At 62.9% G+C, this 55,015-nt stretch carries 55 protein-coding genes and 1 tRNA gene (1 of these 56 running past the window's edge); 33 read left to right on the top strand and 23 right to left on the bottom strand.

The features are described from left to right. Positions 1 to 94, bottom strand: the 5' end (the start) of a protein-coding gene (locus tag P1U55_RS08280; protein WP_301047070.1) for a DUF6477 family protein. 230 nt of this gene lie to the left of the window's left edge; 94 of the gene's 324 nt are visible here — the first part of the coding sequence; it begins with the start codon at positions 92 to 94; the stop codon falls past the left edge of the window. 231 nt (positions 95 to 325) lie between these two features. Here P1U55_RS08280 and P1U55_RS08275 point away from each other — a divergent pair, with 231 nt between their 5' ends. Continuing rightward, a complete protein-coding gene (locus tag P1U55_RS08275; protein WP_301047069.1) occupies positions 326 to 1,423 on the top strand; it encodes a DUF6456 domain-containing protein in 1,098 nt (365 codons plus the stop codon). Between the two features lie 188 nt (positions 1,424 to 1,611). On the opposite strand, the gene P1U55_RS08270 is transcribed toward P1U55_RS08275, so the two are convergent. Further along, the gene (locus P1U55_RS08270; RefSeq protein WP_301047068.1) at positions 1,612 to 2,283 is read right to left on the bottom strand and encodes a VIT1/CCC1 transporter family protein; all 672 of its coding nucleotides are present in this window, start codon (positions 2,281 to 2,283) and stop codon (positions 1,612 to 1,614) included. A gap of 123 nt (positions 2,284 to 2,406) precedes the next feature. Further along, entirely contained in the window at positions 2,407 to 3,915 is a 1,509-nt protein-coding gene (locus tag P1U55_RS08265) for a catalase (protein WP_301047067.1), read from the bottom strand. A gap of 110 nt (positions 3,916 to 4,025) precedes the next feature. Between P1U55_RS08265 and P1U55_RS08260 the strand changes: the two genes are divergently transcribed. Further along, positions 4,026 to 4,937 carry a hydrogen peroxide-inducible genes activator gene (locus P1U55_RS08260; RefSeq protein WP_301047066.1) on the top strand — a complete coding sequence of 304 codons (912 nt, stop codon included), beginning with the start codon at positions 4,026 to 4,028 and terminating at the stop codon, positions 4,935 to 4,937. A gap of 52 nt (positions 4,938 to 4,989) precedes the next feature. Here the strand turns inward: P1U55_RS08260 and P1U55_RS08255 are convergent, their stop codons facing one another. The 8 genes from P1U55_RS08255 to P1U55_RS08220 form a co-directional block, all read right to left on the bottom strand. Then, positions 4,990 to 6,072, bottom strand: coding sequence for a 2'-deoxycytidine 5'-triphosphate deaminase (locus P1U55_RS08255; RefSeq protein WP_301047065.1), 1,083 nt, complete (start codon positions 6,070 to 6,072; stop codon positions 4,990 to 4,992). 64 nt (positions 6,073 to 6,136) lie between these two features. Continuing rightward, positions 6,137 to 6,213: transfer RNA gene (locus P1U55_RS08250), tRNA-Pro, on the bottom strand. A 54-nt stretch (positions 6,214 to 6,267) separates the two neighbouring features. Next, positions 6,268 to 7,482: a MerR family transcriptional regulator gene (locus tag P1U55_RS08245; RefSeq protein ID WP_301047064.1), complete on the bottom strand. Its 1,215-nt coding sequence runs from the start codon at positions 7,480 to 7,482 to the stop codon at positions 6,268 to 6,270. A 71-nt stretch (positions 7,483 to 7,553) separates the two neighbouring features. Next, positions 7,554 to 7,859, bottom strand: a complete 306-nt coding sequence (gene ihfA, locus P1U55_RS08240) for an integration host factor subunit alpha (protein ID WP_301047063.1) — start codon at positions 7,857 to 7,859, stop codon at positions 7,554 to 7,556. Positions 7,860 to 7,968: 109 nt separating this feature from the next. Then, positions 7,969 to 8,940, bottom strand: a complete 972-nt coding sequence (locus P1U55_RS08235; protein WP_301047062.1) for a beta-ketoacyl-ACP synthase III — start codon at positions 8,938 to 8,940, stop codon at positions 7,969 to 7,971. Between the two features lie 18 nt (positions 8,941 to 8,958). Next, positions 8,959 to 10,065: a phosphate acyltransferase PlsX gene (gene plsX / locus P1U55_RS08230; RefSeq protein ID WP_301047061.1), complete on the bottom strand. Its 1,107-nt coding sequence runs from the start codon at positions 10,063 to 10,065 to the stop codon at positions 8,959 to 8,961. 26 nt (positions 10,066 to 10,091) lie between these two features. Then, positions 10,092 to 10,298, bottom strand: coding sequence for a 50S ribosomal protein L32 (gene rpmF, locus P1U55_RS08225; protein ID WP_301047060.1), 207 nt, complete (start codon positions 10,296 to 10,298; stop codon positions 10,092 to 10,094). 279 nt (positions 10,299 to 10,577) lie between these two features. Further along, on the bottom strand, positions 10,578 to 11,123 hold the full coding sequence (locus tag P1U55_RS08220; RefSeq protein WP_301047059.1) for a DUF177 domain-containing protein: 546 nt from the start codon (positions 11,121 to 11,123) through the stop codon (positions 10,578 to 10,580). An 84-nt stretch (positions 11,124 to 11,207) separates the two neighbouring features. Here P1U55_RS08220 and bamE point away from each other — a divergent pair, with 84 nt between their 5' ends. Then, the gene (gene bamE / locus P1U55_RS08215) at positions 11,208 to 11,681 is read left to right on the top strand and encodes an outer membrane protein assembly factor BamE (RefSeq protein WP_301047058.1); all 474 of its coding nucleotides are present in this window, start codon (positions 11,208 to 11,210) and stop codon (positions 11,679 to 11,681) included. Between the two features lie 36 nt (positions 11,682 to 11,717). On the opposite strand, the gene msrB is transcribed toward bamE, so the two are convergent. Next, on the bottom strand, positions 11,718 to 12,116 hold the full coding sequence (gene msrB / locus P1U55_RS08210) for a peptide-methionine (R)-S-oxide reductase MsrB (protein WP_301047057.1): 399 nt from the start codon (positions 12,114 to 12,116) through the stop codon (positions 11,718 to 11,720). Positions 12,117 to 12,210: 94 nt separating this feature from the next. Between msrB and P1U55_RS08205 the strand changes: the two genes are divergently transcribed. Continuing rightward, positions 12,211 to 12,957 (top strand): GNAT family N-acyltransferase, encoded by a 747-nt coding sequence (locus P1U55_RS08205; RefSeq protein WP_301047056.1) that lies wholly within the window; start codon positions 12,211 to 12,213, stop codon positions 12,955 to 12,957. Between the two features lie 83 nt (positions 12,958 to 13,040). Here P1U55_RS08205 and P1U55_RS08200 read toward each other — a convergent pair whose 3' ends face one another. Continuing rightward, positions 13,041 to 13,589, bottom strand: a complete 549-nt coding sequence (locus tag P1U55_RS08200; protein WP_301047055.1) for a peroxiredoxin — start codon at positions 13,587 to 13,589, stop codon at positions 13,041 to 13,043. 247 nt (positions 13,590 to 13,836) lie between these two features. On the opposite strand from P1U55_RS08200, the gene lipA reads away from it, so the two are divergent. The 5 genes from lipA to P1U55_RS08175 all read left to right on the top strand — a co-directional run bounded on the left by lipA (position 13,837) and on the right by P1U55_RS08175 (position 18,412). Beyond that, on the top strand, positions 13,837 to 14,790 hold the full coding sequence (gene lipA, locus P1U55_RS08195; protein ID WP_301047054.1) for a lipoyl synthase: 954 nt from the start codon (positions 13,837 to 13,839) through the stop codon (positions 14,788 to 14,790). Further along, the gene (locus P1U55_RS08190; RefSeq protein WP_301047053.1) at positions 14,787 to 15,320 is read left to right on the top strand and encodes a hypothetical protein; all 534 of its coding nucleotides are present in this window, start codon (positions 14,787 to 14,789) and stop codon (positions 15,318 to 15,320) included. The genes lipA and P1U55_RS08190 overlap by 4 nt, the downstream gene beginning before the upstream one ends. Beyond that, complete coding sequence (locus P1U55_RS08185) at positions 15,313 to 16,422, top strand: cystathionine gamma-lyase (RefSeq protein WP_301047052.1); 1,110 nt, start codon at positions 15,313 to 15,315, stop codon at positions 16,420 to 16,422. The genes P1U55_RS08190 and P1U55_RS08185 overlap by 8 nt, the downstream gene beginning before the upstream one ends. Positions 16,423 to 16,594: 172 nt before the next feature. Continuing rightward, complete coding sequence (locus tag P1U55_RS08180; RefSeq protein ID WP_301047051.1) at positions 16,595 to 17,614, top strand: LysM peptidoglycan-binding domain-containing protein; 1,020 nt, start codon at positions 16,595 to 16,597, stop codon at positions 17,612 to 17,614. Positions 17,615 to 17,620: 6 nt separating this feature from the next. Then, positions 17,621 to 18,412, top strand: coding sequence for a hypothetical protein (locus tag P1U55_RS08175; protein WP_301047050.1), 792 nt, complete (start codon positions 17,621 to 17,623; stop codon positions 18,410 to 18,412). Positions 18,413 to 18,527: 115 nt separating this feature from the next. Here P1U55_RS08175 and P1U55_RS08170 read toward each other — a convergent pair whose 3' ends face one another. Together P1U55_RS08170 and P1U55_RS08165 are read right to left on the bottom strand one after the other, a co-directional pair. Further along, a complete protein-coding gene (locus tag P1U55_RS08170) occupies positions 18,528 to 19,418 on the bottom strand; it encodes a cytochrome c (protein ID WP_301047049.1) in 891 nt (296 codons plus the stop codon). Next, on the bottom strand, positions 19,418 to 19,888 hold the full coding sequence (locus P1U55_RS08165) for a cytochrome c (RefSeq protein ID WP_301047048.1): 471 nt from the start codon (positions 19,886 to 19,888) through the stop codon (positions 19,418 to 19,420). Before P1U55_RS08165 ends, P1U55_RS08170 begins: the two co-directional genes overlap by 1 nt. 193 nt (positions 19,889 to 20,081) lie before the next feature. On the opposite strand from P1U55_RS08165, the gene P1U55_RS08160 reads away from it, so the two are divergent. Beyond that, positions 20,082 to 20,984, top strand: coding sequence for a tetratricopeptide repeat protein (locus P1U55_RS08160; protein ID WP_301047047.1), 903 nt, complete (start codon positions 20,082 to 20,084; stop codon positions 20,982 to 20,984). A gap of 337 nt (positions 20,985 to 21,321) precedes the next feature. Here the strand turns inward: P1U55_RS08160 and hpt are convergent, their stop codons facing one another. Then, on the bottom strand, positions 21,322 to 21,861 hold the full coding sequence (hpt, locus tag P1U55_RS08155) for a hypoxanthine phosphoribosyltransferase (protein ID WP_301047046.1): 540 nt from the start codon (positions 21,859 to 21,861) through the stop codon (positions 21,322 to 21,324). 70 nt (positions 21,862 to 21,931) lie between these two features. On the opposite strand from hpt, the gene P1U55_RS08150 reads away from it, so the two are divergent. Continuing rightward, positions 21,932 to 22,429 carry a type II toxin-antitoxin system RatA family toxin gene (locus P1U55_RS08150; RefSeq protein ID WP_301047045.1) on the top strand — a complete coding sequence of 166 codons (498 nt, stop codon included), beginning with the start codon at positions 21,932 to 21,934 and terminating at the stop codon, positions 22,427 to 22,429. Positions 22,430 to 22,436: 7 nt separating this feature from the next. Here P1U55_RS08150 and P1U55_RS08145 read toward each other — a convergent pair whose 3' ends face one another. Genes P1U55_RS08145 through P1U55_RS08135 form a run of 3 tightly spaced genes read right to left on the bottom strand, consistent with a single transcriptional unit; the run spans position 22,437 to position 24,537 of the window. Further along, a complete protein-coding gene (locus P1U55_RS08145) occupies positions 22,437 to 22,898 on the bottom strand; it encodes a CinA family protein (protein WP_301047044.1) in 462 nt (153 codons plus the stop codon). Beyond that, positions 22,895 to 23,392, bottom strand: a complete 498-nt coding sequence (locus tag P1U55_RS08140) for a phosphatidylglycerophosphatase A (RefSeq protein ID WP_301047043.1) — start codon at positions 23,390 to 23,392, stop codon at positions 22,895 to 22,897. Before P1U55_RS08140 ends, P1U55_RS08145 begins: the two co-directional genes overlap by 4 nt. After that, positions 23,389 to 24,537: a bifunctional 2-C-methyl-D-erythritol 4-phosphate cytidylyltransferase/2-C-methyl-D-erythritol 2,4-cyclodiphosphate synthase gene (locus tag P1U55_RS08135; protein ID WP_301047042.1), complete on the bottom strand. Its 1,149-nt coding sequence runs from the start codon at positions 24,535 to 24,537 to the stop codon at positions 23,389 to 23,391. Before P1U55_RS08135 ends, P1U55_RS08140 begins: the two co-directional genes overlap by 4 nt. Before the next feature lie 170 nt (positions 24,538 to 24,707). Here P1U55_RS08135 and dusB point away from each other — a divergent pair, with 170 nt between their 5' ends. The 11 genes from dusB (at position 24,708) to P1U55_RS08080 (ending at position 38,183) form a co-directional block, all read left to right on the top strand. Next, a complete protein-coding gene (gene dusB / locus P1U55_RS08130) occupies positions 24,708 to 25,694 on the top strand; it encodes a tRNA dihydrouridine synthase DusB (protein ID WP_301047041.1) in 987 nt (328 codons plus the stop codon). Beyond that, on the top strand, positions 25,691 to 26,791 hold the full coding sequence (locus P1U55_RS08125) for an ATP-binding protein (protein ID WP_301047040.1): 1,101 nt from the start codon (positions 25,691 to 25,693) through the stop codon (positions 26,789 to 26,791). The genes dusB and P1U55_RS08125 overlap by 4 nt, the downstream gene beginning before the upstream one ends. A 6-nt stretch (positions 26,792 to 26,797) precedes the next feature. Beyond that, the gene (locus P1U55_RS08120) at positions 26,798 to 28,168 is read left to right on the top strand and encodes a response regulator (protein ID WP_301047039.1); all 1,371 of its coding nucleotides are present in this window, start codon (positions 26,798 to 26,800) and stop codon (positions 28,166 to 28,168) included. Between the two features lie 100 nt (positions 28,169 to 28,268). Continuing rightward, the gene (locus tag P1U55_RS08115) at positions 28,269 to 30,509 is read left to right on the top strand and encodes a PAS domain-containing sensor histidine kinase (RefSeq protein WP_301047038.1); all 2,241 of its coding nucleotides are present in this window, start codon (positions 28,269 to 28,271) and stop codon (positions 30,507 to 30,509) included. 18 nt (positions 30,510 to 30,527) lie between these two features. Next, complete coding sequence (locus P1U55_RS08110; RefSeq protein WP_301047037.1) at positions 30,528 to 31,934, top strand: sigma-54 dependent transcriptional regulator; 1,407 nt, start codon at positions 30,528 to 30,530, stop codon at positions 31,932 to 31,934. A gap of 136 nt (positions 31,935 to 32,070) precedes the next feature. Further along, positions 32,071 to 32,628, top strand: coding sequence for a CHAP domain-containing protein (locus P1U55_RS08105; protein ID WP_301047036.1), 558 nt, complete (start codon positions 32,071 to 32,073; stop codon positions 32,626 to 32,628). An 81-nt stretch (positions 32,629 to 32,709) separates the two neighbouring features. Beyond that, positions 32,710 to 34,086, top strand: a complete 1,377-nt coding sequence (gene trkA, locus P1U55_RS08100; protein ID WP_301047035.1) for a Trk system potassium transporter TrkA — start codon at positions 32,710 to 32,712, stop codon at positions 34,084 to 34,086. A 13-nt stretch (positions 34,087 to 34,099) separates the two neighbouring features. Continuing rightward, positions 34,100 to 35,629, top strand: a complete 1,530-nt coding sequence (locus P1U55_RS08095; protein ID WP_301047034.1) for a potassium transporter TrkG — start codon at positions 34,100 to 34,102, stop codon at positions 35,627 to 35,629. Positions 35,630 to 35,773: 144 nt separating this feature from the next. Continuing rightward, positions 35,774 to 36,013, top strand: coding sequence for an RNA chaperone Hfq (hfq, locus tag P1U55_RS08090; protein ID WP_301047033.1), 240 nt, complete (start codon positions 35,774 to 35,776; stop codon positions 36,011 to 36,013). A gap of 41 nt (positions 36,014 to 36,054) precedes the next feature. Next, on the top strand, positions 36,055 to 37,293 hold the full coding sequence (hflX, locus tag P1U55_RS08085; RefSeq protein ID WP_301047032.1) for a GTPase HflX: 1,239 nt from the start codon (positions 36,055 to 36,057) through the stop codon (positions 37,291 to 37,293). A 149-nt stretch (positions 37,294 to 37,442) separates the two neighbouring features. Next, the gene (locus P1U55_RS08080; protein ID WP_301047031.1) at positions 37,443 to 38,183 is read left to right on the top strand and encodes a DUF4241 domain-containing protein; all 741 of its coding nucleotides are present in this window, start codon (positions 37,443 to 37,445) and stop codon (positions 38,181 to 38,183) included. A 170-nt stretch (positions 38,184 to 38,353) separates the two neighbouring features. Here the strand turns inward: P1U55_RS08080 and P1U55_RS08075 are convergent, their stop codons facing one another. After that, positions 38,354 to 40,819, bottom strand: coding sequence for a penicillin acylase family protein (locus tag P1U55_RS08075; protein ID WP_301047030.1), 2,466 nt, complete (start codon positions 40,817 to 40,819; stop codon positions 38,354 to 38,356). 80 nt (positions 40,820 to 40,899) lie between these two features. On the opposite strand from P1U55_RS08075, the gene P1U55_RS08070 reads away from it, so the two are divergent. The 3 genes from P1U55_RS08070 to P1U55_RS08060 all read left to right on the top strand — a co-directional run bounded on the left by P1U55_RS08070 (position 40,900) and on the right by P1U55_RS08060 (position 44,395). Beyond that, positions 40,900 to 41,772, top strand: coding sequence for an NAD(P)-dependent oxidoreductase (locus tag P1U55_RS08070; protein ID WP_301047029.1), 873 nt, complete (start codon positions 40,900 to 40,902; stop codon positions 41,770 to 41,772). A gap of 57 nt (positions 41,773 to 41,829) precedes the next feature. After that, positions 41,830 to 42,945 (top strand): hypothetical protein, encoded by a 1,116-nt coding sequence (locus tag P1U55_RS08065; RefSeq protein WP_301047028.1) that lies wholly within the window; start codon positions 41,830 to 41,832, stop codon positions 42,943 to 42,945. Between the two features lie 193 nt (positions 42,946 to 43,138). After that, positions 43,139 to 44,395 carry a glutamate-5-semialdehyde dehydrogenase gene (locus P1U55_RS08060; protein WP_301047027.1) on the top strand — a complete coding sequence of 419 codons (1,257 nt, stop codon included), beginning with the start codon at positions 43,139 to 43,141 and terminating at the stop codon, positions 44,393 to 44,395. A gap of 48 nt (positions 44,396 to 44,443) precedes the next feature. Here P1U55_RS08060 and P1U55_RS08055 read toward each other — a convergent pair whose 3' ends face one another. Next, positions 44,444 to 45,040: a histidine phosphotransferase family protein gene (locus tag P1U55_RS08055; protein WP_301047026.1), complete on the bottom strand. Its 597-nt coding sequence runs from the start codon at positions 45,038 to 45,040 to the stop codon at positions 44,444 to 44,446. A 29-nt stretch (positions 45,041 to 45,069) separates the two neighbouring features. On the opposite strand from P1U55_RS08055, the gene P1U55_RS08050 reads away from it, so the two are divergent. The 7 genes from P1U55_RS08050 to P1U55_RS08020 all read left to right on the top strand — a co-directional run bounded on the left by P1U55_RS08050 (position 45,070) and on the right by P1U55_RS08020 (position 53,141). Further along, on the top strand, positions 45,070 to 45,255 hold the full coding sequence (locus P1U55_RS08050) for a DUF3553 domain-containing protein (protein WP_301047025.1): 186 nt from the start codon (positions 45,070 to 45,072) through the stop codon (positions 45,253 to 45,255). 121 nt (positions 45,256 to 45,376) lie between these two features. Next, entirely contained in the window at positions 45,377 to 46,141 is a 765-nt protein-coding gene (locus P1U55_RS08045; RefSeq protein WP_301047024.1) for a GNAT family N-acyltransferase, read from the top strand. 56 nt (positions 46,142 to 46,197) lie between these two features. Further along, positions 46,198 to 46,980 carry a 1-acyl-sn-glycerol-3-phosphate acyltransferase gene (locus P1U55_RS08040; protein ID WP_301047074.1) on the top strand — a complete coding sequence of 261 codons (783 nt, stop codon included), beginning with the start codon at positions 46,198 to 46,200 and terminating at the stop codon, positions 46,978 to 46,980. A 503-nt stretch (positions 46,981 to 47,483) separates the two neighbouring features. Next, positions 47,484 to 48,203, top strand: coding sequence for a response regulator transcription factor CtrA (ctrA, locus tag P1U55_RS08035; protein WP_301047023.1), 720 nt, complete (start codon positions 47,484 to 47,486; stop codon positions 48,201 to 48,203). A gap of 402 nt (positions 48,204 to 48,605) precedes the next feature. Beyond that, positions 48,606 to 50,828 (top strand): NAD-dependent DNA ligase LigA, encoded by a 2,223-nt coding sequence (gene ligA, locus P1U55_RS08030; RefSeq protein WP_301047073.1) that lies wholly within the window; start codon positions 48,606 to 48,608, stop codon positions 50,826 to 50,828. Beyond that, positions 50,825 to 52,915: an ATP-dependent DNA helicase RecG gene (recG, locus tag P1U55_RS08025; protein ID WP_301047022.1), complete on the top strand. Its 2,091-nt coding sequence runs from the start codon at positions 50,825 to 50,827 to the stop codon at positions 52,913 to 52,915. Before ligA ends, recG begins: the two co-directional genes overlap by 4 nt. Positions 52,916 to 53,018: 103 nt before the next feature. Continuing rightward, positions 53,019 to 53,141: a hypothetical protein gene (locus P1U55_RS08020; RefSeq protein WP_301047021.1), complete on the top strand. Its 123-nt coding sequence runs from the start codon at positions 53,019 to 53,021 to the stop codon at positions 53,139 to 53,141. 294 nt (positions 53,142 to 53,435) lie between these two features. On the opposite strand, the gene P1U55_RS08015 is transcribed toward P1U55_RS08020, so the two are convergent. Then, positions 53,436 to 53,882 (bottom strand): iron-sulfur cluster assembly scaffold protein, encoded by a 447-nt coding sequence (locus tag P1U55_RS08015; RefSeq protein WP_301047020.1) that lies wholly within the window; start codon positions 53,880 to 53,882, stop codon positions 53,436 to 53,438. Positions 53,883 to 53,962: 80 nt separating this feature from the next. Here P1U55_RS08015 and hisI point away from each other — a divergent pair, with 80 nt between their 5' ends. Further along, positions 53,963 to 54,325 (top strand): phosphoribosyl-AMP cyclohydrolase, encoded by a 363-nt coding sequence (gene hisI / locus P1U55_RS08010; RefSeq protein WP_301047019.1) that lies wholly within the window; start codon positions 53,963 to 53,965, stop codon positions 54,323 to 54,325. Here hisI and P1U55_RS08005 read toward each other — a convergent pair. After that, the coding region (locus P1U55_RS08005; RefSeq protein ID WP_301047018.1) for a glutamate--tRNA ligase family protein at positions 54,322 to 55,015 on the bottom strand (694 nt) is incomplete at its 5' end. The genes hisI and P1U55_RS08005 overlap by 4 nt on opposite strands.

The raw sequence follows: 55,015 nt of genomic DNA, 5'->3' as shown, positions 1-55,015 counted from the left end.
GCCGGGCGGCCCGCACCAGTAGCCGGGGCCGCTTTAGCCCGCCCAGTGGATCCCGCGCCCCGTGATTGCGTTTTTCAGTGCTGTGCGTGTGCATCGTTATCTCCCATCAAGCATCTCCAGCGCCCTCACTGTGGCACAACCAAGGCGGGTGTTGCGTGATCCGAAAACCTGCGAACGGTGTGAAAATGATTTATCCCAAATTTTAAACAAAACTGGTGCTTATGACGTATTGTTAACACTTGGGTAACTAAATCGCCCCTAGGTTGTGTCGGTTAAAGCTAGGTACTTTACACAACAGAGGATTGCTTGGAGGCTACGGGGAAAGATGACAGGCCAACAGTGTGAACGGGGACAAACCCAAAGTGTACCGGGCTGGGTGCCTAGGAGCGTGTTGCATTATTTGCGGCATATCGAAGAAGGCCATTCAATCCGCGGGCTAGCGCGGGATGAGGGGGTTCATGCTTCAACGATCCTTCGGCAGATCAGGCGGTTTGAACAGCGTCGTGATGATCCGCTTGTCGACGAGGCGCTCGCGCGCCTGGGGCAGGCACATTTCAAGCTGGAGAGCGCGACAATGAGCCAACACTTTGTTCCAAAAACGAAAATATCAGATGAAGCCACCGTGGCGCGGGAAGGAAGGCGCATCCTGCGGCGCCTGTCCGAGAAGGGCGCGGTGCTGGCGGTGGCTGCCGGCATGGATAAGGCAGCGGTGGTCAAATCCCTGGCGGACGGGCGCACCACACGCACCGCGGTGGTCGATAGCGAGGTGGCGCAGGCCTTCGCGCTCAAGGAATGGATCGAGGTCAAGGCCAATGGCCGCATCACCACCTACACCATTACCCCCGCCGGGCGCACCGCCCTCAAGCGCCTGCTCGCCGACACCGCCGGGGCCGAGGGATTTGCCGAGGCGCCAACGCCTTTCGCCATGCAGCACCGCGATATTGAAGAGGTCGATGCGGAAGACGGCAAAAGCCGCATTCGCTACAACCGCAGCGAGAGTCCGGTTCAGGCGCTCTCCCGCCGCCGCGACAAGGACGGCAGCCGCTTCCTTGACCCTGATCTCGTGGCCGCCGCCGAACGCTTGCGCGAAGATTTCGAGATGGCCCAGATGGGGCCGCGCGTCGCGCAAAACTGGGAAACCTTCCTGACCGGCGGTCATGGTGGCCAGTTTTCGGCCAGCGGCGGCCCGGCCAACGGCCCCGAGGCCTCGCGCCGCCGGGTGAGTGATGCGCTGCGCGATCTTGGCCCCGGTCTGGGGGATATGGTGCTGCGCTGCTGCTGCTTCCTGGAAGGGCTGGAAGCCGCCGAAAAGCGCATGGGCTGGTCAGCCCGCTCCGGCAAGATCGTGCTGCGCATCGCGCTGCAACGGCTAAAGCGCCACTATGAAGAAAATTATGGCCCCGAGGCTGATATGATCGGCTGATACGCCCCCATGAGAGCGTGTCGCGTTCATTCGAATTCACGCGACACGTTCTAACGTGTTGATTTCGCATGTTCGAGAAGCTCAAAACCGGTTCCCACTGTTGAGCGACATCCTCTAACGCCCGGCCAAAGGCCCGTTCGGTTCCTTCCCCGCGCGGGCCTTTCGCGTATCTTGCGGGTGTGCTGGCGCTACCCGATCACCGCGCCCACCGCAAAAGCCGCCAGCGCACACAGCCCGCCCACACCCACAACCTCGGCCACCGCCCGCCCGTAGCCCTCGCCGGTGGCATGGCCGCGCAGCAACCCAAGCGCAAACAGTGCCGCCGCCGTGGCCGCGACCGAAGCGCCAAGAGAGCCTTCCTCCGGCCCCGCCAGCAAGTAGGGCAGGAGGGGCACCAACCCGAAGGCGAGGAAAGAGGCAAAGGTGATCAGCCCGTCGCGCAGCGGCCTCGCCTCGCGCATATCGGGCAGATCCATGCTGTGATCGGCCAAAAGGTCTGCGGCCAGTTCCGGTGCCGTGGCCAGCAAGTGCGCGGCCTGTTGCGCCGCCTCCTGCGCCATCCCGCGGGCCGCGAGGGCGGCTGCCAGCGCCTCCGGGTCCCGCGCCGCGATGTCCAGCACCTTGCGCCGCTCGCTATGGTAAAGCTTGGCCTGCGACCGGGTCGACAGAAACTCCCCCAACCCCATCGAAAGCCCATCGGCCAGAAGGTTGGCCATGCCAAAGACCAGCACCGCCACCGCGCCAATCTGCCCGGCCCCCTCGGCCTGCGCCCCGGCAAAACCCGCCACAATGGCGAAGGTGGTGACAATGCCATCATTGCCCCCATAGGTGATCTGCTTGAGATGAAGCGAAACCCGCATTCCAACCCTCCTGTTTTGCCCTATCTTTGCCCCCGGCGTGCCCCGAGCACCATGGCCTAGATCAAATAAGATAACAGGCCCCCGCTGAACGGGAGCCTGCATCAACGCTGAAATGTGGGGATGCTACTCTGCCGCGTCCTGCGGTGTGGCCTCGGTCACCGGAACGGCGTTCGGGTCATATTTGCCAAGGTTGGCGGATTTCACCGCATCCCGCACACCCTTGCCATAATCAGCATGCACCTGATCAAACAGCCTGCACTGCCGCTCGATGATCTCGGCCGGCACCCCGCCCATCGCGGCGGCGATATTGCCAAACAGGCGCTTGCGCTGTCCGTCGTCAAACAGCTCAAACAGCGCCGTCACCTGGCCAAAATCATCATTGCCCTCGCGATGGTTGTAGCGATCGGCATTGCCATCAATCTTCAGCGCAGGCTCCATCGCGGCGGGCACTTCCTCAGGCGCACCATCCACCGAGTTCGGCTCATAATAGGCGTCCGTCACCCCGGTTTGCTGGCCCTCGTAATTCATGGTGCCGTCCTTGTGGTAATGATGCACCGGGCACACCGGGCGGTTCACCGGAAGCTGCTCATAATGGGTGCCAAGCCGATAGCGATGGGCATCCGCATAAGAGAAGATCCGCGCTTGCAGCATCTTGTCGGGCGAAAAGCTGATGCCGGGCACAATGTTTGACGGGCTGAACGCCGCATTCTCGATCTCGGCAAAATAGTTATCGGGGTTCCGGTTCAGCTCCATCACGCCGATATCAATGCAGGGATACTCATCGTGCGGCCAAACCTTCGTAAGGTCGAACGGGTTGTAAGAGGTCACCTCGGCCTCTGCCTCGGGCATGATCTGCACCTGCACCTTCCAGCGCGGGTAATCGCCGCCCTCGATGGTGTTATAAAGCGCCTCCTGATAGCCCTCGCGGGTTTTGCCCACCACATCCTCGGCCTCGGCATTGGTGTAATGCTCGTGCCCCTTCTCGGTTTTGAAGTGGAACTTCACCCAAAAGCGCTCACCTTCAGCATTCCACAGGCTGTAGGTGTGCGAGCCGTAGCCATTCATGTGCATCGGCGTCACCGGCAGGCCGCGATCGCTCATCAGGATCGTCACCTGATGTAGCGATTCGGGGCTGAGGCTCCAGAAATCCCACATCGCGGTCGGCGAGCGCAGGTTGGTGCGCGGATGGCGCTTTTGCGTATGGATGAAATCGGCAAACTTGTAAGGATCGCGCACGAAAAACACGGGCGTGTTGTTGCCAACAAGGTCCCAGTTGCCCTCTTCGGTGTAAAACTTCAGGGCAAAACCGCGCACATCGCGCTCATGGTCTGCCGCCCCGGCCTCACCGGCCACGGTTGAGAATCGGGCCAGCATGGCGGTTTCGCTGCCCGGCTGGAGCACTTTGGCGCAGGTGTATTTGCTGATGTCGCCGGTGATCCTGAGCGTGCCATGCGCGCCCCAGCCCTTGGCGTGGACGGTGCGCTCTGGAATGCGCTCGCGGTTCTGATGGGCCAGCTTTTCAAGCAGTTGATAATCCTGCATCAACAGCGGGCCGCGCGCCCCGGCTGTCATCGAGTTCTGGTTGTCCGGAACCGGTGATCCGGCGGTGGTGGTGAGTTTCTTTGCACACATGGCTTTGTCCTCCCGAGACGTTGCTGTGAGAGTTGCGATTAGCCTCACTCTCCGCCACATCCGCGATAAATAAAAATTGCTTCTTCCTTCTGTTGCGATAAGGAGAGATTATGAATGTGACCCTCCGCCAGCTCCGCTATTTCACCGCGCTCGCCGAAACCGGCAGCTTTGGCCGTGCGGCCGAGGCTGTGCATGTGTCCCAGCCTGCATTGTCGCAGCAAATCAAGGAGATGGAGGCGCAGCTTGGCTTGCGTCTGGTGGAGCGTCAGCCGCGCGGCGCGGTCCTTACCCCGGCAGGGCATGAGCTTTTGGCCCACGCCCGCGCGGTGCTGGGCGAGATGGCGCGGCTTGAACAATCGGCAAGATGGCGCGAAGGGCTGGGCGGGCGCCTTAGCCTTGGGGTGATTCCCACGGTCGCGCCCTATCTGCTGCCTGTCGCGCTGCCGCTCATCCGCTCGCGCAATCTGCGCCTTGAGCTGCGCATCCACGAAAGCAAAACCGAGCGGGTGCTTGATGCGCTGGAGGACGGCCACCTTGATGCGGCGGTGATCGCGCTGCCCGCAGGCCGCGCCGGGCTGCTGGAGGCGCCGCTTTTTACCGACCATTTCCTGCTGGCGGGCAATGCCGCCACCCTCGCCGGGCAGGGCGCCGCCCTCAGCCCAAAGGCGCTGGACCCGGAGCGCCTGTTACTACTGGAAGAGGGCCATTGCCTCGCCGATCAGGCGCTGGAGGTCTGTGCCCTGCGCCGCGCCGATACGCGGGTTGATCTTGGGGCCTCGTCGCTGGCCACGCTGGCCGGGCTGGTGGCCGAGGGCTTTGGCCTCACCTTCCTGCCCGAAATCGCGGTTGCGTCTGAAAGTGCCGCCGCGCCCAAACTCGCCCTGCGCCGCTTTGCCGAGCCGCAGCCCGCCCGCACCATCGCCCTTGTCCGCCGCACCGCCACGCCGGATGACGGCTGGTTTTCCACCCTCACCAACATCCTGCGCGACGCCGGTGAAAGCCGCTTGAAGGAAGCTCCCTAACTAGCTGGCAAATAAGTAAAAAACGCCCAAATGGGGCAGGGCGGGCGCGTTGCTAAGCACGGAAATGCTTTGATAGTTTCAGGCCCTGGCCCTGGTAGTTTGAGGCAATTTCCTGCCCGTAAAGCCGCGCCGGACGTTCGGCCATATGCTCATACACCAGCCGCCCCACAACCTGCCCATGCTCCAGCACAAAGGGCGCTTCGTGGCAGCGCACCTCCAGCACCCCGCGTGAGCCTGCGCCCCCCGCCTCGGCATGGCCGAAACCGGGATCAAAAAAGCCCGCGTAATGCACCCGGAACTCGCCCACCAGCGCCAGATAGGGGGCCATTTCGGCGGCATACATCGGCGGGATCGTCACCGCTTCGCGGCTCACAAGGATGTAAAATGCCCCCGGATCAAGGATGATCCGCTCCTCGCGGGTTTCCAGCCGCTCCCAAAACTCCGCAGGCTCATACTGGCCAATTCGGTCAAGGTCGATGATGCCGGTGTGGGGCTTGGCGCGATAGCCGACCAGCCCGTTTTCGCCAGCGGTCAGATCCACCGAAAAGCCAAGCCCGTCAGAGATCAGCGCCTCGCCGTCCACCAGCGGCACCTCGGCGTGCAGCGCCCGCAGCGCGCCATCATCCAAAACCGCGTGGCCCCGGCGAAAGCGCAATTGGTTCAGCCGCATCCCCGGCCGCACCAGCACCGAAAAGCTGCGCGGGCAAATCTCGGCATAAAGCGGGCCTTCATAGCCGGGCGCAACGCGGTCAAACTCCACGCCGCGATCCGTGACCAGCCGGGTGAGCAGATCAAGCCGCCCGGTCGAGCTTTTGGCATTGGCCACCGCCTGAATGCCCTCGGGCAGCGCCAAACGTTCCATCAGCGGCACCAGATAGACGCAGCCCTTTTCCAGAACCGCGCCCTCGCGCAGATCAACCCGGTGCATCTCAAACTCGTTGAGCCGCTCTTCCACCGCCGCGCCAGCGCCCGGCAAAAACGAGGCGCGCACGCGGTAAGCCACTGTTCCCAGACGTAAATCAAGGCTGGCAGGCTGCACTTGCTCAGGCGTGATCGCCGGGCTGCCGCTGAGGCTGCCGCGCGCGATCATCGCCTCGATGGATTGGCTGGGCAACACGCCCGGTGCCGCGGTCATCGCATTCCCCCAGATAGCGAAACGCCCGCCTCCCAAGGCTGGGTGCGGGCGTTGCGGGTGTATTTGGTCGGGCTAGCAGGACTCGAACCTGCGACCTTCCGTCCCCCAGACGGACGCGCTACCAGGCTGCGCCATAGCCCGACGTTCGGGCTTTGTAGCGGATTCTTCGCAGGGCGCAAGGGGGCAATTCTGCCGTTAACCCATCCGTTCACGCAGCGCCGTGAGGCGGGCGTAAAGCGGCTGAATGCGGGCCTTGTCCACCGCACCGGGGCGCAGGGCGGCAAGGCGCTGCGGCAAGGGGGCAGAGGCATCGACCGGCACGCGGTCAAAATCCATCGGCTCGGGCGGGGCAGGGGTGTTGGCGGCGGCAGCGTCAGGCGCTGGCGGCGTGTGCGGATCGCCCACCCCAGCCACATTCGCCGTCCCCTCGGGCAGCGGCGGCGGCCCGGGAAAAACCGGCGGGACCGTGGTTTCGCGCGCCTTGGCCTTGCTGATGAAGCTCGGCACGCGCACCTCTGGCTCCTCCTCGGCGCTCACATCCACCGATGTGCCAAGGCGCACCGGCACCTCCGGCTCCTCGGTGCTCATGTCTACCGTGGGTGAGCCAAACGCGGCCGCCTCATCCTCTGACGACACGTCAATGGTGCGCTCCAGGTGCACGCCCACCGCCGGATCGGCCTCTTCGCCGCCTGCGTCAACAATGGTGTCGATATGCACCGGCGTGGCGGGCGTATCGGCAGAGATATCCACCACGTCCGAGCCAAATTCCCCGGCCTCTTCCTCGCCCGAAACATCCACCGTTGCGGCAATTTCCACCGAAACGCCGGGGCCGGGGGCCTCGCCTGTCATGTCGACCGGGGGCGTGGGATCTCCGCCCAGCTCCACGTTGTCGCCAATCACCACATCGCCCGTGTTCGGGGCGTTGGTGGCTTCCGGTTCCACTTCAGATCCGCCGGGAATCGGGCGGATCGCCTCTGGCCCGGCGTCGGGGCCCAGATCAAGCGGCGGTTGCTCAGGGGGGGCAGGCGGCGGGGTTTCATGCGGGGGGATCGCCTCGGCCACATCCGGCTCGGCCTCTTTGGTGCCGCCGGGCATCGGGGCCATTGCTTCGGCACCCGCACCGGGGCCGGGGCCCTCGGCAGAGGGCGACAGCGCGGCAACCGCCTTCACCCCGTTTTCCTTAATGAACTTCTGCGCGCCCTTGATGGTTAGCCCATCGTCATGCAGCAGCTTACGGATGCCGCCCAATAGCTCCATGTCAGCGGGGCGATAATAGCGCCGCCCACCGGCCCGCTTCAGCGGCTTCACTTGCGAAAACTTGCTTTCCCAGAAGCGCAGAACGTGGGTTTGCACCCCCAGCCAATCGGCCACCTCGGAAATGGTTCGAAAGGCGTCGGGGGATTTTCCCATGGGCGTTCTGCCTCGCTTCTGCTCTGTCCTTCACCGGGCCTCTTGAGGCCCGAAATGCCGCGCTTTTGCGCTTACTTCTTCTTGTTGCCCTCGGCCACACGATCTTTCATCAGGTGGCTGGGGCGGAAGGTCAGCACCCGGCGGGGGCTGATGGGCACTTCTTCACCGGTTTTCGGATTGCGGCCCACACGGGCGGCCTTTTCACGCACCGAGAAGGTGCCGAAAGACGAGATCTTCACGCTCTCGCCTTTGACCAGCGCATCCGACATATGCGCCAGAACGCTCTCGACAAGCTGGGCGCTTTCATTGCGCGACAGACCGACCTCGTTGAACACAGCTTCGCTCAGGTCCATACGCGTCAAGGTATTTCCGGCCATCTTACGTCCCCCGTTTTGTTTTGCCGAGTGTGCGGCGGGGGAATTTCCGAGTCAATATCAGGGGCTTGCGCGACGGTGTTTATTCGCACCTTTCGCGCTGGATTGGCGATTACCAGCGCAAGACGACCGATCCCCAGGCCAATCCACCGCCGATTGCCTCGGTGACAACCACCTGACCGGGCTGGATCTGGCCGTTTTGCACCCCGACCGACAGCGCGAGGGGAATCGATGCCGCCGAGGTATTGCCGTGGTCCTGAACCGTCACCACGACCTTTTCCATCGGCAATTGCATCTTCTTGGCGGTGGCGGAGATAATCCGCAGGTTCGCCTGATGGGGCACCAGCCAATCAATATCGCCTTCGTTCAGCCCGGCCTTGTCGATCGCCGTGTGCGCAGTGGCGGCCAGCTTTTCAACGGCGTGGCGGAAAATTTCCTTGCCCTGCATCCGCAGATGCCCGGTGCTTTGGGTCGACACCCCGCCATCCACGTAAAGCAGGTCCTTGAAGCGCCCGTCGCTGTTGAGATCGGTGGCCAGAATGCCCTGGTCTTCTGGCCCGCCGCTGCCCTCGGCGGCCTCCAGCACCAGCGCGCCCGCGCCGTCGCCAAACAGCACGCAGGTGCCGCGGTCATTCATGTCGAGGATGCGGCTGAAGGTTTCGGCGCCAATCACCGCAACCCGCTTGGCCTGGCCGCTGGTGACCAGCGCGTTCGCATTGGCCAGCGCATAAACGAAACCGGCGCACACTGCCTGAATATCAAAGGCAAAGCCGCCCGCCATGCCCAGTTGGGCCTGCACCATTGTGGCGGCTGAGGGGAAGGTCAGATCGGCGGTTGAGGTAGCCACGATCAGCGCATCAAGTTCGCTGGCCTCCCAGCCGGCCATCTTCAGCGCGTTCTGCACCGCTTTGGTTGCCATCTGGCTGGTGGTTTCACCCTCGGCGGCAAAATGGCGACGTTCGATCCCGGTGCGCGCCTTGATCCACTCGTCTGAGGTTTCAACCTTGTCCTCAAACCAGCTGTTGGGAATCACTCGCTCCGGCAAATAATGCCCGACGCCTCTTACAACGGTTCGCACCACCATGCTCTGACGCCTCTTTCGTTATTCTTTGTTTAGAGGCTCATCCTGCCCCGCGCCGCTCACTGATGCAAGCCGCGCTGCAAGCCGGTCCGAGAAGCCCGATCGACCGAGTTGAAAAGCCAGTTTTATCGCGGCGCTGATGCCGGTTGCATCGGCCCCGCCGTGTGATTTTACCACCGTTCCGTTCAGCCCCAGAAAGACCCCGCCGTTCACCCGGCGCGGATCAATCCGCTTCTTGAACCGCTTGAGGCTGGTCAGCGCCAGCAGGGCAGCCAGCCGCGAGAGGGGCGAGTGCTTGAAGGCGCCGGTCAGCAAGTCGCCAATCAGTTTGGCGGTGCCTTCGCCGGTTTTCAACGCGATGTTTCCGGTGAAGCCATCGGTCACGATCACATCCACCCGGTCGCCGGGGATATCGCCGCCCTCCACGAAGCCGGCGAAATCAAATTCCGCCTCTTCGGCTGCGGCCTGGATCATGTCATGCGCAACCTTCAGCTCGGCGCGGCCCTTGGTCTCTTCGGTGCCCACGTTCAGCAGGCCCACCCGTGGCCGCTCCAGCTCAAGCCCGTTGCGCGCATAAGACACGCCCATCAGCGCATATTGCAAAAGGTCCTGCTGGTCGGCGCGAATATCGGCGCCCACATCCAGCATGATGTTAAAGCCCGACGGGTTGCGCGAGGGCCAAAGGCAGGCAATGGCAGGGCGGTTAACCCCCTCCAGCTTGCGCAGCCGAATCATCGACACCGCCATCAAAGCCCCGGTGTTGCCGCAGGAAACGGCCACCAAAGCCTCGCCGCGCTTCACCGCTTCAATAGTGGACCACATGGACGTGTCTTTGCCGTGGCGCATCACATGCGCCGGCTTGTCATCCATCGCCACCACGCCGGGCACGTCGCGAATGACGCACCGATCGGCAAGGCCGCGCTTTTCCACCAGCGGGCGCAACTCAGAGCCGCGCCCGTGCAGGATGAAGGCAATGTCAGGATTCTTGTCGGCCGAAAGCGCCAGGCCTGCCACAACGGCCGCAGGCCCATGGTCGCCGCCCATCGCGTCAACAGAAATGACAACCCGGCCCGCAAGGGCCGGGAGACTCGCGCTATCCGTGTCGCTGGTCTCGGTGGCAGAACTCATTCAGGCGCGGCCCCCGACCAAGCTGATCAGGCAGCGTCTTCGTCGAGATCGATCTCGTCGGCCTGCGCCACGATCTCACGATCATCGTAATGGCCGCAGGCGGCGCATACGTGGTGCGGGCGCTTCAGCTCACCGCAGTTGGAGCACTCGGCCGGATTGTCGGCAACAAGTGAATCGTGCGAGCGACGCATGTTGCGACGCGACTTGGTGATTTTATTCTGTGGGACAGCCATGTCACAACCTCGGGTCTGTGCGGGGCGCTCTGCCCCGGCAATTCAGGAATCTCGTTTGGCGCGTCATACGCCGCCTCGCGCCGCCGATCAAGCCGCGATCCGCGAGGAGGCGCGAAAATACGAAACTTCTGGCGCATGTCCAGCAAAAATTGCCGCTATTAAGTAGCGCGCCTGCGGCGCACACCATTTTTTGTTTGGATATTTGCGGCAAGAAAATGCGCGCGCCGGGGGGGCGGGCCGCCCGAGGCAGGGCAGGCGGCCTGATTATGCAGGCGCGGATCAGCCGCCGCCTTCCATCTTTTTCTTCAGGTCGGCCAGCCCGGCAAAGGGCTTTACCCGCTCTTGCGTCAACGGCTCGGCGCCCGGCTCTGTATAAACCGCTTCGCCCAGATCGGCCCCTTCGGCGCGGGGAAAATCGGGCAGGGCGATGGAAAGCGCCTCCACCATGACGTCCCAAAGATCCAGCGCCACCGGCATCGGCTCGGCGCTGTCATCCTCGGGCATCTCGGCCTCGCCCTCATCGGGCATGGTGAAATTGGTGAGGTAACGGCGCACAACAGAGGTATCAATCCGCGTGCTCACCGGCTCCAGCGTCACAACACAGGGCTGCACCACGGTGGCCCCCAACTTGGCGTCAAGCTGCCAGTCGCGCTTGCCCAGCGGCGAAAGCGTGCCTGAAAACCGCAGCTTTCGCAGGCCCAGCAGATCGAGCGGGGCCAGCAAGCCTTCCATCGCGGCCTCATCCGGGGTGATCTCGAAGGTGGTTGGATGGGCGTTGGTCAGCTCTGACAGGCGGATCGGTTTTGGCCGGGGGCTTTGGCCCATGCTGTGCTTCCTTTCTTGAACCATGGCTGATCCTTCTGTAAGCCGATTAACAGACAAAAGAAACCTGAGGCATCCGGGCTGACAATGGGCAGAACAATAGGCGCAAGACTGCTGGGCAATCTGGCACGTTCGATTTTCCTCGGGACACTGGTGCTCTCGCTCACGGCTTGTGGTGCGCGCTATCGCAACCACGGCTGGACCCCGAGCGATCAGGACCTCGCAGATGTGGTTGTGGGGCAGGACACCCGCGAAAGCGTGGCCGAGACCATTGGCACTCCCGCTGCCACCGGTGTGCTTGAGAACAGCGGCTACTATTATCTATCGGCACGGGTAAAGCGGGTTGGCCCGCGCGAGCCGGAGTTTGTGGACCGTCAGCTTGTGGCCGTGCGGTTTGATGAGGCGGGCGTGGTTTCCAACGTCGAGCGCTTCACCTTGCAAGATGGTAATGTCGTCGCGCTGTCGCGCCGCGAGACCGATAGCAACATCGCCGGTGTGAGCTTCCTGCGCCAGCTTCTGGGCAACCTTGGCCGCTTCACCGCCGATCAGTTCCTCGACTAGCGGGCAGGGGGCCTTACCGCCCCCGACCCCCGCGGCCTATTCCTCTGGCTCAAACTCCAGCGCAACCCCGTTGATGCAATAGCGTAGCCCGGTTGGCTCTGGCCCATCGGGGAAGACATGCCCCAGGTGGGCGGCGCAGCGGGCGCAATGCACCTCGGTGCGCTTCATGAAAAACTTGCGATCCTCGCTGGTGCCCACCTCGGCCCCGTCTTTTGGCGCCCAGAACGAGGGCCAGCCGGTGCCGCTGTCAAACTTATGCGCCTGATCAAACAGCGGCGCCCCACAGCAGGTGCATGTGAAGCGTCCCGCGCTTTTGGGAAAATCATCATGGGTAAAGGCCCGCTCGGTGCCGTGCTTGCGCGTCACCTGATAGGCCAAATCGCTCAACTCCTCGCGCCATTCCGCATCGCTCTTTTTTACCGTGGCTTCCGTCATCCTGCTCTCCCTTCCAATCTTGCGCCTCTGTCACGCGCCCTTCATATCTAGGCGAGATCCCTTGCTGCGCAATGCGGCCCTTGGAGTGGGCAGGATGAAAGAGCTGACAAAAGGCCGTTACCGGGTGCGCCAGGCGCAAAGCCGCGCCGATATGGCCGCCGTGATGGCGCTGCGCGGCCTCACCTTTCGTGGGGATGCCGGGGCGGATGACAGCGACGCTTTTGATACCCGCGCCATGCATGTGATAATCGAAGACATGCGCGCCGAGGGCGAGGCTGCGCGGCTGGCCTGCGCCTTTCGCCTGCTGCGCCTCTCGGGCGGGGGCGACATTGCCCAGGGCTACACCGCGCAGTTTTATGATACCGCGCCGCTTGCCAGCTACCCCGGCCCGATGCTGGAGATGGGCCGCTTTTGCATTGATCCCGCCGCGCGGGGCGATCCGCATGTGCTGCGCACCGCCTGGGTGGGGATGACCGATCTGATCGACAGCCAGGGCATCAGCTTTCTGTTTGGCTGCTCCTCCTTCCATGGCACCGACCCGGCCGAACACTTCGACGCGCTGGCGCTGCTGCGCGATTCCTACACGGCGCCGTCCGCCCTGCGCCCGGCGCCCAAGGCGCCGCAAACCCACCCCTTCACCGCGCTGCCGGATCGCGCGCCTGACAAGCGCACCGCGCTGCTCACCATGCCGCCGCTGCTGCGCAGTTTCCTGCTGCTCGGCGGCTGGGTTTCAGACCATGCGGTGGTGGATGATGACCTTGGCACGCTGCACGTGTTCACCGGGCTCGAGATCCAATCGGTGCCGCCCGCGCGGGCGCGGGCGCTGCGCGCCAGCGTGTGACCGGCCATAAAAAAGCGGCGCAACCCTAAGGGCCGCGCCGCTGATATCATCAAGGTGGGCGATCCCGCCACGCCGGTTAAGGCTTAGGCCGCCACTGCCGCGTTGGCCTTTTTCAGCCAGTTCAACACCGTCTCGGGTGAGCTTTCGCCGTAGGGGTCGTCGCCATGGTTGTCGCAAAGGCCCGGCTCCTCGAACCAGGCCTCGATCACCCCGTCGTTGACCACGGCGGCATAGCGCCAGGAGCGCAGGCCAAAGCCAAGGTTGTCCTTGCGCACCAGCATCCCCATCCGGCGGGTGAACTCACCCGAGCCATCGGGAATCACCCCTACGTTCTTCAGATCCTGCGCCTTGGCCCACTGGTTCATCACGAAAGCATCGTTGACGCTCATGCAGTAGATCGCATCAATCCCCTCGGCGGCGAAATCCTCAAAGCCGTTCTCAAACCCAGGCAGCTGGTAGGTTGAGCAGGTGGGGGTGAAGGCGCCGGGCAGCGAAAACAGCACCACCCGCTTGCCGGCGAAGAAATCAGCGGTGGTCTTGTCTTCCCAGCGGAACGGGTTGGGGCCACCGATGGCCTCGTCGCGCACGCGGGTGTGAAAGGTGACTTCGGGGAGCTTTTGTCCGGTTTTCATGGGCTTGCCTTTCATGTGTCGCGCAGCGCACCCTGCCAAACAAAGCCCGCCGCCTGCAAATGTGATGGGGTGCCGCACACGCATTGCCGCAGCGCAGCACCCCCGCTGCCCCCGTCTTAGAACGATTCCAGGTCGCGCCTCAACCCACGCTAAAGCTGCCATGCACCCCACGCATGGCTGACCCCCTCCACACCCTTTCCAAACGCATGCCACCGCGCTATCTCTGGGCAGACAAGGGAGAGACCCCATGACCGAGCAAAGCCCGCCGCGCCTGCGCCACCCCGAAAAGGCCCACCGGCCCGATAACGCGCAGCCCAAAAAGCCCGACTGGATTCGCGTGAAGGCGCCCACCTCCAAGGGCTACCACGCGACCCACAAGATCATGCGCGAGCATAACCTCAAAACGGTCTGTGAAGAGGCCGCTTGCCCCAACGCGGGCGAATGCTGGAGCCAGGGCCACGCCACCATGATGATCATGGGCGATACCTGCACGCGCGCCTGCTCGTTTTGCAATATTGCCACCGGCAAGCCGCCCGAGGCGCTGGATGTGTTCGAGCCGGGCCGCGTGGCCGATGCTGTCAAGAAACTAGGGCTGAACCACGTTGTCATCACCTCGGTGGACCGGGACGATGTGGAGGACGGCGGAGCCGAGCACTTCGCGATGACCATCCGCGCCATCCGCAAGCAGGCCCCCCAAACCACCATCGAGATCCTCACGCCAGACTTTTTGCGCTGTGATCCTTCGGTGCTGGAAACCGTCGTCGAGGCCCGCCCCGATGTGTTCAACCACAACCTCGAAACCGTGCCCGGCCTCTACCCCGAGGTCCGCGCCGGGGCGCGCTACTTCCACTCCCTGCGGCTGTTGCAGCGGGTGAAGGAGCTTGATCCGAGCATGTTCACCAAATCCGGCATCATGGTTGGCCTCGGAGAAGACAAGATGGGCGTGCAGCAGGTGATGGACGATATGCGCGCCGCCGATGTCGATTTTCTCACCATCGGCCAATATCTCCAGCCCACGCCCAAGCACCACGCGGTGGATCGATTCGTCACCCCCGAGGAGTTTGCCGCTTACGAGAAAGCCGCCTATGGCAAGGGCTTCCTGATGGTTTCCGCCAGCCCGCTCACCCGCTCCAGCTACCACGCCGGTGATGATTTCGCCCGCTTGCGCGAGAACCGGCTGGCCAAGCTCGCCGGGGCATGAGAGCGGCACTGCTGCTGGCGTTTCTGCTCGCGGTGGGCGCACCTGCCGCGGCACAACAAGCAGGCGAGGGCGGCTGGAGCCTGCGCGAATACCCCGCCGCAACGCCGGGCGCGGGCCGCTGCGTGCTTTCGGCCGAAGGGGCGGGCGGGGCGCGGCTCACCCTCTGGCTGCACGAGGCGGGCGGGCACAGGTCTGATCTCAGCCTCACCCTCTTTCTCACCGATCCGCAACGCGCCAAGCTGCCGCTCCCCGATGGGCCGGTGCAGCTGGCCTTCCGCCCCGCTGGCCAGCCTGCCACCCTGCTTGATGGCACCATCGCGCCGGAAGGCCCCTATCACGCCTTCACCCACCGCTTCGCCGATCTGGAGGCGCAAAAAGCCTTCCTCACCCGCGCCGACCAAGGCCGCGTTACCGTGTTTTCCCCCTCTGCCGGGGTGCTTGCCAGCTTTCCCACCCAAGAGGCCAGCCTTGCGCTTGATCGCCTCCTCGCCTGCTCATTTCCCGCTCCGGAGGCCCTGCCAAATGACTGAAACGCCAGACACCGCCGCCGCCCGGCTTTTGCACCTGCGCGGCCAAAGCCTCGCCAAGGGAGATCCGATCTCGCCGCCCATCACCATGGCCTCGATGTTCCACCTCCCCGGCACCCCCGATGGATCGCCCTTCTATGGCCGCGCCACCCAGCCCACATGGCAGGCAACAGAGCACCTGCTTTCCCACCTCGAAAACGCGCCCTCGCTGCTGTTTCCCTCCGGCATGGGGGCGATCTCGGCGGCGCTTTTTGCCACGTTGAAGGCGGGCGATCGGCTGCTGGTGCCCTCGGATGGCTATTACAACACCCGCCGCCTGGGTGAGCGCTTCCTAGCGCGTCTCGGGGTTGAGGTGGTTGAGCGGCCCACGCGCAGCTTTGGGGCAGGGGGCTTTGAGGGCTTCGCGGTGGTCTTCATCGAAACCCCCTCCAACCCCGGCCTCGATCTGATCAACCTGGCTGAAACCTGCGCCGCCATTCGCGCCGCTGGCGGCCTCTCGGTGGTTGATAACACCACGATGACCCCGCTCGGCCAGCGCCCGCTTGATCTGGGCGCCGATATCGTGGTCGCCTCCGATACCAAGGCTCCCGGCGGCCACTCCGATATCCTGATGGGCCACGTTTCCAGCCGCGACGCCACCCTCATGGAATCGGTCAACAGCTGGCGCACCGTGGCCGGTGGCATCCCCGGCCCGATGGAGGCCTGGCTGCTCCACCGCTCGCTGGAAACCCTGCACCTGCGTTTTGCCGCCATGTGCGCCACCGCCGAAGAGATTGCGCCCAAACTCGCCGCGCATCCCGCCGTGCAAAGCCTGCGTTACCCCGGCCTGCCGGGCGATCCTTCGCACACTCTCGCCAAAACCCAGATGGTGACCAACGGCTTTTTGATCGGCCTCACCCTCAAGGACGAGGAAACCGCCGAAAAGCTTATCAACACATGCCCCTTCCTGCGCCCCGCCACCTCCTTTGGCGGCATCCACAGCTCTGCCGAGCGCCGCGCCCGCTGGGGCGATGACACCACCGGCGGTTTCATCCGCCTCTCCGTGGGCACCGAACCCGCCGACCCGCTTTGGCAGGCGCTGGACGCCGCGCTCAACGCGCTCTGAACCCCCGCTTCGGCCAGTGTGAGCGCGGTTGATTGCACCCCGATCCGGGCCGAATGTAATATCCTCATGACACCGCGCCTTCACCGCGATCCGAGGCTTGAAATTTGCCGCGCCCCGGCGCAATCTGCGCCCGATCAACTTTGTTATTTCAATCAATTTTGGACGTTTTAATATGAGCAATACTGGTGTTCCCTACACAATCCAGGATGGCGACAACCTGTGGAACCTCGCCGCCACCCACCTTGGCGATCCCTATCAATGGCCGCGTCTCTTTGCGTTCAACAACCAGCCCAAAGTGGTCGCCGCCGGTGCCCGCAAGATCGTTGACCCGGATCTGATTTACGCAGGCGCCAGGTTGCACCTGCCGATCCTGCCACAGCAACCGCCGGTTTCGCCCATGCCCTCCGCCGTGCGCCCACCGGCCCCCGGCCCGCTGCGCGATCAAATCCCGTCAATCCGGATGCCCGTCACCTTCGCCTATGATCTCAAGGGCGATCCCATCGTGATCGACTACGGCACCTTCGTGGCCCGCGTCTCGATCAGCGGCCGGGTGATCCTCGCCCTCGGCGAGAAGATGCCGCTCACAGCCGTGTTGAACGGGGGCCTTGAGCTTACCGGCAAGGCCGCCGCCGATCACGCCTTCGGCACGCTCACCTCGCAAAACACCGTCAGGTTTGACCCGACCACCAAGGAGATCAAGTTCAGCAACAAGCTGATCTCGTCGTCCAACCTCCCCGGCGCGCCGCGCACCGCCATCGGCATGGAATTTTCCACCATGACAGGGATGCCCGTCCTCAAGGGGGAAATCATCTACCCCGAGCTTTCGGGCCGCCTTGGCAACGACACTTTCGTTGCGGGCAACTACAAGATCAACATCGAGATCGAGCCGCGTGTGCCCAAAGGCCCCGCCGCGCCGCAACCGGTTTGGCAGCCGGTATGGCAGCCAGCGCCGCAGCCGGTGCTGCCCAGCCCCGTGCGTGCGCCGATCCCCGATCACGGCACCGATTGGGGCGAGGTGGCGCGCAATGCTGGCACGGGCGCATTGGTTGTCGCCGGGGTTGTCACCGTGGCCTACGGGTTGTCGCTGTTCTTCTCGGGCGGCACCACCAGCGTCGGCGCCCCGGCCTATGCCAGCGCCATGTCGGTCATCCTGGTGGGCGGCACCACGACGGCCATCATGGTCAACCAGTAGTCGCCAATGAACGCGCGTCGCCTTGTCCTCTGGGTCGCGGTTGGCCTGCTTGGGCTGGGCGGCGCGCTGCTTCTTGGCGGCAAGCTCTGGGCGGATGATCTGATCGCCGAGATCACCGCCCGCACCGGCGCGCCGCTCCACATGGAGGCCCCCATGGCCTATGTGAGCGACCCGCGGATCACCGGCACCGCCCCCGGCCCGATCAAGGGCAAGGTGGCGCTAAATGCGCTGCGCACGGCGCTCGCCGCCTATCCCGACCCGCTTTTGCAACAGGTCGCGCCAAAGCTGCTGATCGCCGGAGAGCTGCGGCTGGCAGGCTACCGCGTGGGCGGCACCATCCAGCCCGGCATGGTGCTGCTGGCCAGCGATTACCTGCTGCGCGACGCCGGGCCATCCTATACCCGCCGCGCCTTCCACCACGAGTTTTCAAGCCTGCTGATCGCCCGCTACCCTTTCCCGATGGAAGCATGGCAGGCGCACATCCCGCCCGATATCGCCTTTCCCCTCAGCAACGAGGCCCAGCTAGAGGCCACAACCCGCTATATCGAGGGCGAGGCGCTAAAGCGCTATTACGAGGCGGGGTTCGTTTCCGACTACGGCGCATCCTCTCTGGAAAATGACATCAACACCTACGCCGAACTGCTGATGGACGCCCCCGAAACCCTCGCGACCCTGGCAAAAGCCCACCCCCGCATCGCCGCCAAAGCCGCGCTGATCCAAGGCTATTACATCACGCTCGCCCCATCCTTCGCCAAACGGTTTGACCCCTCGGGCCTGCCCGCGCCAACATTCCCCTGACGGGCAGGCGCCTAGAGCATGTTGCTCAAAAGTGGGAACCGGTTTTGAGCTTCTCGAACATGCGAAATCAATAAGTTAGAGCGTGTCGCGTGAATTCGAATGAACGCGACACGCTCTAGTTCACCGCAGGCACCGCCTTCAGGTAGGCCGCAATCGCCGCGCGATCTTCCGGCGGCAGCTTGGCCGTGCTCTGCACCACCACCGCCATCTCACCGCCCGCGCTGTCAAAGTCCGGGGTAAAGCCGGTTTCCAGGTAATAGGCGATATCCGCTTCAGACCAGTCCAGCGCCCCCGGCGTGATATTGGGGATGCGCCCTTTGCCATCGGGGCTGGCCGCGCCGCCCAGCCACTTGGCGCTTTGCCAGCCGCCCAGGGCGTTGCGCGGGGTGTGGCACTCGCCGCAATGGCCCAGAGCCTCCACCAGATAGCGCCCGCGCTGCTGCTGCTCACTCAGATCACCCGCCACCATCCAGCCTTCCCGCTGGAACAGCAGCTTCCAGCCGCCAAGGCTGCGCCGGATGTTGAACGGAAAGCCCACCTCGTGAGGCTGGCTTGGGGTGGCGTCGGCGGGCAGGGTCATCACATAGGCATAAATGTCGGCCACATCCTGCACCTGCGCCATATCGTAGGAATTGTAGGGGAAGGCGGGGTATAGATGCGCGCCATTCCGGCCCACACCCTTTGTCATCGCCCGCGCCACCTCGCGCAGCGACCACGCGCCAATGCCATGCTCCGGGTCGGGGCTGATGTTGGGCGCAAGGAAGGTGCCAAAACCCGACGGGAATTTTTGCCCGCCCGCCAGCACCAGCCTTGCCTCGCCCTCGGCCCCCGGAGCGGCGTGGCAATTGGCACAGCCTGCGGCCCAGAACAGCGGCTCGCCGCGCTCGGGGTCGCCCTCAAGCCCGGCAACCTCGTTTTCGGAAACATCGCCCGGAATGGTCACCACCCAAAACACGCCAGCCCCCAGAAGCGCCAGCGCAATTATCCAACGCAGGAAGGGAGGCATTACTCCTCCGGCGCGCGGTAAACTTTGTGGCAGCCGCCACAGGAGCCGCCCAAATTCCCCATCGCCGCCTGCATCGGCTGAAGCCCCTCGGCGGCGGCCGCTTCCATCGCGATCGAGGCTTCGATCAGGGCCGCGCCCTTGGCCTCAAAATCGGCCATGTTGTCCCAGATGTCGGGCATCGCGCGGGTTTCGTCGATCGACATCGTATCGGTGCCCTCGGGCCAAAGCGCCGGATCATGCGCCTTTTCGGCGGCGTCCTTCAGCGCGGTGGCGGCAGCCGTGGCGGTGGCGGCATCGTAATCAAGCTGCCCCTTGGCCATCTTGCCGAGCACCCCAAGGCTCTTGCCCATCTCCTTCATGATCGCCTCCCGGCTCTCCTGAACTTCCACCGCGTGGGTGGCGGCAAAGGCCGCTCCGGCCCCCAGAAAGGCGATTGCGAAAAGGCTGGCACGGCTGGCGTTCTTCAACATCGGGTCACTCCACTGTCATTTTTCGGGCCCCCTGCACGGCGCCCGTTGCCCGCCAGATTGCCCGCCAACCCCGCCACCACGCAAGCCCCCAAAACCCAAGCGGCGAATCCTCGCGCGAAGGTGATCGGCCCTGGCCCCTAGGAAAGGCGGCGCGGGCTGCTAAACTTGCCGCCTCGCAACCCGGAGATGCCCCATGCGCCACGCCGCTCTCGCGCTCGCCCTCACCACCGCGCCCCTCGCGGCCCAATCTGCTGATGAGATCGAGGCCGCGCGCCAGGCTTTCCACGAGGGCCACCACGCGCTTGCCCTCACCGTGCTGATCCCCGCCGCCGAGGCCGGGGATGCGGTGGCGCAAAACACCTATGCCATCGCGCTGGGAGATGGGCTTGGCGTGCCGGTTGATGGCACCGCCGCCGTTGAAATGTTTGAAAAATCCATGGCGCAGGGCAACCTCAAGGCCATGCACAACCTCGCCCATCACTATCACTACGGGGCCAAGGGCGTGCCCGCCGACCCGGCAAAGGCCCTCACGCTCTACGAGGAGGCGATCGCCAAGGGCTACAAAGCCGCCGGTGCCGGGCTGGGCCGCCTCTATGCCAATGGCCTCGGGGTTGAGGCCGACCCCGCCCGCGCCGCCGAGCTTTATGCCATGGGGGCCGAGGCGCAGGAGCCAAACGCTGCCTATAACCTGGCCAACGCCTACCGCACCGGCACCGGCGTTGCGGAAGATCCGGCCAAGGCGCTGGCGCTTTACACCGAAGCCGGGCTGCTGGGGAACGGGCTGGCCTGGAACGCGCTTGGCCTGATGTTTGAATATGGCATGGGCACCGAGGCCAATAACGAGGCCGCCTTTCTGGCCTACCGCGAGGCGATCAACGCCGATGTGGCGCTCGCAGGCATCAACGCGGGCCTCTTCGTGACCGCGAAGGAGGGGCCCTGGCAAGACCCGGTCGAGGGCTACGGCTATTGCCTCTGGGGGATCAACAACGCCGCCGAGGACGACCGCGAGACGTTTATCCAACAGTGTGAAGCGCTGGTCGAGTATCTCTCGGTTGAGGAAGAGGACGCCGCCAAGCGCTTTGCCGAGGGGCTTTGAGGCGGTGCGGCTCTGGATGTGCTGAACAGGTGCGTTATTTCGTGATCACAAATCGCGGGAGAGAGGTTTTATGCCTCCGGCGGGGATATTTTCAGCAAGAAAATGCAAGCGCGCGGTGGATTGATTAATGCGCCCGCACTGGATTTTGAGGCGCATGAGTTGTGCATCGAATGTGCATCGCTTGTGGCTGTGATCTTTTTGCAATTAACGGCGCGGCATTAACCTAAAGCGTTCCGCCAAAAACCTGAATCACAGCCTTTGGCGGAGCGCAGTGCGAGGCAGGACTGTTGCGCGCGCCTCGCCTTTACCTGATGTCTCAGGTTAAAGGCGTGACGCTTTAATCGGTGAAGCGCACCTTGCCGATAAAGGGCAGATCCCGGTTTCGCTGGGCAAAGTCGATCCCATAGCCCACCACAAACTCATCCGGGATTTCAAAGCCGATCCAATCCGCCTTGAAATTTACTTCTCGTCTCAAGGGCTTATCGAGCAAAGCGATGGTTTTCAGCCGCGCCGGTTTGCGCGCTGAAAGCATGTGAATGACGTGGTGCAGGGTGAACCCAGTGTCGACGATGTCTTCCACCACCAGCACATCACGCCCTTGAATTTCTCCGCGCAAGTCTTTGAGAATACGCACTTCTTTCGAGCTGACAGTGCCATCGCCATAGCTGGAGGCTTCGATGAAATCCACCTCAACGGGCAGCTGCATCTCGCGCACCAGGTCCGCGATAAACACGAAAGAGCCGCGCAGAAGGCCGATGACGACCAGCTTGTCGGTGCCTTCGAACTCGGCTTCAATCTCGCGGGCCAATTCCTCGATCCGGGCCGCAATGGCCTTGGCCGAGATCATCTGATCAATCACATATGGTCGCTGCGGCATGCCTTCCCCTTGCATTTCGGCGGCGCTTGGCGGACACCATGGCGCAATCCGCGACCCATGAACAGGCCCAATGACCCAACATTCCGAAACCCGCCAACTGCCTTATTCCGCTGAGGAAATGTATGATCTTGTGGCCGATGTCGCGCGCTACCCTGCGTTTCTGCCATGGACAGCCGCCGCCCGGGTGCGGGAGACGCGCGCAGCCGGGTCGGGCGATCTGGAACCGGGGCAGGAGGCTTTCGGGCCATGCACGATCCTTGAGGCCGATCTGGTGATTTCCTTTAAGGTTTTTCGTGAGACATTCCTGTCGCGGGTCTGGCTCTTCCCCGAGGCCAAGCGGATTGAAACGCGCTACATTGACGGGCCGTTCAAGCACCTGCATTCGATCTGGTCTTTCCGCGATCTGGAGAGCGGGGGCTGCGAGGTTCACTTTGACGTGTCGTTCGAGTTCAAGAACCGTTTGCTGCAAGGCGCGGCGGGGATGTTCTTCAACGAAGCTATGCAGCGCATCGTCCGCGCCTTCGAGAAGCGCGCGGATGATCTTTACGGGATGAAGAACGGCTCGTAAGCTGCTGTTATAGAGCGTTAATTACAAGTTTGATTGCATGGTTAACGGCTGCTTGACGCACCGCATCGCGCCCCAGCGCCCCAAACTCAACCGTCTCTGTGATCACAGACCCTTCTCGCGCCAACCCAAAGCACACCCGCCCCTCGGGTTTATGCTCAGATCCCCCCGGTCCCGCGATCCCGGTGACCGACACCGCGAGGCTCGCGTTTGAGCCCGCAAGGGCCCCAATGGCCATCTCGGCGGCAACCTCTTCAGAAACCGCGCCATGGGCTTCAAGTGTTCGTTCTAAAACGCCAATCATCTCCCGCTTGGCCGCGTTGGAATAGGTGATGAACCCACGGTCAAACACATCCGAGGAGCCGGGCACATCGGTGAGTGCCCCGCCAATCAACCCGCCTGTGCAGCTTTCAGCGGTGGCGATCACAACGCCGGATTTTCGAGCCTTATCAATAAGCTCTGCGGCGTTCATACCAGCAACCCATGGAAAATCGCGGCCAGGATCGTGGTTGCGATTGCGGCAAAAACCCCGGCAATCACATCATCCAGCATCACCCCCATCGCATCCCCACCGCGATCAGCCCACCCCACCAACCAGGGCTTCCAGATGTCAAAAAGCCGAAAGAAAACAAAGGCTCCGATCCAGCCGGGGTAGAGCTTCCAAAGCTCAATCCCCATCATCGAAGCGCCATAAACGGCGGGAAATAGAGCGATCCACTGGCCGACAACCTCGTCGATCACGATCTCCGAAGGGTCATGATCCGCGGCACCACGAGTCTCCTCCCGCGTGGCCCAGAGGCCGATGAAAAACACCGCAATACTGGCGATCAAAAGCCCCGGAAAGCCGGAGACGACGGCGATGGCGTAAGCCACCGGAAGGGCCGCAAGAGAGCCCCAGGTGCCGGGGGCAGGGCGCAGGTGGCCAACCCAGAAAAACGTGGCGATACCGTGGGTTAGAGCCTTCATTTCTGCACCAAAAGGGCTGTGGCGATGGCCGCGATCCCTTCCTCTCGCCCTGTAAAACCCAGCCGCTCCGAGGTGGTCGCCTTGACAGAAACGCGCCCAACCTCCAGCCCCATGATCCGCGCCATTTCGGCCCGCATCGCAGGGGCATGGGGGCCGATCTTGGGCTGCTCACACACCAGAGTGACATCGACATTGTTGATCGCAAAACCACGATCCGCCGCCAAGCTCACGGAATGCTTGAGGAAAATCTCGCTGGCAGCGCCCTTCCACTCTGGGTCGGACGGCGGGAAATGCTGGCCAATGTCACCTTCTGCAAGGGCGCCATAAATCGCATCCGTCACCGCGTGCATGCCCACATCGGCATCGGAATGGCCTTGCAACCCGCGGGTATGGGGCACCTCAACCCCGCAAAGCACCACATGATCGCCGGGGCCAAAACGGTGGACATCATAGCCATTGCCCAATCGGATATCCATTTGTTCTCCCTTCAAAATCCGCTCCGCGCGGGCGAAATCGCCGGGGTGCGTGATCTTCAGATTGTCCTCGTCGCCCTCAACCAGTGCCACCTTCACGCCCGCCGCCAGCGCGACCTCAACATCATCTGCCGCTTCGCCTTGAAAGCCCGCATGCGCTGCACGGATGGCCTCAAGGGCAAAACCCTGCGGCGTTTGCGCCCGCCAAAGCCCATCGCGCGGGGTGGGGGCCTCAACCCAATCGCCGCCAGATCGCCAAAGTGCGTCGGTCACCGGCCGTGCGGGGGCCGCGGCATCCGCCTTTGTGAGGGCCGAAATAACGCGCGATATCAGCGCGGTAGAGACGAGCGGGCGGGCGCCATCGTGGATCAGCACATGGGTTGTGCCCTCCGGCAATGCCGCCAATCCCGCCGCCACCGAAGCTGCCCGCGTTGCCCCACCCTTCACCAAAATGTCGTCCGACAGGGCGTCACGGGCCAAGGCTTCATCATCGGGGTGTATCACCACGGTCACGCTTGCCACTTTTTCATGCGCTCTGAAAACACCCGCCGTGCGGGCTACCACCGGCACGTTAACAAGCTCTTGGTATTGCTTGGGAATCGCCCCGCCTGCGCGGGTTCCTCGCCCGGCGGCAACAATGAGAGCGGCGATATGCGGGCGGTTCTCGACCATATCCAAGCTCTACGCGCTGCCAGTGGGGGGGGCAACATGGGAAGTGTCACGCAGATTGACCGCCTAATTCTTGTGCACTTTCGGTCTCACACCATAAATTCCGCAGCGGACCCTTTGCATTTCCGCCAAATCCGCCGATATCTGACGAGCGTTGCACAAGGATTAATCATTTGTCCGTTTCCGTGGCAGATATCTCTCTTACCCCCCCGGTCCTGCTGGCCCCTCTGGCCGGAATCACCGACTTGCCGTTCCGCCAGTTGGTGGCAGGGTTCGGCGCGGGGCTTGTGGTTTCTGAGATGGTGGCGAGCCAGGAGATGGTGCAGGCCAAGCCGGGCGTTCGCGAGCGGGCAGAGCTGGGCTTTGGCGAGCAGGCGACATCGGTGCAACTGGCGGGGCGAGATGCCGAGTGGATGGCCCGCGCGGCACGGATGGTGGCGGAGAACGGCGCCAAGATCATTGATATCAACATGGGATGCCCGGCCAAAAAGGTGACGGGCGGGCTTTCTGGGTCAGCGCTGATGAAAGACCTTGATCACGCGTTGAGCTTGATCGAGGCGGTGGTGAACGCTGTCGATATTCCTGTCACGTTGAAGTGCCGCCTTGGCTGGGATGACGACCGGATGAATGCGCCGGAGCTGGCGCAACGCGCTGAAAACGCGGGAATTTGCATGGTCACGGTGCATGGGCGCACGCGCTGCCAGTTTTACAAAGGCGCGGCAGATTGGGGCGCGATCCGGGCGGTGAAAGAGGCCGTTACCGTGCCCGTCATCGCCAATGGCGACATCACCGACGCTGCCACCGCCCGCAGCGCCCTCGCCGCATCGGGGGCAGATGGCGTGATGGTCGGGCGCGGGGCGCAGGGGGCGCCGTGGCGTTTGGCGGAAATCGCCCACGCCCTGTGGGGCACACCAGCCCCCGAAATCCCCGAAGGCGCAGCGCTGGCTGACATGGTCAAGGAGCATTACCGAGCGATGATCGACTTTTATGGCGAGGCCTTGGGCAACCGGGTCGCCCGCAAGCACCTTGGCTGGTACATGGACGCAGCCAACACCTGCGCTTCCTTGCGAAAACAAGTGCTTACCGAGAAGACCCCCGCACGCGTGATCGGCTTGATCGACGCGATCTATGCCGAGCAGGCAAGCGAGGCGGCGGCATGACGGTCACGGATGACATGGTCTGGAACTCGCTGCCCGTGCCCGCAATCCTGTTAAGCTGCACCGACGGGATCGAAGACCTGAACCCGGCGGCAGAAACCTTCCTCAACAGCTCGCTGCGCACCCTCAAAGGCGAGCAGGTGTGGGATAAGATCATGGTTGCCGCGCCTTTGGAAAACGGGTTTGAGCGGGTCCGCGAGAACCACTCACCGCTGTTTATCAACGATGTGGATGTGGGCACCGGAGAGCGCCCGCCGGTGCATTGCAATGTGCAGGTTGCGCCGCTGAATGATCGCTCTGGCCGGCTTTTGATGCTGATTTCACCGCGCGAAATTGCCGGGCGTCTGGGGCGGGCGCATTCGGTGCAGGCCACGGCGCGCTCGGCGATTGGCATGGCCGAGATGCTGGCGCATGAAATCAAGAACCCGCTCGCCGGGATCGCCGGGGCGGCGCAGTTGATCTCGATGAACCTGCCCAAGGAAGACCTTGAGTTGACCGATCTGATCGTTGCCGAAACCCGCCGCGTGGTGAAGCTGCTGGATCAGGTAGAGCAGTTCGGCAATGTCCGCCCGCCGGTCTTGAAGCCGGTAAATATCCACGATGTACTTGATCGCGCTCGAAAATCCGCCGAGGTGGGCTTTGCGGCACATGTGAAGATCGTCGATGATTATGACCCATCCTTGCCGCCAACGCCGGGCGATGGGGACCAGCTTTTGCAGGCCTTCCTCAACCTGCTGAAAAACGCCGCCCAAGCGGCTGAACGGATGGGGCCGGACCATAAGCCCGAGATCAAGATCCGCACCTTTTATGACCTGTCCCTGCGGCTGCGCAGCCCAAACGGGAAGGGGCGCGCCGTGCCCCTTCAGGTGGAAATTTCCGATAACGGGCCGGGCCTGCCCGAAGAGATCGCCGAAGACGCCTTTGAGCCTTTTGTATCGGGCCGGGAAAACGGCACCGGGCTGGGGCTCGCACTCGTATCAAAAATAATCTCGGAGCATCAGGGCTGGATTCAGGTCGATTCCGTGCCCGGCAAAACCGTATTCCGGATATCGCTCGGCGTGGCCCGCGATGTTCCCGAAGCCCAGACAGAGCAGGAGTAAACACAGATGGACGGAACCGTACTTGTTGCCGACGACGATCGCACGATCCGAACAGTGCTCACGCAGGCCCTTACCCGCGCTGGCTGCCGGGTTCACGCAACCTCATCCCTGGTGACGCTGCTGCGCTGGGTTGAAGAGGGCAAGGGCGATCTGGTGATCTCGGATGTGGTCATGCCCGATGGCAACGGGCTTGAGACGCTGCCCAAGATTTCCGCCGAGCGGCCCGGCCTGCCGGTGATCGTGATCTCGGCGCAAAACACCATCATGACGGCGATTCAGGCCGCCGAGGCCGAGGCCTATGATTACTTGCCCAAGCCGTTTGATCTGCCGGATCTGATGAAGCGGGCCGCGCGGGCGCTGGAAAGCAAGCGCCGGGTGGTGACCAAGGCGCCCGATGCGGATGCGCCGCAGGTGGATGGTGACCTGCCGCTGGTGGGGCGCACATCGCAGATGCAGGGCCTTTACCGGCTGGTCGCCAAGGTGATGAACACCGATCTGCCGGTGCTGATCACCGGCGAAAGCGGGTCGGGCAAGTCATTGATCGCGCGGGCTATTCACGATTTTTCTGACAGGCGCACGCTGCCTTTTGTGGTGGTGTCTCCCAGTGATCTGGATGGGGCCGACGGCCCGGCGCAGGTGGTTGCAAGGGCGCGCGGTGGCTCGCTTTTGTTTGATGAAATCGCTGATCTGGGGGATGAGGCGCAGGGGCGGATCGTGCGGATGCTGGATGCTTTCGGCGATACCGCGCCGCGCGTCATGTCGACCTCGCAGGGCAACCTGATGGAACGGATGGAGGCCGGAGCCTTCCGGCAAGACCTTTTTTATCGGCTTGGCGGGGTCACGATCAATGTGCCTGCGTTGCGGGAGCGGGTGGATGACATTCCGCTGCTGACCGAGCATTTCCTGGCCCGCTCCGAGCGTGATGGCATCGGGGTGCGGGGCATCTCGGAGCCAGCCCTTGAGCTGATCCGTGCCTATAGCTGGCCCGGCAACGTGCGGCAGCTTGAAAACACCGTGCGCCGCCTTGTCGTGACCGCCACCGAGGAGCAGATTTCACGCGCCGATGTTGAGCTGGTGCTCTCATCCCAGCCCGAGATTGAGCCACTGGTGGCGGGAGGCGACGGTGAAAAGCTCTCTGCCTCGGTCGCCAAGCACTTGCGCCGCTATTTTGATCTTCATGGCGGCGCGCTGCCGCCGCCGGGGCTTTATGGCCGCATCCTGCGCGAAGTTGAGACACCGTTGATCGAGATTGCGCTGGATGCGACAGGCGGAAACCAGGCGAAATGCGCGGATTTGCTCGGCATCAACCGCAATACCCTGCGCAAGAAGATCAATGACCTCGATATTCAGGTGACACGCCGCCGCAAATTGATGTAAAAGGGCAACATACCCGTGGCAGAGGGGCCTCAGGCCTCCGTCAGGACCACGGGATATGGCGGTAAAGCTCCTTTGGGGCACTAGATATGTGAGGCATGCGGTGGGATCCTCCGCACGAGCGTTTGGGTGGGAACGCCTTATAAAGCTACGAAGATTGCGCTTTGTGCGCAACGTGAGCACCCTTGCGCTTGTTGTTCTGGGGCCAGTTCTGGCCATTGGCACGTACCTGACGCTCGGCCCTTATGGGCAGGGCGCAACCTCTCCTGCGCTTCGGGCGATTCTCCTCGCGGATTTCGTTTATGTGATGATTATCGCCGCGCTGGTGCTGTGGCAGGTGGCGCGATTGATAGCCGCCCGCAGGCGCAAATCAGCCGGCTCACGGTTGCACCTGCGGCTGACCGGGGTGTTTGCGATTATCGCCGCCGTGCCCACCATCCTTGTGGCGGTTTTTGCCGGACTCACCATCAACCTCGGGTTGGAAAGCTGGTTCTCAGACCGGGTGCGCGAGGTGGTTGGCGCCTCGCTGGAGGCCGCGCAGGCCTATAAGGCCGAGCACCGCCATGATCTTAAGGAAGACGCCGCGGTGCTGGCGGGATACCTCAATGTCAGCCGCTCTGCGCGCGGCGCGGTCAGCGGGGGGGAAATCCGGCAGGTGCTGAGCCAGGGCCAGGAATTGGTGCAGCGTGGCCTGCGCGAGGCCTATATCATCGACGGCACCGGCACGCTGCGGCTGCGCGGGGCCAACTCCTACCTGTTCGACTTTGAAAAACCGACTCCCGAGCAAATGGCGCAGGCCCGTGCCGGAGATCTGGTGATCATCGAAGACTGGGAAAACAGCGAATTCCGGGCTTTGCTGCGGCTTCAGGCCTTCCCCGACCGCTTTCTTTACGTGTCGCGCGAGGTTGATGGCGAGCTGCTGTCGCTGCTGGACGATACCGAAGAAACGGTGGCCGTGTATCAGCAACTGGAAACCGAGCGTGGCAGGCGGTTGTTTGAATTTGGTGTGATCTACCTGGGCTTTGCGGTGATCCTGATCCTTGCGGCGATCTGGCTTGGCCTGTGGTTTGCCGAGCGGCTCTCGCGCCCTGTGGGGCGGCTCACCAGCGCGGCGCAGCGGGTTGGTGAGGGCGATATGGATGTGCGGGTGGTCGAAGAAGATGGTGATGACGAAATCGCCATGCTGGGCCGTATCTTCAACCAGATGACCCGCCAATTGAAGATCCAGCGCGAAACACTGGTGGAAAACGCAAACCGCACCGAAGAACAGCGCCGGGTGTTTGAGCAGGTTCTGGCGTCGGTGACGGCGGGGGTGATCGGGCTTGAATCCGATGGCCGCGTCGCCTTCATGAACCGTTCGGCCCATCGCCTGCTAGACCTCGACGAGGAGAACGATCCGCATGTGGCGGTGGGGCAGGCGGTGCCCGAGTTTGCCGGGCTGCTTGGCCGGCTGCGCGGCGGCGAGCGTGAGGTGGCGCAAAACGAAATCCGCATCAGCCGCAATGGCAAGATGGAAACCCTGCTGGTGCGCATGGCCCGCCGACGGGGCGAAAACGGCGAGATCGAGGGCTATGTGGTGGCCTTTGATGATGTGACCGAGCTTGTGACAGCACAGCGCATGGCCGCCTGGGGTGACGTGGCCCGCCGGATTGCCCATGAAATCAAGAACCCGCTCACGCCCATCCAGCTTTCGGCCGAGCGGATCAAGCGCAAGTTCACGCCGATGGTTGGGGAGGAGGCCGAGAGCCTTGAGCAACTCACCGGCGTCATCGTGCGCCAGACCGGGGATTTGCGCCGCATCGTTGATGAGTTTTCCAAATTCGCCCGCATGCCCGAGCCAGACCGCAAGCCGGTGGATCTGGCCGCAGTGCTGAGTGACGCGGTGGTGCTGCAACGCCAGAACATGGGCGATGCGCTGAAATATGAGCCGAGTGCCGGGCCGGTTTCGGCGGAATTGGATGAAACCATGGTGAGCCAGGCGCTGATCAACCTCATCAAGAACGCAGGCGAAGCGATTGAAAGCCTTCAGGAAAAGGGCGCGCCCGAGGGCCATGTGCCCGAGGTGCGCGTTTCGCTGAAGGAAGAGGGCAATGAGGCGGTGGTGCGCATTGCCGACAACGGCATCGGCCTGCCGGAAGACCGGGGCCGCCTGTTTGAACCCTATGTGACCACCCGCGAAAAGGGCACCGGCCTTGGCCTGCCTATCGTGAAGAAAATTATCGAGGAACACGGCGGCAGCCTTGAGCTGACCGATGCGGAGCCATTCGAAGCGGGGGGCCATGCGGGCGCCCTTGCCATCGTGCGGCTACCCCGCAGCGTACAGTTGAGCGCCGCCGCAGAATAAACGGAAGGAAGAGCAGAAATGGGCGATATTCTGATTGTGGACGACGAGCGCGATATTCGCGAGCTTGTGGGCGACATCCTCCGCGACGAGGGCTTCCAGACGCGGCTGGCGGGCAACTCTGATGAGTGTATGGCGCAGATCAACGAGGCCCCGCCGGGCCTGCTGATCCTTGATATCTGGCTAAAGGACAGCCGGATGGACGGGATCGACATCTTGAAAGCCGTCAAACGCGACAACCCCGATATCCCCATCGTCATCATCTCGGGGCATGGCAACATCGAGATTGCCGTCGCGGCGATCAAGCAGGGGGCCTATGATTTCATCGAAAAGCCCTTCAACATCGACCAGTTGATGGTGGTGATCCGCCGCGCGATGGAAACCTCGCGGCTGCGGCGCGAAAACAGCCAGTTGCGGCGCAAGGATGTGTCAGTTGCCGAAATGATCGGCTCCTCGACCGCCTTCAAGGCCCTGAAATCGCAGCTTGATAAGGTCACCAAGTCCAACGGGCGGGTGATGCTCACCGGGCCTGCGGGCGCGGGCAAAGAGGTGGCCGCACGCTATATCCACGCCAATTCAGAGCGCACCTCGTCGCCTTTTGTGTCGGTCAACTCGGCCTCGATCGAGCCGGACCGTATGGAAGAGGTGCTGTTTGGCCGTGAAAGCGATGCACGCGGGGTTGAGCCCGGCTTGCTCGAAGAGGCGCATGGCGGCGTGCTTTACTTTGACGAGATCGCCGACATGCCGCTTGGCACCCAGTCAAAAATCCTGCGCGTGCTGGTTGACCAGCAATTCCAGCGGGTTGGCGGCTCTGATAAGGTGCGGGTGGACCTGCGGGTGATCTCCTCCACCAACCGCGACCTTGAGGTTGCAATCGCCCAGGGCACCTTCCGCGAGGAGCTTTATCACCGGCTGAACGTGGTGCCGATCCATGTGTGCGGCCTCGATGAACGGCGCGAAGACATCCCCGAACTGGCCCGCCATTTCATTGCCGAGTGCAACGCATCACAGGGCCTTCCGCTACGCGAACTTTCAAGCGAGGCCGAAGCGCTTTTGCAAACGATGTACCTGCCGGGCAACGTGCGCCAGTTGAAGAACATCATCGAACGGGCGCTGATCCTTGGGGAAAGTGCCGGGCCGATTGATGCCAAGGAGTTGCAGGGCGGCGAGACGCCTGAAGAGGATGAAGGCCGCGTGGTCCTTTCAGGCGGGCTGGCCACATTGCCGCTGCGCGAAGCCCGTGAACTGTTTGAGCGCGAGTATCTGCTGACTCAGATCAACCGGTTCGGCGGCAATATCTCGCGCACGGCGAATTTTGTGGGCATGGAGCGGTCGGCGCTGCACCGTAAGCTAAAATCGCTCGGCGTGGTGACCTCCAACAAGGCGGGCGCACGGGTGGCCCATGTTGAGAGCCAAGCCGCCGAATAACGGCGAAAGGGGCAGGGGACGCGGCGGAAACTTGCCGGTTTTTCACGTGTCAGGGCAAATCAGCCCGGATGCGGTTGAAAATTGAGCGCGGTTTGCGGATACCCCGGCACAGGATTTGGGGACCATTGAGGGACAGATGAAAACCACCACCCTTCGCCGCACCGGCCTGCGCGTTGGCCTGCTTCTGGCCGCCGCCCTTTTCACCTCTGCCTGTGCGCAGCATCGCCGCGAAGAGGCCGTGGCCTCGCGGCTTGATCCGGCCCTCCTTCAGCATGCCGTTTCCGAAGCCAAAAGCCTGCGGGCGCGGGGTGGCCGGGTGTGGTGCGTGCCATTTGCCCGCAATGCCAGCGGTGTGGAAATTCGCGGCAATGCCGAAACATGGTGGAGCCAGGCGGCTGGCCACTACCTGCGCGGCAAAGCGCCCCGTCAGGGCGCCGTGATGGCCTTTTCGGGCACCCGCCAATTGCCGATGGGGCATGTTGCCGTGGTGTCAAAGGTGATTTCCGAGCGCGAAATCACGATCTCGCACGCCAACTGGAAGCGCAATCAGGTTTCGCTGGATATGCCGGTGATCGACATCTCCGAAAAGAATGATTGGTCGCGCGTTCGCGTGATGAGCGTGCCGGGCAACTATGGCCGCCCTTACAAGATAGATGGGTTCATTCTGGCACAAAACCTGCCGGACGCGGGCTGAGACGGCCCCGCGCGGGCGCGTTGACGCCCGTGCCGCCTTCTGCCAGATGTGGGCTGGCATGAAACAGCCAGAGAGCCTTACATGAAGGTCATCATCTGCGGGGCCGGCCAGGTTGGTTGGCAGATCGCGCGACATCTCTCCGGTGAACGCAATGACGTGACGGTGGTGGACAACAACGCCGCCCTCGTGCGCCGGGCCACCGACAGCCTTGATGTGCAGGGGATCGCGGGCCACGCGAGCTACCCCGATATTCTTGAGCGCGCCGGTGCGCGGGACGCCGATATGATCATCGCCGCCACCCATTCTGACGAGGTCAACATGGTGACCTGTCAGGTGGCGCATTCGGTGTTTTCGATCCCGCGCAAGGTGGCGCGGCTGCGCTCGCAAAGCTATCTTACCGCGATCTACTCTGATCTTTATCGCCGCGACCACATGCCCATTGATGTGGTGATCTCGCCCGAGCGGGAGGTCGCCGAAGCCGCGCTCCAGCGCCTTGCCGCCCCCGCTGCCTTTGACACCGAGCGCTTTCTGGGCGGGCGGGCGCAGCTTTTGGGCATCCAGCTTGATGAGGATTGCCCGGTTCTCAACACGCCGCTGCGCCAGCTGACCGACCTGTTTTCAACCCTGCGGGCGATCGTGGTGGGGGTGCGGCGCAAGAACACGCTCTTTGCCCCCAGTCCCGGCGACCAGCTGTTTGCGGGCGATGGGATTTATGTGTGCACCAACACCGAAGACACGGTGCGCACCATGGAGATTTTCGGCAAAACCCATCGCAAGCAGGAGCGCGTGGTTATCATCGGCGCGGGCAATGTAGGCCTCGCCGTTGCGCGGGCGCTCGAAACGCGGGTGGACCGCATCCGCGCCAAGGTGATCGAGCGTGACCGGTCCTGCGCCGAACGTGCCGCCGATGCGCTGGAAAAAACCATCGTGCTGCACGGCGATGGCCTGTCGCGCGAGTTGCTGCTGGAGGCCAATATTGACCGCGCCGATGCAGTGCTTTGCGTCACCGACGACGATAAGGTGAACCTGCTGGCCGGGGTGCGCGCCAAATCCAATGGCTGCCCGATGGCGATTTGCCTGGTGAATGATCCAACCCTGGTGCCTCTGGGCCGCCCGCTTGGGGTGGATGCGTTCATCAACCCGCGCGCCACCACCGTCAGCTCGATCCTGCGCCACATCCGCCACGGGCGGGTGCGCGGCGTTTACTCCATTGGCGACGCCGAGGCCGAGGTGATCGAAGCGCAGGTGCTGTCCACCTCGCCGCTGGCGGGCCGTTTCATCCGGGATATCGACTTCCCCGAAGGTGTGCGCGTTGGGGCGGTGATGAAGGGCGAGGAGGTTTTGAAGCCATTGGCCGAAACCCGGATCGACGAGGGCGATGTGGTGGTGCTGTTCGCCATGGCGGCTGATGTGCATGAGGTGGAGCGCCTGCTACAGGTCTCCATCGACTTCTTCTAGGGCGGGCGAGCCGATGCGCCGCATCCTTGATGTTCCGCTGATCGTGATCCTCATGGGGATCTCCGCGCTGATGATGTATCTGCCGGTCTTTCACGCCGTCACCGTGCGCGATTGGCTGGCCGCCCGCAGTTTTTTCTACTCCGGCACCCTGCTGCTGACGCTCACCATCTTTATCGGGATCGCGACCTACCACCTTAAAGCGCGCAACCTTGCCCGCAGCCACCTGCTGGCGCTGCTGATCACTTACACGCTGATGCCGGTTCTGCTGGCGCTGCCATTCTATGAAGCGGTGCGCACCACCAGCTTTTTCAACGCCTGGTTCGAGATGGTGGCCTCCCTCACCACCACCGGCGCCACCCTGTTTGAGCCCGACCGTCTGAGCGAGTCGGTTCACCTGTGGCGCGCCACCGTAGGCTGGATGGGGGGGCTTTTCATTTGGGTGACGGCGGGCGCAATCCTTGCCCCGCTCAACCTTGGCGGCTTTGAGGTGACATCCATCGCCCGCGGGCAGGGCGATGCCCGCTTGACCCGAGAGATGCACCACGCCCGCTTTGGCGATTCGCGCGAGCGGCTGCTGAAGCTCGCGCTGCAAATGGGCCCTGTTTACATTGGCCTCACGCTCACCCTCTGGATCGGGCTGGTAATCTGCGGTGAAAGGCCTCTGGTTGCGATCTGCCACGCGATGAGCATCCTTTCGACCTCGGGGATCAGCCCGGTGGGGGGGCTTGAGGCCGCCCAATCCGGGCTTATGGGCGAGGCGCTGATCTTCCTGTTTTTCGGCTTTGCTCTCACCCGTAAAACCTTTTGGGCGGGCTATGGATGGGGTGTGGACCGGATGCGCGCGATCCTGCGCGATGTTGAAGCGCGGATGGGCTTTTTCTGCCTGATCATCCTGCCGGCGGCGCTGTTCCTGCGTCATTGGATCGGCGCGTTTGAGGTGGATGACGTGGCCGATCTCCGGGCGGCCTTCGGCGCGCTTTGGGGCGCGGTTTTTACCACTCTCAGCTTCCTGTCCACCACCGGGTTCTCCAGCGCGGAATGGGCTGTCACCCAGTCATGGTCGGGGCTGGAAACCCCCGGCACGGTGATGATGGGACTGGCGCTGGTTGGCGGCGGCGTGGCCACCACCGCCGGCGGGGTGAAGCTGCTGCGCGTTTATGCCCTTTATCGCCACGGCCACCGCGAGATGGAACGCCTTGTGCTGCCGCATTCCGTTGGCGGGGAAGGCGGCGCTTTCGGCCGCCATATCAGGCGGGAAGGGGCTTATATCGCATGGATTTTCTTCATGCTTTTCGCGCTTTCTCTCACCGCCGTGTCAGCCATGCTGGCCGCCGCTGGCCTGAACTTTGAGCAAAGCATCGTGCTTAGCCTCGCCGCCCTTTCCACCACCGGCCCGGTTGCGCAGGTGGGGGGCGAAGTGCCAATCCTGTACGCCTCCATCCCCGACGCGGCCAAGGCGGTGCTGGCCGGGGCCATGGTGCTGGGGCGGGTTGAAGCCCTAGTGATCATCGCGCTTCTCAACCCCGAGTTCTGGCGCAATTGACGCAGCGGCAATGCGGGTGAAAAATGGGGGGTGGAAACTTCCCAAACCAGCCTCCATAGTGGCCAAGTGGACAGGGGGGACGGTCCGAGGCAGGATATGCGCCCCGAATGCGTGACAAAAAGAAAAAACAGGGCACTTCAAGAAATGGCCAACGACAAACAAAACCTGCAGGATGCCTTTCTCAATCATGTCCGGAAAACGAAAGTTCCGGTGACGATCTTCCTGATCAACGGTGTGAAGCTGCAAGGCGTGATCACCTGGTTTGACAACTTCTGCGTGCTCTTGCGCCGCGATGGACAAAGCCAGCTTGTGTACAAGCATGCGATTTCCACCGTGATGCCCGCGCAGCCGATTAGCCTCTATGAAGGCGAAGGTGAAGAATAGCCGACCAACACGAAACCGCTGAGCGCCCAACACGGGCACTGGTGCTCCATCCCGATATCCAGACCGATCCGTCGCGCCGCGATGCGGGCCCCGCGCTGGATGAGGCCGTAGCGCTTGCCGCGGCGCTCCCTGGTATCGACGTGGTGGGGGCTGAAGTCGTGAACCTGCGCAAGCCGCAGCCCGGCACCCTGCTTGGCAAGGGAAAACTCCAGGATATCAAGGCGATGGTCAACGCGGCTGAGGTTGATCTTGTGTTGGTTGACGGCCCCGTCACCCCCGTGCAGCAGCGCAATCTGGAACAGGAGTGGAAGGTCAAACTGCTTGATCGCACCGGCCTGATCCTTGAAATTTTCGCTGACCGCGCCGCCACTCGTGAGGGCGTGTTGCAGGTCGAACTGGCAGCCCTGTCCTATCAACGCACCCGTCTGGTCCGCGCCTGGACCCACCTAGAGCGTCAGCGCGGTGGTTTGGGCTTTGTCGGTGGTCCGGGGGAAACCCAGATCGAGGCGGACAGGCGGGCGATTGACGACGCCATCAACCGCATCCGCCGACAGCTTTCGAAGGTCACCAAAACCCGCGCCCTGCACCGTGCAGCAAGGGCCAAGGTGCCATTCCCCGTGGTCGCTCTGGTGGGCTATACCAACGCCGGAAAATCCACCCTTTTCAACCACATGACCGGTGCCAACGTGATGGCCAAAGACATGCTCTTTGCCACGCTTGACCCCACCATGCGCTCCATCGAATTGGACCATGGTGAGAAGGTGATCTTGAGCGATACGGTGGGCTTCATCAGCTCGCTGCCCACCGAACTCGTCGCCGCTTTCCGCGCCACGCTGGAAGAGGTGCTGGAAGCTGATCTCATCGTGCATGTGCGCGACATTGCCAGCCCCGAAACCAAAAATCAGGCCGTCGATGTTGAAACCATCCTCGAAAGCCTCGGCGTCAGCGAAGATGTGCCCCGGTTGGAGCTGTGGAACAAGGTTGATCTGCTCAATGATGAGGCTGCCGATGCCCTGCGCAACCTTGCCAGCCGCCGCGAAGATACGCTCGTGATATCAGCAACTTCTGGCGAAGGCCTCACAGAGCTGCACGGCGCAATCTCGGCCCATCTGGCCGATGTACACACCGTCGAAACCCTCACGCTTCCCTTTTCCGAGGGGCGCAAACGCGCGTGGCTGTTTGAGCAAGGGGTGGTCGAGAACGAAACCCAATCCGAGGATGGTTGGGCGCTTACCCTGCGCTGGTCAAGCCGCCAAAAGGCGGACTATGCCCAAGTGTGAAAGGCTGCGAACGTGCCGGCAACCTTTTCTGCAATGCGGCAAAATCGGACGGGCCACACCCCATGCACAAACGATGCACAATCCATGCGTCTCGCATCCGCAGAAATCCGCGTTAACCTGAAGCAAACCCAAACGGCGAGACACGCGCGATGCTGAAATCCCAAAAGCACTATTACTGGATCGGCGGCGGCCTTTGGGTGGCGCTCATGGTGGTGGGTCTCGTGGTGCTCCTGATGGGCGCGGGGCGAGGCCCGCGCATGGCCGACGATGACGAAGACATGGTCTTTGCCGAGGCCGATCTCCTCACCGCCAGCGAGGCCGAACTGGCCCGCCGGAAAATCCTCAAAACCTTCGTCGGGCAGATTGATGTCACCAGCGGGCGCATCACCATGACCGACCCGATCAAAAGCCCTGATCGCCCCCCGATTGATGCCGATATCCCGCTCGGCGGCTACACCGTCACCCTCTACACTCCCAACCCGGCGGGCGGGGTGATCGGGCTGGCGGTGGTTGAGCTTGGCGAAGGCGAGGCCACCCACTGGGAAACCGCCTCGCTTGAGGGCACCATGCTGGATGAACTCTATATCCTCGAAGTCGATCAGGTGCTGGTCATCGGCGATGCCGAAGCGGTGGCGCTCCTTGGACAAGAGGCGCTGAACGCAGACGAACTGTTCAAAGAGGCCGCAACCAAACCACGCCATATAATGCACAACGTCAAAACCGAGGCCAACACGCTGCAAGTGGCCTTGATCGACCCGGATTTCCAAACCTTCAGCGCCGCCACCTATCTCGGCTACGATGACAACGGCAATCTGCTGACAATTGTGCGCGATTTCGGCTACTTCGACAGCGAAAGAACCTTCGGCGGCCCGACCCATACCGGCGAGTAAAACCGCCCCTCTCAATGCTCCTGTAAATATCCCCGCCGGAGGCTCTCAATCTCTTCTGGCGCCCCATGGCTGCCCGCCAAACAGCAAGCTAGCGCGCCACAGCGCCACCTCGAGCCAAATCTACAAAAGGAATGCGCCGCGGGCGCGCGATCAGGTGACCCCAGCCGCGCTCAGCCCTCAGGCGTCAAAACAGTCACGCCCACATTGGCCGCCCGCGCGAGCGCCGGGTCAAGCGACATCGGAATATATTCCCCCCGCCGCCACAGCGCGCCCAGATCGTCATAATGGCGTGACAGCGGATGCCCCGATTGCCCGGTCGCTACAATAAACACCGAGCTGTCAGGATCGTTGAAATCAAGCACCGCGCGAAAGCCCGCCGCGTGGACATTGGTGTAGGGCGCGGGGCCGGTGCCGATGGTGCGGCCGCGTTGCAGGGTGTTGTCGCCGCCCGAGGTGCTTTGGCGAATGTTCACGATCCAGCGCAGCACCGGCACGTCGCCCAGCACCGGATGCTTGTGAAGCGCCTCATGGGCATCCCCCCAGCGCAGGCTCTCAAGGGCTGTGCCGTTATGCTCGCCGATCCAGAGCAGGGCCTCGTCCAGCGCGATGCGGGCGATGTCGGTGCAGGTTTCGGTGATGGTGGATTGCGCCACGTCACACCAGATCGCCGCTCCGTCGATATCGCGGAACACCCGCTCGAGAAACAGCGGGTCGGCGTGGGTAAACTCGCGGGCCATCGGCCCAAGCTCATCGCGCACCAGGCGGTTTTGCAAATGTTTCATCCAGGCGGCAAAGATCAACGGCTCGGGCATATGTTCAGACATCTCGCCATTCCAGTTGGCGAGCATTTCCAGCGCCTTCTGGCGTTGCCGCTCCGGTGTGCCCTCAGAGGCCGCTTCGCCGGTGAACCACAGATCCTTGGCGATCAGCGGCAGCAGCGAGCGGGCGGTGAAGCTGACGCTGTCAAGCTGCGCGTCGATAAAGCTTTCGCGGGTATGCACCTCGCGGCTTTGCATCAGCCGGGTCCAGCGCTGGATCCGCTGGGTATCGCCCCAGGTGTAGCTCACGTGGTTGGGGAAGGGCCGGTCGATAATCTTGTTGTTGGTGTTGCCCAAAATGCCGCCCGGCGGGTCAACGAACTCGGGGTTTTGCGCATAGGGAATGCGCCCTTGCCAGCGGTTTTCGGCCTTCCAGCCAAGCGAGGGCATCCGCCCCTTTGAGGCATGGGCCGGGGTGCGGTTTGGCATGGCCCCCACGGTTTTGAGGCCCACGCGTGACGGTTCGGCAAAGATGAGGTTCAGCGAGGGCGCAATGAAGCCCTCCATCGCGTCAATCGCCGCCTCAATGCTCTTGGCGCGTTGCAACCCGTGGGCCGCACTCATCGAGGTGTCACGCGGGGAAAGCGCCGTCCAGCCAAGTGCTGCGACATGGCCGGGCGGGGTGACGGCGGCAAGGTTGAAGTGCCCGCCGGGCAGGACCGGGCCATTCTCGGTGCGCCGCAGGGTGATGGTGACAGGCTCGGCGTCTTTCACCCTTATGATAGAGGTATCGGAGGTAAAGCGCTTCCAGCCGGACGGGGTGCGGTATTCCTGCGGCGTGGCGGGGTTCAACTCTTCCATGAAGAGATCCTGATCATCCAGGTAAGACGCGGTGATGCCCCAGCCCAGGTCAGAGGACCGGCCCGAAAGCACAAAGGGGATGCCGGGAATCGTGGCGCCGATCACCCCGCCCGTCGTCAGCTCGATCCGCGCAAGATACCAGGTTGAGGGGGCGGTGAGGCCGAGATGGGGATCATTGGCCATGAGCGAGCCGCCGGCGGCGGCGCGTTTGGGGGCTGCGGCCCATGCGTTTGAGGCCCCGGCGCGGCCACGGGCGGGCAGGGGATTGAGCGGATCACGCGCGGCCGTGTCCCAGGCGTGCTGTGCGCCGCCCGGCATCGGCACGAGGGAGGCGTAATCGGGCAGTTCGGCAGTGCCGGCGCCCGGTGTGTCAGGCAGGATATCGGCCAGCCGCGCCTCGGGCAGCATCAGCGACAACCGGGCGCGCAGCACCTCGTCTTGTGCGTGTTCGGTGAGTTGAAGCGCCATCATCTTGCCCATCGCCACGGTATCGGCAGGCCGCCAGGGCGAGATTTGACGCGAGAACAGGAAGAACTCGGGCGCGCCACGGCCCAGGGCTCCTTCGTTGACCTGCGCGATCCAGGCGTTCACCCCGGCGGCATAAGCCTCAAGCGCGCGGGTGGTGGCGGGGTCCTGGTGGGTGACCGAGGCAGAGGCCGCCTCGTAAAGGCCAAAGCGGCGCATCAATTCGTCAATCTTGAGGGCGCGCGGGCCGAACAGCTCTGACAGGCGCCCCTGAGCGGCGCGGCGCGTCATCATCATTTGCCACAGCCGGTCTTGCGCATGGGCAAAGCCGAGGCCGTAATAGACATCCTCATCGGTGGAGCCAAAGATATGCGGCACATTGGCGTTATCGCGCAAAATCTCAACCGGCCCGGCCAGCCCGGCCACGGTATAGCGGGCGTTGTAATCGGGGATCGACCGGGAGGCGAGGTAATAGGCCACGCAGCCCATGAGAAAGGCAATAAGCAGAGTCGCGGTAACGATCCGCAGGAGCCAACGGAAAATACGTGCCATAGGGTGCCTTGAGTTGACCTTCGCGCGGCTTGGGGTAGTTAGGGCATGACCCTAGAGCAACCCTGCGGGAGGATAAAGGCATGGCGAAGGTAGCATTTCTTGGACTGGGCGTCATGGGCTATCCGATGGCGGGGCATCTGGTGAAGGCGGGCCATGAGGTGACGGTCTATAACCGCACGGGCGCAAAGGCCGAAAGCTGGGTGAGCGAGTATGGCGGCAAGGCGGCACGCACCCCGGCAGAGGCCGCCACCGGGCAAGATTTTGTGATGGCTTGTGTGGGCAACGATGACGACCTGCGCCAGATTTGCGTGGGCGAGGGCGGGGCGATTGCCGCGATGGCGCCGGGCGCCGTGTTTGTGGATCACACAACGGTAAGCGCCGCCGTCACCCGCGAGATGCACGCCGAGGCCGAAAAACGGCAGGTGAGCTTTGTTGACGCACCGGTAAGTGGCGGGCAGGCGGGCGCAGAGAACGGCGCGCTGGCGGTGATGTGCGGCGGCGATGCCGAGGCCTACGGCCGCGCCGAGCAGATCATCGCGGCCTACGCCAAGAACTGCCAGCGGATGGGCGAGAGTGGCGCGGGCCAGTTGACCAAATGTGTGAACCAGATTTGCATTGCCGGGTTGGTGCAGGGGCTTTCGGAAGGCATCAACTTTGCCCAGAAGGCCGGGCTGGACCCGAAAGCGGTGATCGAGGTTATCAAGGATGGCGCGGCGGGAAGCTGGCAAATGGCCAACCGCTACGAGACCATGGTCGATGACAGGTTTGACCACGGCTTCGCGGTGGATTGGATGCGCAAGGATCTGGCGATCTGTCTGGCCACCGGGGACGACATTGACGCGCCTCTGCCGATCACGGCGCTGGTGGACCAGTTCTACAAGGACGTGCAGGCGCTTGGTGGGGGGCGGTGGGATACCTCCTCTTTGCTCAAGCGGCTGAAAGCGTTTGACTGAGGTAACCGGGGCCGGGCGGTTTGGCCCGGTTGCCGCCCGTTTTGTGAAGTGAGCCAGATGTTCCATCCTATTCCGTTTCGCCAGATGCCCGCGCTGGTGCATACAACCGACACCCACCTGGGAGACCTGACGCGGATTGCCGAAGAGATCATCGAGGCGGTGCAGGGCGGTTTGGCAGAGGGGGAGCTTGAAGGCTCGGTCTGGGGTATTCATGCGCAAAGCGTCCAGAAACCTTTGTTACGTGTGGTTCAAACTGGCAATGCAGGCCGGTTGGCCGAGCTTTTGGGCAGCCTCCACACCCGCATATTCACGCTGGGGTACGATCAACACGCCCGGATCACCGCCAAGCTGCGCGACGACCCGCAATCGCGGGCGCAACACGCCAGGCACATGGCGCACACGCTGCTCTACCATGCCTTCGCGCTTGGGGTTGCGCCGATGTGGAACGCGGCGCAGCGCAACGGGCTGTTTACCTATGTCGAGCGTGATGAGACCGATGAGATTGCCTGCGCCTGCCTCGATGTCTTGGGGTTGGCGGGCGCGCTGCCGGTTTCGGGGCCCAATACCTGTGGGGTGCCAACCGCACGTGGGGTGCTGAACGAACGCCAGCTTTTGGCGCTTGGCTACCTGCGCGAGGTGCAGGCGCATCTGTCTGCTACCGGCAGGCGGTATGATCGGATTGTCGAGATCGGTGGCGGGTTGGGGCGACTGGCGGTGCTGGCCCAGCGGGTGATTGATCTGCCTTACACCATCATCGACCTGCCCGCCGTGGCGATCACGCAGTATGCGCTGCTGCGCGGCAATGGGCTGGAGGCGCGGCTGTTTGCGCCTGCGCCGGGGGCGCGTGGGGTATCATTGGTAAATGCCTTTGCGTCGTTCGAGCCGGAGGACTATCGCAACAGCCTGTTCGTGAATTTCGACGCCCTGGTTGAGATGAACCGCGAAACGCAGGAGCGATACTTTGATCTGATCGCTGCCTCGGAGAGTGATTTGCTGTCGGGCAACCATGAGGCCGCCAAGGAGATAACCGACGAGGGGCATCGCCAGAACATCGACATTGCGCGGATCGCCGAGCGCGGGCTGGTGGCCGGGCCGAGGCAGATGTTTTGGGAGCGTCAGGGTTACGTGACCCAGCGGTTCCTTAGCCCAAGGGAGCCTCTGCGGGGTGGTTAAAGGGCGGGGGGCCAGCCCCCCGCACCCCCCGGGATATTTATTGGAGCATTGAGAGAGGGGCTGGGAGGGATTGACTGTGGTCATTTTCTTGCTGGAAATATCCCCGCCGGAGGCACAAATCTTTGACTCACGGGATGGAATGTTGAGCCGCGGTCACAAATGCCCTAAATCCCACTCAAAGGGAGCCTGACCGATGAAAGATCTAACCCACGATATTCCCGCGTTGATGGCCGATATGGGCCGTCGCGCCCGTGCTGCCGCGTCTGAGTTGGCCTTTGCGCCGACCGAGACGAAGGCGCAGGCGCTTGAAACCGCTGCCGATGAATTGCTCGCTTTAACCCCGGCAATCCTTGAGGCCAATGCCCGCGATCTGGCTTTTGGCCGGGAAAAGGGGCTTTCGGAGGCGATGATGGACCGGCTCGCGCTTGATGAGGGCCGGATCGAGGCGATGGCGGAAGGGCTGCGCGCTATTGCGGCGCAGGTTGATCCGGTGGGCGAGTTGATCGAGGCGTGGGAGCGCCCCTCGGGCCTGCATATTCAGAAGGTACGCACGCCGCTGGGGGTGATCGGTGTGATCTATGAAAGCCGCCCCAATGTGACGGCGGACGCGGGTGCGCTTTGCCTCAAGTCCGGCAACGCGGTGATCCTGCGCGGCGGCTCGGAGAGCCTGCACAGTTCTGGCGCGATCCATGCGGCACTGGTCAAGGGCCTCAAATCCGCCGGTTTGCCCGAAGATGCGATCCAGCTGGTGCCCACCCGTGACCGCGCGGCGGTGCAGGCGATGCTGACGGCGGTGGAGCATATTGATGTGATCGTGCCGCGCGGCGGCAAGGGGCTGGTCGGGTTGGTGCAGCGGGAGGCCCGCGTGCCTGTTTTTGCGCACCTTGAGGGGATTTGCCATGTTTACGTGGATGTGGATGCCGACCCGAAAAAGGCCCTTGAGGTTGTGTTGAATGCCAAGACCCGGCGCACCGGGATTTGTGGATCTGCTGAATGCCTGCTCATCCATCAGGACGTGGCAGAGCTTGGCCAGGAGATCGTGGATGCGCTGATTTTGGCGGGTGTTGAGGTTTATGCCGGGGAGGGGCTGAAGGGCTCACGCGAGGCGACCGAGGATGATTTTGGCGTTGAGTGGCTGGATATGAAGATTTCGGCCCGGATCGTGCGAAACATCGACGGCGCAATTGAGCACATCCGCACCTATGGCTCCCAACATACCGAGGCGATTCTCACTGAAAACCAAGCAGCTGCGCAGCGGTTCTTTGACCGGGTCGATAGTGCGATCCTGATGCACAATGCCTCCACCCAGTTTGCCGATGGGGCGGAGTTTGGCATGGGGGCCGAGATTGGCATTGCCACCGGCAAGCTGCATGCCCGTGGCCCGGTTGGCGCGCGCGAGTTGACCAGCTTCAAATACCTTGTCACGGGCGATGGAACGATTCGCCCGTAACGCTTGTTTCCGCCGATAAAACAAAGGCTTATAGGTGATTTGTTAAGCCTAGAAGGCAATCGTGATCTCGGTATCGTCGCGGGCCACTCTGAGCGTGCGATCAAGCGCGTCAAGTGCCAGGGGCAGCAGCGCAAATTGCAACATGGCGGGCGATAGGCCTTCGCGGCTGCGCGCAGCCATGGCGGCCCAGGCGGGCTCTTCGCCTCGGGTGCGCTCGGCACGCGCCGTCATGACCCAGCTTTCGCCCGATGTGCCCATCACATCAACCGTGCCGCCAAAGGCCAGTTCGGTTTCAAGACAGAGCAGCGAAAGGAAAATCGCCCGCAGGTCCTGCCGCGCCACCGGCCCGGTGGGGGGCCACAGGAGGGTGGTTTTGGAGGCGGCGTAATAATCGGCCAGCGTGCTGGCGATCTCGCGCTCGCCCACGCTTTGGTTGGCGTCGGCCTGGCCAAAGGCGATGCGGAAAAACTTGATCCGCGCCTCGGCATTCTTCACGCTGTCGCCAACCAATGTCAGCTCCGGGCTGCCTGCAAGGCCCGTCATGCCCAAAAGCTCAACCCCGTTTCCGATTGCACCAACCGGTGAAATCAGGTCATGGCAGATGCGCGACGCAAGCATCATCGCCAGATCAAACCCCTCATCCATGGGCGCACCCTGCACCCGGAAAGGACAAAATGCCCAATGAACTCAACAGCATATTAGAGCCGGGAATGCTGGTGCGCCACCCCGCAGAGCCCGATTGGGGGCTGGGGCAGGTGCAATCCAACATCGGCGGGCGCATCACCGTCAACTTTGAAGAGGCCGGGAAAGTGGTGATCGACGGCAAGCGGATTCTCCTCGATATTGTGTATGAAACCTGACCCTCGCGGTGAATGGTTAACAAGATATTAAGCAGGAAGTGGATCTCGGTGCGACAGCTTAGCTTGCCTCGGCGGATTGCCGCCCCTAGAACCCTCGCCGGACAGGCAGGAAAGGGCAGGGATGGCCACTGGCACGCCGGACTTTGAGCTGCGCTTGGCCCGCAACGAGGCCGACCTCACCGCCGTGCAGCGGCTGCGCTACGATGTGTTCGTGGGCGAACTCGGCGGCGATGGGCCGCTGGTGGACCATAACGCCCGGCTGGAGCGTGACCGCTACGATGCCCGATGCGACCACCTGATGCTGGTCGACAAAACCGCGGGCGCGGTGGTTGGGGTTTACCGGCTGTTGCCGGGGGCGGTGGCGATGGCGGGCGATGGGTTTTACAGCGAAGGCGAGTATGATCTGACGCCGCTCATCTCATCGGGGCGCAAGCTGCTGGAGCTGGGCCGCTCCTGCCTGGCACCTGACTATCGTGGCGGCATGGCGATGTTCCGTCTTTGGGGCGGGCTTTGGGACTATGTCGAGGCACGCGGCATCGAGGTGCTCTTTGGCACGGCCTCCTTTCATGGCACCGATGTGGACGCGCTGAAGACGCCGCTGGCCTACCTGCACCACCATCACCTTGCCCCAGAAGCGCTGCGCCCCAAGGCCCGCCCGCCAGAGGCCACCACGATGGACCTCATGCCCGCGCCCGAGATTGACCGGGTGGCGGCGATGAAGGCCACCCCGGCGCTGATCAAGGCCTACCTGCGGCTCGGCGGCTGGGTGGGTGAGGGCGCGTGGGTGGACCGGGATTTCAACACCACCGATGTGTGCCTTGTGCTGGATGCAAACCATGTGAACCCACGCCAGGTGGCGATTTACAAAGGGGAGCGGGCGCAGTGAGCGATGAGCCGAATGGCGCGCTATGGTCTGGGGACGAAGCCCCGCCAGCCCGCCCGCTGGGCGCCGCTGATTGGCTGCGCGTGGTGATGCGGGGCCTGCCGTTGGGGCTGATCACCTTTGGCAGCCTTGCGGTGCTGCTGCTCGTGCGTCTGATCGAGCGCCCGCTTTGTGGCGATGAGCGCCCGGTGACGCCCTATATCACCCAGTTCGTTTGCAAGAGCGCCTTTATCTGTTTGGGCATGCGCCACCGCACCCATGGCCGCGCAATGCAGCATCGCGGTGCTGTGGTGGCCAATCATGCAAGTTGGCTTGATATCTTTGCGCTGAACGCGCCGCAGCGGGTTTATTTTGTCGCCAAGGCCGAAGTTGCGGGCTGGCCGGGCATCGGCTGGTTGGCGCGGGCCACCGGCACGGTGTTTATCCGGCGCGACCGGCGCGAGGCACGGGCGCAGCAGGCGGTGTTTGAGGAGCGGTTGAAGCGCAATCATCACCTGCTGTTCTTTCCCGAGGGCACCTCAACCGATGGGCGGAGGGTGCTGCCCTTCAAGCCAACACTGTTTCAGGCGTTTTACACTGATGATCTGCCGGAGATTTTGCATATCCAGCCGGTGTCGGTTGTCTATCACGCGCCCGAGGGGGAGGACGCGCGGTTTTATGGCTGGTGGGGGGATATGAGCTTTGGCGGGCACCTGTTGAAGGTGCTCGCGGTGCGGCGCAACGGGGCGGTCGATATCATGTTTCACCCGCCGATCCCGGTGGCCGGGGCAGGCGGGCGCAAGGCGCTGTCGGCCTCTTGTGAACGGGTCGTGCGGCGCGGGCTGGAACGGTATCGGGGCTAGATGCGGGCGTCGATGGGGTGTTCACATGCCGTCCTGATCGGCTGCTGGGGGCTACTGTGTCAGGATGCCGCCCGCCCGAAAGTGACAACCATGTCCTTGCATTCAGAGGCCAGCCCCTGACGGAAGCTCAGCCGCGAAACGACGCCGGTTTCGCCACTTGCAGGCGGTAAGCACATTACCCCCCGTCGCGCCCGCAGCCCTGATGACGGGCATTTTGGGGCAGGGTCTTTCGGTTCACCATGTTTGGCTTTTGGCGCTGCAAACCCGCGAGTCTCAGGGTCGGATCGAAGGACCAGTATTGTGGGACGTTACACTTGGGACACCTTTCGTGGCGGCGGTAAGGGGGCGGATTCAATCTAAAATGACCATGAATTCAAACCTCCCCAGAAATAGCGGACTAGACAACGCATGGTTGTGGCTTGACACTGTTCACCACTGGTAACGGGCGATTAACCATTGTCAGTCATGTTGGTTTTCGAACGATAGCGAGACGGAGCAATTCGATGCGAATCCTTTTGGTCGAAGACGACCCCACCACTTCGAAAAGCATCGAAATGATGCTGACCCACGCCAATCTCAACGTCTACTCGACGGATCTGGGCGAGGAGGGTGTCGATCTGGCCAAGCTATATGACTACGATCTGATCCTCCTTGATCTCGACCTGCCGGATATGACGGGGCATGAGGTGCTGCGCCAGTTGCGGCTGGCACGGATTGATACACCAATCCTTATCCTTTCTGGCGCAGATGATACGGAAAACAAGCTGAGAGGCTTTGGTTTTGGGGCGGATGACTACCTGACAAAACCATTCCACCGCGAGGAGCTGGTGGCGCGCATTCACGCCATTATCCGCCGTTCGAAGGGCCATGCCCAATCGGTCATCGAAACCGGCAAGATCCTGGTGAACCTTGATGCCAAAACGGTTGAGGTGGAAACCAAGCCGGTGCATTTGACCGGCAAGGAATACCAAATGCTGGAGCTTCTGAGCCTGCGCAAAGGCACGACGCTGACCAAGGAAATGTTCCTCAATCATCTTTATGGCGGCATGGACGAGCCGGAACTGAAAATCATTGACGTTTTCATCTGCAAGTTGCGCAAAAAATTGGCGACGGCGACCGGGGGTGAAAGCTATATCGACACGGTCTGGGGACGGGGCTATGTGCTGCGCGACCCCGAGCCAGAAGAGAATACCGGCGGCCCACGAATGGCAGTCGGAGCGTAACGCCGAGGCGGGTCGCCAGAGCCGGGGTCCGATGCGGTGCCAGAATGGCCCGCTCGGAAAGGCCCGGCAGGCGGCACTGCTAACGATTCTTGCGGCGACTTCAGAGAGCTGAGGCATCGGGGAATGGCACAGATGCTTCTGGCGACCGGAGCCTGAGCATGCGATGCGCCCGCCCTGACGGTCCGCTCCCGAACATGCCGTGGCAGACGGGCCACCACCCTGGCCACCCAAGCACTCTTTAGCCGCGATCTATGGGGAATAGCGTGATCACAGCGGGTACAACGCTGATCGCTTCCTGAACTTCTGGACCTCGACGCAATGGCCTCCTATCAATCGGGGGCATCAGGCGGAGGGCAGGGCGTGGCGAAAGCGGCATCGGATCATCAGGATGACATCGAGGCGATGAGCCCGAAGCGTGCGGCGGAGGAGCTGGGGCGGTTGGCCGAGGTGTTGGCACAGGCGAATGCGGGGTATTATCAGGCCGACGCGCCGATCATGGACGACGCCGAATATGATGCGCTCAAACGCCGGAACGCCGCGATCGAGGCGGCTTTTCCTGATCTCAAACGTGCGGATTCCCCATCGGATCAGGTTGGCGCTGCTCCGTCGGAGGGCTTTGGCAAGGTCCGCCACACGGTGCGGATGTTGTCGTTGGGCAATGCTTTTGACGATGGCGATATCATCGAGTTTGACAAATCCATCCGCAGTTACCTGGGCCTGCCGCGCGCGGCGCCCCTGGCTTATACCGCCGAACCCAAAATCGATGGCCTGTCGCTTTCGCTGCGTTATGAGGGCGGCCAACTGATCCAGGCGGCAACGCGGGGGAACGGTGAAACCGGGGAAAACGTAACCGCGAATGCCCGTACAATCGCCGATATCCCCACCGAATTGATCGGCGCGCCAGAGGTTTTGGAGGTGCGCGGCGAAGTTTACATGAGCCACGCGGATTTTGCCGCGCTGAATGAGCGGCAGGAATCGGCAGGCGGCAAGCCCTTTGCCAACCCAAGGAACGCCGCTGCCGGATCTCTGCGCCAGTTAGATGCCGAGATTACGCGAAAAAGACCGCTAAAATTTTTCGCATATGCCTGGGGCGAGCTTTCGCAGCCTTTGGCGGATACCCAGCTTGGCGCAATCGAACGGTTGAGGGATTTGGGCTTTTCGACCAACGAGCTGACTCAACGCTGCGATGGCCCCGACGCGATGATCGCGCATTACCGGATGATCGAAGAAACGCGCCCACATCTTGGCTATGATATCGACGGGGTGGTCTACAAGGTGGACGATCTTGGGCTGCAAGCGCGGCTTGGCTTTCGTTCGACCACGCCGCGATGGGCGATAGCGCATAAGTTCCCCGCCGAACTGGCCTGGACCGAGTTGGAAAAGATCGAAATTCAGGTGGGCCGGACCGGGGCGTTGAGCCCGGTGGCGCGGCTGAAGCCGGTTACGGTGGGCGGTGTTGTTGTGTCAAACGCGACGCTGCACAATGAGGATTACATCGCCGGGCGTGACGCCAAAGGAGGTGAAATCCGTGGGGGCAAGGACATCCGCGAAGGCGATTTTGTGCAGGTCTACCGCGCCGGGGATGTGATCCCCAAGGTAGCAGACGTGGATCTTTCAAAACGGCCCGGAAACGCAGTGCCTTTTGATTTTCCGCAGGTCTGCCCGGAGTGCGGCTCTCCCGCGATCCGCGAAGAGGGAGAGGCTGAGCGCGGCTGCACGGGTGGCTTGATTTGCCCGGCGCAGGCCGCTGAAAAGCTGAAGCATTTCGTGTCCCGCGCGGCTTTTGATATTGAAGGCCTTGGGGCGAAAAAAGTGGAAGCTTTTTACGGGGACCCTCAGCTTCCGGTCAAGGAACCGGCAGATATTTTCACCCTGCGGGAGCGCGATGCCGCCAATTTGGCCAAGCTGGCGAATCGGGATGGCTGGGGGCAGACAAGCGCGAAGAACCTCTTTGATGCCATTGATGAAAAAAGAAAAATCCCGCTGTCCCGGCTGATCTTTGGGCTTGGCATTCGCCATGTGGGTGAGGTTGCGGCGCAGGATTTGGCGAGGCACTACGGCACATGGGAGGCCATGGCGCGCGCCATTGATACCGCCCGCCCGGCCGCTTTGGCCCATCGTGCGGCGGATGAGGCGGCCGAGGCAGAACGGCGGCGTGCCGATAGTGAAGGGCGCCGCGCCCGGCTTGCGGAGGCGCGGGGCAAGGCGGTGGCCGATTGCGAGGTTCCCGAGGCGGCGAGCGAGGCCTGGGCCGAGTTGATCGGCACCGATGGGATTGGCCCGGTGATGGCGCTGTCGCTTTCGGATGCCTTCGCCAACCCCGAGGAACGCGCCGCGATGGACCGCCTGTTGCCGCATCTCACCCCGCTGCCGCCGGAAGCGCGCGCAGATGACAGCCCGGTCGCGGGCAAAACCGTGGTTTTTACCGGCACGCTCGAAAAGATGACACGCGCCGAGGCAAAGGCGCGGGCGGAATCCTTGGGGGCCAAGGTTTCGGGCGCGGTTAGCGCCAAGACTGACCTGCTGGTTGCCGGGCCGGGCGCTGGATCAAAGGTCAAAAAGGCGGCTGATCTGGGCGTGAAAACCATCAACGAAGACGGCTGGCTGGAGTTGATTGGCCAATGAGCACCCGCCCGCAACGCCTGTTTCCGCTGTTTGCGGAGGTGGATACGCTCCCCGGCGTTGGCCCCAAGAGCAAGAAGGCGCTCGCAGGCATGGGGATCAGCCGGGTGCGCGACATGCTTTATACGCTCCCGCACGGCGTGGTGGATCGGCGGCGGCGCGACACGGTGCAGGGGGTGGCGCCGGGCACGATGGTGACGGTTGAGGTGACGGTGAAGCGGCATCGCGGCTCCTCGCGCCCTGGCGGGCCTTACCGGGTTGAGGTGGAAGACGCGCAGATTGACTTTACGCTGATGTTCTTTCGGGGAGGTGGCAAATGGCTGGAGCAGCAGTTGCCAACCGGGCAGCGGCGGGTGATTTCGGGGAAATTGGAGCACTTTGACGGGATGGCCCAGATCGTCCATCCGGACTATATTTTGCGCCCTGACGAGGCTGGGGAAATCCCCGAATTTGAGCCGATTTATCCGCTGACCGCCGGGGTGACCCAGCGGGTGATGGGCAAGGCGGCGGAGGCGGCGCTTGCCCGCGCGCCCGCGTTGGATGAGTGGATGGACGGCACCTTGGTGGCGCAGGAGGGCTGGCCTGCGTGGAAGGATGCGATGGAGGCGGCGCATCGCCCGAAAGGCGCGGCGGAGGTTTCTGAAACAGCGCCCGCGCGGCGTCGACTGGCCTATGACGAGCTGTTCGCGCATCAGTTGACGCTGGCGTTGGCGCGGGCCGGGCGGCAGGCGAAGCCCGGAATTGCCTCGGTTGGGGATGGGCGCTTGCAGCGCGCGGTTCTGGATGAACTTCCCTACACGCCGACCGGCGCGCAAACCCGCGCGGTTTCTGAGATTGCGGGGGATATGGCAGCGCCGCGCCGGATGAACCGCTTGCTTCAGGGCGATGTTGGCGCGGGCAAAACGCTGGTGGCTTTGATGGCCTTGTTGATCGCAGTGGAGGCAGGCGGGCAGGGGGTTTTGATGGCGCCGACCGAGATTTTGGCGCGCCAGCACTTTGGTGCGCTGGCCCCGCTGGCCGAGGCGGCTGGCCTGCGGGTAGAGCTGCTCACGGGGCGAGACAAGGGCGCTGACAGGGCCGCCAAGCTGGCCGCAATTGCCGAGGGCGATGTGCATATTCTGGTTGGCACCCATGCGGTTTTTCAGGATGAGGTGCAATTTGGTGATCTGCGCCTCACCGTGATCGACGAGCAGCATCGCTTTGGCGTGAACGAGCGTGCCCGGCTGGGGGCCAAGGGCGCGGCGGTGGATGTTTTGGTGATGTCGGCCACGCCGATCCCGCGCTCACTTTCGCTCACCCAATACGGCGATATGGAGATCTCGGTGTTAGACGAAAAGCCCCCCGGCCGAACCCCTGTCACCACCGCAATGGTGAGCGCCGAGCGGATGGATGCGGTGGTGGAGCGACTTCGCGCTGCGGTGGCCGAAGGGCGGCAATGCTACTGGGTGTGCCCGCTGGTCGAGGAAAGCGAGATCACCGCGGCGACAGCGGCGGAAGAGCGTTTCAAACGGCTGCGTGCGGCTTTGGGGGAGGGGCGCGTTGGGCTGGTGCACGGCCAGTTGCGCCCCGATGAGAAAGACGCGGCCATGGCGCGGTTTGTGGCGGGCGAAACCGGGGTGTTGGTGGCGACCACGGTGATTGAGGTGGGGGTGGATGTGCCCAATGCCTCGATCATGGTGATCGAGCAGGCCGAACGGTTTGGCCTTGCGCAGCTGCACCAATTGCGCGGGCGTGTGGGGCGTGGCGCGGTGGAAAGCACCTGCATTTTGATGTATCAGCCGCCGCTGGGCGAAACGGCCCGCACCCGGCTGACCACCCTGCGCGAAACCGAGGATGGTTTTCGCATCGCTGAGGTTGATCTTGAGATGCGCGGCGCCGGTGATGTGCTGGGCACCGCCCAATCGGGCTTGCCCAAATTCAGGATCGCCGATGTGGAACGGATGGGCGCGCTCGCCGAATTGGCCCAAAGTGATGCGCGCACGCTGCTGGAGCTTGACCCGGCGCTCGAAGGCAAGCGCGGCACGGCGGCGCGGGGGTTGTTATGGCTCACCGAGCAGGACAGGGCAATTCGTTTACTTTCAGTTGGTTAGCAGGCATCGCAGCATTTTGTTCGCAAATGTTCTAAAAATTGCTTGATCAAAGCGAGAACATATGAGAACAAAGGCGCAACACGAACCAACGAGGACGCCAACGATGTTTTGCAAGATCAAAACCCGCCTGAATGCCACCATGCCGCCGCTTGCGGCTGATGCAATCGGGGCGCTGGCGCTCATGGTTACCCTGTTTGGCGGCCTTCATCTGCCAAGCATGTTCTAAGGTTTCTCCAGCCGGACGGATCTGCCTCTTTTCGTCTTGCTTGCCTGCGGTTCAGGGCCGGAGCATGTCACATTCCTTGTCCCCAATTCGGAATGTGCCTTGCTCATTGCCTGTCTAGAGCAACACAGGGCTTCCCCCGCCCGCTGCTCCGGCCCTGGCACCGTTTTTACTAACGCCGCCATCCTCCCCGGATGCGCGGCGGTTTTTTTGCGTGGTGGATGGCCAGCCCGCGCAGGTTTTCTTGCTGAAAATATCCAAATAAAAATTGGAATGCGCCGCAGGCGCGCCGTTATTTCAAGCTGCGGCTTGGGCTTCGGCGATCGCTTCGGCGGTGGCATCGAGCGCCAGCATGATCGAGGCATGACGATTGCGGAAATCCCGTGCCGGGAGCAGCGCCTCATAGCCATCAAAGGGCGCGTCCGGCACCGGGCCGTCTTCGGTCAGCATGGATTTCAGCGCCTTGCGCGCGGCCAGAATTTCGGCCTCTGTCCGCCCTATGGCCACAGCGCCCAGCACAGAGGCCGAGGCCTGGCCGAGGGCGCAGGCTTTCACGTCCTGCGCAAAGCGCGAGATCTTGCCATCGGTCATATCCAGATCAACCGTCACGGTTGAGCCGCAGAGCGGAGAGCGTTTTTTGACCGTCGCCATAGGCGAATCCAACCGCCCAACCTGCGGGATCTCGGCGGCCAGTTCCAGAATGCGGCCTGAATAGAGCTTAACAAGATCGGTATCGCCGGGCATTTTCTCTCCTTCGGGGCCTTTCCTTTCGCCCCTTGCCCCCCATAGATAGCGCCGACAGACGCAGTTGCAAAGGAGCAGTCATGCCGTTTGATGCACAGACATTGGTCTATAACGAACAGGGCCTTATCCCGGCAATCGCACAGGCCGACGGCACGGGCGAGGTGCTGATGATGGCCTGGATGAACGCCGAAGCGGTGGAGCGCACGCTGGCAACCGGCCGGGTGACCTATTGGTCACGCTCGCGTTCGGCCTTTTGGGTGAAGGGCGAAACCTCGGGGCATGTGCAGCGGCTGGTGGATTTTCGGGTGGATTGTGACCGTGATTGCCTGCTGGTGATCGTGGAGCAGGAAGGCCCGGCCTGCCACACGAACCGGCGCAGTTGCTTTTTCACGGGCGTGCGCGATGGCGTTGAAGTTGAGCTCATGACGCCGATGGAGCGCTAAAGTCCGAGAAGGCGGCGAAGGCTTTCCGGGGTTGCGCCATCATCGCGGTAGCGGGCGATGGCGCGGGCATCATCGCGCTTGGCCAAACGCTTGCCGCTGTCGTCGCGAATCAGCCGGTGGTGGTGATAGATCGGTGCGGGTAAGTCGAGGAGAGCTTGCAGGAGGCGATGGAGGAAGCTCGCGGTAAACAGATCAGCGCCGCGCACCACATGGGTGATCTGCTGGGCGGCATCATCCACCACAACAGCCAGATGATAGGCCGCGCCCATGGAGGCGCGCGCGAGCACGGCATCGCCGATCCAGTTGAGCAGGTAGTCGGCGGTGAGCAAGTGCTGGCCTGCGTGCTCCGGTCCAGTTTCGGTGAAGCCGGGAAGGGTGGGAAGCGCGGCGATGGCTTTGGCCATATCAAGACGGATCGCATCCTGCGGCCCGGCACTTGAAAGCGGGCGGTTGCGGCAGGTTCCGGGGTAAACCATGCCATCGGGGCCGATCAGCGGCGCACCTTCTTGCGGGGCGGAGGCGGCGGCGGCAATGTCGCGGCGCGAACAGTTGCAGGGGTAGGTGAGGCCCATCGCGCCAAGCGTTTTGAGCGCAGCGGCGTAATCTGCCGCGTGGTCGGATTGGCGGCGGCAAGGCTCGGGCCATGTGAGGCCAAGCCACGCGAGATCACCCTTGAGCTGGGCTTCCCAT

Origin of the sequence: Vannielia sp. (genome assembly GCF_029212645.1) — a bacterium.
In the GTDB taxonomy this organism is placed as follows: Bacteria; Pseudomonadota; Alphaproteobacteria; order Rhodobacterales; family Rhodobacteraceae; genus Vannielia.
The sequence above is the reverse complement of the archived record's forward strand: the minus strand, read 5'-3'. Positions and strand labels throughout refer to the sequence as shown.

What these genes read in the sequence shown, in the direction of transcription:
- P1U55_RS08275 (WP_301047069.1), top strand. Translation starts at nt 326, where the DNA reads ATGACAGGCCAACAGTGTGAACGGGGACAAACCCAAAGTGTACCGGGC.
- P1U55_RS08270 (WP_301047068.1), bottom strand. Translation starts at nt 2,283, where the DNA reads ATGCGGGTTTCGCTTCATCTCAAGCAGATCACCTATGGGGGCAATGAT.
- P1U55_RS08265 (WP_301047067.1), bottom strand. Translation starts at nt 3,915, where the DNA reads ATGTGTGCAAAGAAACTCACCACCACCGCCGGATCACCGGTTCCGGAC.
- P1U55_RS08260 (WP_301047066.1), top strand. Translation starts at nt 4,026, where the DNA reads ATGAATGTGACCCTCCGCCAGCTCCGCTATTTCACCGCGCTCGCCGAA.
- P1U55_RS08255 (WP_301047065.1), bottom strand. Translation starts at nt 6,072, where the DNA reads ATGACCGCGGCACCGGGCGTGTTGCCCAGCCAATCCATCGAGGCGATG.
- P1U55_RS08245 (WP_301047064.1), bottom strand. Translation starts at nt 7,482, where the DNA reads ATGGGAAAATCCCCCGACGCCTTTCGAACCATTTCCGAGGTGGCCGAT.
- ihfA (WP_301047063.1), bottom strand. Translation starts at nt 7,859, where the DNA reads ATGGCCGGAAATACCTTGACGCGTATGGACCTGAGCGAAGCTGTGTTC.
- P1U55_RS08235 (WP_301047062.1), bottom strand. Translation starts at nt 8,940, where the DNA reads ATGGTGGTGCGAACCGTTGTAAGAGGCGTCGGGCATTATTTGCCGGAG.
- plsX (WP_301047061.1), bottom strand. Translation starts at nt 10,065, where the DNA reads ATGAGTTCTGCCACCGAGACCAGCGACACGGATAGCGCGAGTCTCCCG.
- rpmF (WP_301047060.1), bottom strand. Translation starts at nt 10,298, where the DNA reads ATGGCTGTCCCACAGAATAAAATCACCAAGTCGCGTCGCAACATGCGT.
- P1U55_RS08220 (WP_301047059.1), bottom strand. Translation starts at nt 11,123, where the DNA reads ATGGGCCAAAGCCCCCGGCCAAAACCGATCCGCCTGTCAGAGCTGACC.
- bamE (WP_301047058.1), top strand. Translation starts at nt 11,208, where the DNA reads ATGGGCAGAACAATAGGCGCAAGACTGCTGGGCAATCTGGCACGTTCG.
- msrB (WP_301047057.1), bottom strand. Translation starts at nt 12,116, where the DNA reads ATGACGGAAGCCACGGTAAAAAAGAGCGATGCGGAATGGCGCGAGGAG.
- P1U55_RS08205 (WP_301047056.1), top strand. Translation starts at nt 12,211, where the DNA reads ATGAAAGAGCTGACAAAAGGCCGTTACCGGGTGCGCCAGGCGCAAAGC.
- P1U55_RS08200 (WP_301047055.1), bottom strand. Translation starts at nt 13,589, where the DNA reads ATGAAAACCGGACAAAAGCTCCCCGAAGTCACCTTTCACACCCGCGTG.
- lipA (WP_301047054.1), top strand. Translation starts at nt 13,837, where the DNA reads ATGACCGAGCAAAGCCCGCCGCGCCTGCGCCACCCCGAAAAGGCCCAC.
- P1U55_RS08190 (WP_301047053.1), top strand. Translation starts at nt 14,787, where the DNA reads ATGAGAGCGGCACTGCTGCTGGCGTTTCTGCTCGCGGTGGGCGCACCT.
- P1U55_RS08185 (WP_301047052.1), top strand. Translation starts at nt 15,313, where the DNA reads ATGACTGAAACGCCAGACACCGCCGCCGCCCGGCTTTTGCACCTGCGC.
- P1U55_RS08180 (WP_301047051.1), top strand. Translation starts at nt 16,595, where the DNA reads ATGAGCAATACTGGTGTTCCCTACACAATCCAGGATGGCGACAACCTG.
- P1U55_RS08175 (WP_301047050.1), top strand. Translation starts at nt 17,621, where the DNA reads ATGAACGCGCGTCGCCTTGTCCTCTGGGTCGCGGTTGGCCTGCTTGGG.
- P1U55_RS08170 (WP_301047049.1), bottom strand. Translation starts at nt 19,418, where the DNA reads ATGCCTCCCTTCCTGCGTTGGATAATTGCGCTGGCGCTTCTGGGGGCT.
- P1U55_RS08165 (WP_301047048.1), bottom strand. Translation starts at nt 19,888, where the DNA reads ATGTTGAAGAACGCCAGCCGTGCCAGCCTTTTCGCAATCGCCTTTCTG.
- P1U55_RS08160 (WP_301047047.1), top strand. Translation starts at nt 20,082, where the DNA reads ATGCGCCACGCCGCTCTCGCGCTCGCCCTCACCACCGCGCCCCTCGCG.
- hpt (WP_301047046.1), bottom strand. Translation starts at nt 21,861, where the DNA reads ATGCCGCAGCGACCATATGTGATTGATCAGATGATCTCGGCCAAGGCC.
- P1U55_RS08150 (WP_301047045.1), top strand. Translation starts at nt 21,932, where the DNA reads ATGACCCAACATTCCGAAACCCGCCAACTGCCTTATTCCGCTGAGGAA.
- P1U55_RS08145 (WP_301047044.1), bottom strand. Translation starts at nt 22,898, where the DNA reads ATGAACGCCGCAGAGCTTATTGATAAGGCTCGAAAATCCGGCGTTGTG.
- P1U55_RS08140 (WP_301047043.1), bottom strand. Translation starts at nt 23,392, where the DNA reads ATGAAGGCTCTAACCCACGGTATCGCCACGTTTTTCTGGGTTGGCCAC.
- P1U55_RS08135 (WP_301047042.1), bottom strand. Translation starts at nt 24,537, where the DNA reads ATGGTCGAGAACCGCCCGCATATCGCCGCTCTCATTGTTGCCGCCGGG.
- P1U55_RS08125 (WP_301047040.1), top strand. Translation starts at nt 25,691, where the DNA reads ATGACGGTCACGGATGACATGGTCTGGAACTCGCTGCCCGTGCCCGCA.
- P1U55_RS08120 (WP_301047039.1), top strand. Translation starts at nt 26,798, where the DNA reads ATGGACGGAACCGTACTTGTTGCCGACGACGATCGCACGATCCGAACA.
- P1U55_RS08110 (WP_301047037.1), top strand. Translation starts at nt 30,528, where the DNA reads ATGGGCGATATTCTGATTGTGGACGACGAGCGCGATATTCGCGAGCTT.
- P1U55_RS08105 (WP_301047036.1), top strand. Translation starts at nt 32,071, where the DNA reads ATGAAAACCACCACCCTTCGCCGCACCGGCCTGCGCGTTGGCCTGCTT.
- trkA (WP_301047035.1), top strand. Translation starts at nt 32,710, where the DNA reads ATGAAGGTCATCATCTGCGGGGCCGGCCAGGTTGGTTGGCAGATCGCG.
- P1U55_RS08095 (WP_301047034.1), top strand. Translation starts at nt 34,100, where the DNA reads ATGCGCCGCATCCTTGATGTTCCGCTGATCGTGATCCTCATGGGGATC.
- hfq (WP_301047033.1), top strand. Translation starts at nt 35,774, where the DNA reads ATGGCCAACGACAAACAAAACCTGCAGGATGCCTTTCTCAATCATGTC.
- P1U55_RS08080 (WP_301047031.1), top strand. Translation starts at nt 37,443, where the DNA reads ATGCTGAAATCCCAAAAGCACTATTACTGGATCGGCGGCGGCCTTTGG.
- P1U55_RS08075 (WP_301047030.1), bottom strand. Translation starts at nt 40,819, where the DNA reads ATGGCACGTATTTTCCGTTGGCTCCTGCGGATCGTTACCGCGACTCTG.
- P1U55_RS08070 (WP_301047029.1), top strand. Translation starts at nt 40,900, where the DNA reads ATGGCGAAGGTAGCATTTCTTGGACTGGGCGTCATGGGCTATCCGATG.
- P1U55_RS08065 (WP_301047028.1), top strand. Translation starts at nt 41,830, where the DNA reads ATGTTCCATCCTATTCCGTTTCGCCAGATGCCCGCGCTGGTGCATACA.
- P1U55_RS08060 (WP_301047027.1), top strand. Translation starts at nt 43,139, where the DNA reads ATGAAAGATCTAACCCACGATATTCCCGCGTTGATGGCCGATATGGGC.
- P1U55_RS08055 (WP_301047026.1), bottom strand. Translation starts at nt 45,040, where the DNA reads ATGGATGAGGGGTTTGATCTGGCGATGATGCTTGCGTCGCGCATCTGC.
- P1U55_RS08050 (WP_301047025.1), top strand. Translation starts at nt 45,070, where the DNA reads ATGCCCAATGAACTCAACAGCATATTAGAGCCGGGAATGCTGGTGCGC.
- P1U55_RS08045 (WP_301047024.1), top strand. Translation starts at nt 45,377, where the DNA reads ATGGCCACTGGCACGCCGGACTTTGAGCTGCGCTTGGCCCGCAACGAG.
- ctrA (WP_301047023.1), top strand. Translation starts at nt 47,484, where the DNA reads ATGCGAATCCTTTTGGTCGAAGACGACCCCACCACTTCGAAAAGCATC.
- ligA (WP_301047073.1), top strand. Translation starts at nt 48,606, where the DNA reads ATGAGCCCGAAGCGTGCGGCGGAGGAGCTGGGGCGGTTGGCCGAGGTG.
- recG (WP_301047022.1), top strand. Translation starts at nt 50,825, where the DNA reads ATGAGCACCCGCCCGCAACGCCTGTTTCCGCTGTTTGCGGAGGTGGAT.
- P1U55_RS08020 (WP_301047021.1), top strand. Translation starts at nt 53,019, where the DNA reads ATGTTTTGCAAGATCAAAACCCGCCTGAATGCCACCATGCCGCCGCTT.
- P1U55_RS08015 (WP_301047020.1), bottom strand. Translation starts at nt 53,882, where the DNA reads ATGCCCGGCGATACCGATCTTGTTAAGCTCTATTCAGGCCGCATTCTG.
- hisI (WP_301047019.1), top strand. Translation starts at nt 53,963, where the DNA reads ATGCCGTTTGATGCACAGACATTGGTCTATAACGAACAGGGCCTTATC.